Origin of the sequence: Actinoplanes sp. NBC_00393 (genome assembly GCF_036053395.1) — a bacterium.
GTDB lineage: Bacteria > Actinomycetota > Actinomycetes > Mycobacteriales > Micromonosporaceae > Actinoplanes.
Genome location: NZ_CP107942.1, coordinates 6,719,419 through 6,775,515, shown reverse-complemented (window position 1 = coordinate 6,775,515; position 56,097 = coordinate 6,719,419). Strand labels below are relative to the sequence as shown.

Annotated in this window: 48 protein-coding genes, 6 tRNA genes and 1 pseudogene (2 of these 55 cut by a window edge); 31 read left to right on the top strand and 24 right to left on the bottom strand. The window is 70.8% G+C overall.

Annotated features, from left to right (window positions below; translation table 11 throughout):
• The 3 genes in view from OHA21_RS31350 to OHA21_RS31340 are tightly spaced (at most 9 nt apart) and all read left to right on the top strand, a layout consistent with a single transcriptional unit that may run on beyond the window.
• Nucleotides 1-700 carry the 3' portion of a penicillin acylase family protein gene (locus OHA21_RS31350; RefSeq protein WP_328460998.1) on the top strand. Its footprint begins 1,112 nt before the window's first position, so only the last 700 of its 1,812 coding nucleotides appear in the window; the start codon falls outside the window, past its left edge; it ends in the stop codon at nt 698-700.
• Nucleotides 700-1,254: a GNAT family N-acetyltransferase gene (locus OHA21_RS31345; RefSeq protein ID WP_442874920.1), complete on the top strand. Its 555-nt coding sequence runs from the start codon at nt 700-702 to the stop codon at nt 1,252-1,254. Before OHA21_RS31350 ends, OHA21_RS31345 begins: the two co-directional genes overlap by 1 nt.
• A 9-nt stretch (nt 1,255-1,263) precedes the next feature.
• Nucleotides 1,264-1,713 (top strand): YdeI/OmpD-associated family protein, encoded by a 450-nt coding sequence (locus OHA21_RS31340; protein ID WP_328460996.1) that lies wholly within the window; start codon nt 1,264-1,266, stop codon nt 1,711-1,713.
• Between the two features lie 4 nt (nt 1,714-1,717).
• Here the strand turns inward: OHA21_RS31340 and OHA21_RS31335 are convergent, their stop codons facing one another.
• Nucleotides 1,718-2,920 carry a hypothetical protein gene (locus OHA21_RS31335; protein WP_328460994.1) on the bottom strand — a complete coding sequence of 401 codons (1,203 nt, stop codon included), beginning with the start codon at nt 2,918-2,920 and terminating at the stop codon, nt 1,718-1,720.
• A 148-nt stretch (nt 2,921-3,068) separates the two neighbouring features.
• On the opposite strand from OHA21_RS31335, the gene OHA21_RS31330 reads away from it, so the two are divergent.
• The 3 genes from OHA21_RS31330 to OHA21_RS31320 all read left to right on the top strand — a co-directional run bounded on the left by OHA21_RS31330 (nt 3,069) and on the right by OHA21_RS31320 (nt 6,783).
• Nucleotides 3,069-3,722: a SemiSWEET transporter gene (locus tag OHA21_RS31330; protein ID WP_328460992.1), complete on the top strand. Its 654-nt coding sequence runs from the start codon at nt 3,069-3,071 to the stop codon at nt 3,720-3,722.
• 88 nt (nt 3,723-3,810) lie between these two features.
• Nucleotides 3,811-5,562: an alpha/beta hydrolase gene (locus OHA21_RS31325; protein ID WP_328460990.1), complete on the top strand. Its 1,752-nt coding sequence runs from the start codon at nt 3,811-3,813 to the stop codon at nt 5,560-5,562.
• A 270-nt stretch (nt 5,563-5,832) separates the two neighbouring features.
• Nucleotides 5,833-6,783: a GlxA family transcriptional regulator gene (locus tag OHA21_RS31320; protein WP_328460988.1), complete on the top strand. Its 951-nt coding sequence runs from the start codon at nt 5,833-5,835 to the stop codon at nt 6,781-6,783.
• On the opposite strand, the gene OHA21_RS31315 is transcribed toward OHA21_RS31320, so the two are convergent.
• The 6 genes from OHA21_RS31315 to cbiE form a co-directional block, all read right to left on the bottom strand.
• Nucleotides 6,780-7,508: an SDR family oxidoreductase gene (locus OHA21_RS31315; protein WP_328460986.1), complete on the bottom strand. Its 729-nt coding sequence runs from the start codon at nt 7,506-7,508 to the stop codon at nt 6,780-6,782. The two genes, OHA21_RS31320 and OHA21_RS31315, sit on opposite strands and share 4 nt — an antisense overlap.
• Before the next feature lie 75 nt (nt 7,509-7,583).
• Entirely contained in the window at nt 7,584-8,150 is a 567-nt protein-coding gene (locus tag OHA21_RS31310) for a hypothetical protein (RefSeq protein WP_328460984.1), read from the bottom strand.
• A complete protein-coding gene (locus OHA21_RS31305; protein WP_328460982.1) occupies nt 8,147-8,791 on the bottom strand; it encodes a hypothetical protein in 645 nt (214 codons plus the stop codon). Before OHA21_RS31305 ends, OHA21_RS31310 begins: the two co-directional genes overlap by 4 nt.
• Nucleotides 8,792-8,850: 59 nt before the next feature.
• Complete coding sequence (locus OHA21_RS31300; RefSeq protein ID WP_328460980.1) at nt 8,851-9,597, bottom strand: cobalt-precorrin-6A reductase; 747 nt, start codon at nt 9,595-9,597, stop codon at nt 8,851-8,853.
• On the bottom strand, nt 9,585-10,328 hold the full coding sequence (gene cobM / locus OHA21_RS31295) for a precorrin-4 C(11)-methyltransferase (protein WP_328460978.1): 744 nt from the start codon (nt 10,326-10,328) through the stop codon (nt 9,585-9,587). Before cobM ends, OHA21_RS31300 begins: the two co-directional genes overlap by 13 nt.
• A complete protein-coding gene (cbiE, locus tag OHA21_RS31290) occupies nt 10,325-11,533 on the bottom strand; it encodes a precorrin-6y C5,15-methyltransferase (decarboxylating) subunit CbiE (RefSeq protein ID WP_328460976.1) in 1,209 nt (402 codons plus the stop codon). Before cbiE ends, cobM begins: the two co-directional genes overlap by 4 nt.
• A gap of 122 nt (nt 11,534-11,655) precedes the next feature.
• Here cbiE and OHA21_RS31285 point away from each other — a divergent pair, with 122 nt between their 5' ends.
• Genes OHA21_RS31285 through OHA21_RS31275 form a run of 3 tightly spaced genes read left to right on the top strand, consistent with a single transcriptional unit; the run spans nt 11,656 to nt 14,508 of the window.
• A complete protein-coding gene (locus tag OHA21_RS31285) occupies nt 11,656-13,218 on the top strand; it encodes a ferredoxin reductase family protein (RefSeq protein ID WP_328460974.1) in 1,563 nt (520 codons plus the stop codon).
• A 28-nt stretch (nt 13,219-13,246) separates the two neighbouring features.
• Nucleotides 13,247-13,750, top strand: coding sequence for an FMN-binding protein (locus OHA21_RS31280; protein WP_328460972.1), 504 nt, complete (start codon nt 13,247-13,249; stop codon nt 13,748-13,750).
• A 32-nt stretch (nt 13,751-13,782) separates the two neighbouring features.
• Complete coding sequence (locus OHA21_RS31275; RefSeq protein WP_328478635.1) at nt 13,783-14,508, top strand: FAD:protein FMN transferase; 726 nt, start codon at nt 13,783-13,785, stop codon at nt 14,506-14,508.
• Nucleotides 14,509-14,582: 74 nt separating this feature from the next.
• On the opposite strand, the gene OHA21_RS31270 is transcribed toward OHA21_RS31275, so the two are convergent.
• The gene (locus OHA21_RS31270) at nt 14,583-15,761 is read right to left on the bottom strand and encodes a GNAT family N-acetyltransferase (RefSeq protein WP_328460970.1); all 1,179 of its coding nucleotides are present in this window, start codon (nt 15,759-15,761) and stop codon (nt 14,583-14,585) included.
• A gap of 117 nt (nt 15,762-15,878) precedes the next feature.
• On the opposite strand from OHA21_RS31270, the gene OHA21_RS31265 reads away from it, so the two are divergent.
• The 3 genes from OHA21_RS31265 (at nt 15,879) to OHA21_RS31255 (ending at nt 16,153) form a co-directional block, all read left to right on the top strand.
• Nucleotides 15,879-15,951, top strand: a tRNA-Gly gene (locus tag OHA21_RS31265).
• 29 nt (nt 15,952-15,980) lie between these two features.
• Nucleotides 15,981-16,051: transfer RNA gene (locus OHA21_RS31260), tRNA-Cys, on the top strand.
• Nucleotides 16,052-16,078: 27 nt separating this feature from the next.
• A tRNA-Val gene (locus OHA21_RS31255) sits at nt 16,079-16,153 on the top strand.
• Nucleotides 16,154-16,296: 143 nt separating this feature from the next.
• Here the strand turns inward: OHA21_RS31255 and istB are convergent.
• Nucleotides 16,297-17,088: an IS21-like element helper ATPase IstB gene (gene istB, locus OHA21_RS31250; RefSeq protein WP_328460969.1), complete on the bottom strand. Its 792-nt coding sequence runs from the start codon at nt 17,086-17,088 to the stop codon at nt 16,297-16,299.
• Nucleotides 17,085-18,587 (bottom strand): IS21 family transposase, encoded by a 1,503-nt coding sequence (gene istA / locus OHA21_RS31245; RefSeq protein ID WP_328460967.1) that lies wholly within the window; start codon nt 18,585-18,587, stop codon nt 17,085-17,087. Before istA ends, istB begins: the two co-directional genes overlap by 4 nt.
• Before the next feature lie 1,130 nt (nt 18,588-19,717).
• Between istA and OHA21_RS31240 the strand changes: the two genes are divergently transcribed.
• The 3 genes from OHA21_RS31240 to OHA21_RS31230 all read left to right on the top strand — a co-directional run bounded on the left by OHA21_RS31240 (nt 19,718) and on the right by OHA21_RS31230 (nt 22,584).
• Complete coding sequence (locus tag OHA21_RS31240) at nt 19,718-20,770, top strand: ATP-binding protein (RefSeq protein ID WP_328460965.1); 1,053 nt, start codon at nt 19,718-19,720, stop codon at nt 20,768-20,770.
• Nucleotides 20,771-20,838: 68 nt separating this feature from the next.
• On the top strand, nt 20,839-21,228 hold the full coding sequence (locus OHA21_RS31235) for an STAS domain-containing protein (protein WP_328460963.1): 390 nt from the start codon (nt 20,839-20,841) through the stop codon (nt 21,226-21,228).
• A 321-nt stretch (nt 21,229-21,549) separates the two neighbouring features.
• Entirely contained in the window at nt 21,550-22,584 is a 1,035-nt protein-coding gene (locus OHA21_RS31230) for an STAS domain-containing protein (protein WP_328460961.1), read from the top strand.
• Here the strand turns inward: OHA21_RS31230 and OHA21_RS31225 are convergent.
• The 3 genes from OHA21_RS31225 to OHA21_RS31215 form a co-directional block, all read right to left on the bottom strand.
• Entirely contained in the window at nt 22,536-23,687 is a 1,152-nt protein-coding gene (locus tag OHA21_RS31225) for a GAF domain-containing protein (protein ID WP_328460959.1), read from the bottom strand. The genes OHA21_RS31230 and OHA21_RS31225 overlap by 49 nt on opposite strands.
• A complete protein-coding gene (locus OHA21_RS31220; protein WP_328460957.1) occupies nt 23,684-24,427 on the bottom strand; it encodes a GAF and ANTAR domain-containing protein in 744 nt (247 codons plus the stop codon). The genes OHA21_RS31225 and OHA21_RS31220 overlap by 4 nt, the downstream gene beginning before the upstream one ends.
• 2,305 nt (nt 24,428-26,732) lie before the next feature.
• Complete coding sequence (locus OHA21_RS31215) at nt 26,733-28,103, bottom strand: MFS transporter (RefSeq protein ID WP_328460955.1); 1,371 nt, start codon at nt 28,101-28,103, stop codon at nt 26,733-26,735.
• Nucleotides 28,104-28,209: 106 nt separating this feature from the next.
• On the opposite strand from OHA21_RS31215, the gene OHA21_RS31210 reads away from it, so the two are divergent.
• Both OHA21_RS31210 and OHA21_RS31205 read left to right on the top strand, forming a co-directional pair.
• On the top strand, nt 28,210-30,390 hold the full coding sequence (locus OHA21_RS31210) for a HelD family protein (RefSeq protein WP_328460953.1): 2,181 nt from the start codon (nt 28,210-28,212) through the stop codon (nt 30,388-30,390).
• Nucleotides 30,383-30,811 carry an acyl-CoA thioesterase gene (locus tag OHA21_RS31205; protein WP_328460951.1) on the top strand — a complete coding sequence of 143 codons (429 nt, stop codon included), beginning with the start codon at nt 30,383-30,385 and terminating at the stop codon, nt 30,809-30,811. The genes OHA21_RS31210 and OHA21_RS31205 overlap by 8 nt, the downstream gene beginning before the upstream one ends.
• Here OHA21_RS31205 and OHA21_RS31200 read toward each other — a convergent pair.
• Genes OHA21_RS31200 through OHA21_RS31190 form a run of 3 tightly spaced genes read right to left on the bottom strand, consistent with a single transcriptional unit; the run spans nt 30,786 to nt 33,851 of the window.
• The gene (locus tag OHA21_RS31200) at nt 30,786-32,375 is read right to left on the bottom strand and encodes an alpha/beta fold hydrolase (protein ID WP_328460949.1); all 1,590 of its coding nucleotides are present in this window, start codon (nt 32,373-32,375) and stop codon (nt 30,786-30,788) included. The two genes, OHA21_RS31205 and OHA21_RS31200, sit on opposite strands and share 26 nt — an antisense overlap.
• 7 nt (nt 32,376-32,382) lie before the next feature.
• Entirely contained in the window at nt 32,383-33,012 is a 630-nt protein-coding gene (locus tag OHA21_RS31195) for a class I SAM-dependent methyltransferase (protein ID WP_328460947.1), read from the bottom strand.
• Nucleotides 33,009-33,851, bottom strand: coding sequence for an alpha/beta fold hydrolase (locus OHA21_RS31190; RefSeq protein WP_328460945.1), 843 nt, complete (start codon nt 33,849-33,851; stop codon nt 33,009-33,011). The genes OHA21_RS31195 and OHA21_RS31190 overlap by 4 nt, the downstream gene beginning before the upstream one ends.
• 157 nt (nt 33,852-34,008) lie before the next feature.
• On the opposite strand from OHA21_RS31190, the gene OHA21_RS31185 reads away from it, so the two are divergent.
• The 4 genes from OHA21_RS31185 to OHA21_RS31170 all read left to right on the top strand — a co-directional run bounded on the left by OHA21_RS31185 (nt 34,009) and on the right by OHA21_RS31170 (nt 34,519).
• On the top strand, nt 34,009-34,197 hold the full coding sequence (locus tag OHA21_RS31185; RefSeq protein ID WP_328460943.1) for a hypothetical protein: 189 nt from the start codon (nt 34,009-34,011) through the stop codon (nt 34,195-34,197).
• Nucleotides 34,198-34,279: 82 nt separating this feature from the next.
• Nucleotides 34,280-34,352, top strand: a tRNA-Gly gene (locus tag OHA21_RS31180).
• 12 nt (nt 34,353-34,364) lie between these two features.
• Nucleotides 34,365-34,435 (top strand) — tRNA-Cys (locus OHA21_RS31175).
• 9 nt (nt 34,436-34,444) lie between these two features.
• Nucleotides 34,445-34,519: transfer RNA gene (locus OHA21_RS31170), tRNA-Val, on the top strand.
• A gap of 50 nt (nt 34,520-34,569) precedes the next feature.
• Here OHA21_RS31170 and OHA21_RS31165 read toward each other — a convergent pair.
• Entirely contained in the window at nt 34,570-36,486 is a 1,917-nt protein-coding gene (locus OHA21_RS31165; RefSeq protein ID WP_328460941.1) for an ALF repeat-containing protein, read from the bottom strand.
• A gap of 220 nt (nt 36,487-36,706) precedes the next feature.
• Here OHA21_RS31165 and OHA21_RS31160 point away from each other — a divergent pair, with 220 nt between their 5' ends.
• From OHA21_RS31160 to OHA21_RS31150, 3 genes are all read left to right on the top strand, one after another.
• Complete coding sequence (locus OHA21_RS31160; protein ID WP_328460939.1) at nt 36,707-37,339, top strand: hypothetical protein; 633 nt, start codon at nt 36,707-36,709, stop codon at nt 37,337-37,339.
• The gene (locus tag OHA21_RS31155) at nt 37,336-38,847 is read left to right on the top strand and encodes a glycosyltransferase family 2 protein (RefSeq protein ID WP_328460937.1); all 1,512 of its coding nucleotides are present in this window, start codon (nt 37,336-37,338) and stop codon (nt 38,845-38,847) included. Before OHA21_RS31160 ends, OHA21_RS31155 begins: the two co-directional genes overlap by 4 nt.
• Before the next feature lie 65 nt (nt 38,848-38,912).
• Nucleotides 38,913-40,070 carry an oxygenase MpaB family protein gene (locus OHA21_RS31150; protein WP_328460935.1) on the top strand — a complete coding sequence of 386 codons (1,158 nt, stop codon included), beginning with the start codon at nt 38,913-38,915 and terminating at the stop codon, nt 40,068-40,070.
• Here the strand turns inward: OHA21_RS31150 and OHA21_RS31145 are convergent.
• The 3 genes from OHA21_RS31145 to OHA21_RS31135 form a co-directional block, all read right to left on the bottom strand.
• On the bottom strand, nt 40,036-40,746 hold the full coding sequence (locus OHA21_RS31145; RefSeq protein ID WP_328460933.1) for an alpha/beta hydrolase: 711 nt from the start codon (nt 40,744-40,746) through the stop codon (nt 40,036-40,038). The two genes, OHA21_RS31150 and OHA21_RS31145, sit on opposite strands and share 35 nt — an antisense overlap.
• Nucleotides 40,747-41,298: 552 nt before the next feature.
• Nucleotides 41,299-43,335 (bottom strand): endo-1,4-beta-xylanase, encoded by a 2,037-nt coding sequence (locus OHA21_RS31140; RefSeq protein WP_328460931.1) that lies wholly within the window; start codon nt 43,333-43,335, stop codon nt 41,299-41,301.
• A 102-nt stretch (nt 43,336-43,437) separates the two neighbouring features.
• Nucleotides 43,438-43,905: a hypothetical protein gene (locus OHA21_RS31135; RefSeq protein WP_328460929.1), complete on the bottom strand. Its 468-nt coding sequence runs from the start codon at nt 43,903-43,905 to the stop codon at nt 43,438-43,440.
• 141 nt (nt 43,906-44,046) lie between these two features.
• Between OHA21_RS31135 and OHA21_RS31130 the strand changes: the two genes are divergently transcribed.
• Genes OHA21_RS31130 through OHA21_RS31110 form a run of 5 tightly spaced genes read left to right on the top strand, consistent with a single transcriptional unit; the run spans nt 44,047 to nt 48,844 of the window.
• Nucleotides 44,047-44,907 carry a S1C family serine protease gene (locus OHA21_RS31130; RefSeq protein WP_328460927.1) on the top strand — a complete coding sequence of 287 codons (861 nt, stop codon included), beginning with the start codon at nt 44,047-44,049 and terminating at the stop codon, nt 44,905-44,907.
• Nucleotides 44,908-44,944: 37 nt separating this feature from the next.
• A complete protein-coding gene (locus OHA21_RS31125) occupies nt 44,945-45,931 on the top strand; it encodes an AAA family ATPase (protein WP_328460925.1) in 987 nt (328 codons plus the stop codon).
• Nucleotides 45,931-46,809, top strand: coding sequence for a DUF58 domain-containing protein (locus OHA21_RS31120; protein WP_328460923.1), 879 nt, complete (start codon nt 45,931-45,933; stop codon nt 46,807-46,809). Before OHA21_RS31125 ends, OHA21_RS31120 begins: the two co-directional genes overlap by 1 nt.
• Complete coding sequence (locus OHA21_RS31115) at nt 46,806-47,771, top strand: VWA domain-containing protein (protein ID WP_328460921.1); 966 nt, start codon at nt 46,806-46,808, stop codon at nt 47,769-47,771. Before OHA21_RS31120 ends, OHA21_RS31115 begins: the two co-directional genes overlap by 4 nt.
• Nucleotides 47,771-48,844: a VWA domain-containing protein gene (locus OHA21_RS31110; RefSeq protein WP_328460919.1), complete on the top strand. Its 1,074-nt coding sequence runs from the start codon at nt 47,771-47,773 to the stop codon at nt 48,842-48,844. Before OHA21_RS31115 ends, OHA21_RS31110 begins: the two co-directional genes overlap by 1 nt.
• A gap of 421 nt (nt 48,845-49,265) precedes the next feature.
• Here the strand turns inward: OHA21_RS31110 and OHA21_RS31105 are convergent.
• From OHA21_RS31105 to OHA21_RS31095, 3 genes and pseudogenes are all read right to left on the bottom strand, one after another.
• Nucleotides 49,266-50,257 (bottom strand): annotated as a pseudogene (locus OHA21_RS31105) (IS630 family transposase).
• 254 nt (nt 50,258-50,511) lie between these two features.
• Nucleotides 50,512-52,305: a bifunctional sugar phosphate isomerase/epimerase/4-hydroxyphenylpyruvate dioxygenase family protein gene (locus tag OHA21_RS31100; RefSeq protein ID WP_328460917.1), complete on the bottom strand. Its 1,794-nt coding sequence runs from the start codon at nt 52,303-52,305 to the stop codon at nt 50,512-50,514.
• Nucleotides 52,306-52,317: 12 nt separating this feature from the next.
• A complete protein-coding gene (locus OHA21_RS31095) occupies nt 52,318-52,971 on the bottom strand; it encodes a TetR/AcrR family transcriptional regulator (RefSeq protein WP_328460915.1) in 654 nt (217 codons plus the stop codon).
• A 96-nt stretch (nt 52,972-53,067) separates the two neighbouring features.
• Between OHA21_RS31095 and OHA21_RS31090 the strand changes: the two genes are divergently transcribed.
• Both OHA21_RS31090 and OHA21_RS31085 read left to right on the top strand, forming a co-directional pair.
• Entirely contained in the window at nt 53,068-53,901 is an 834-nt protein-coding gene (locus OHA21_RS31090; protein WP_328460913.1) for a shikimate dehydrogenase, read from the top strand.
• Nucleotides 53,895-55,283 carry an Nramp family divalent metal transporter gene (locus OHA21_RS31085; RefSeq protein ID WP_328460911.1) on the top strand — a complete coding sequence of 463 codons (1,389 nt, stop codon included), beginning with the start codon at nt 53,895-53,897 and terminating at the stop codon, nt 55,281-55,283. Before OHA21_RS31090 ends, OHA21_RS31085 begins: the two co-directional genes overlap by 7 nt.
• A gap of 153 nt (nt 55,284-55,436) precedes the next feature.
• On the opposite strand, the gene OHA21_RS31080 is transcribed toward OHA21_RS31085, so the two are convergent.
• On the bottom strand, nt 55,437-56,097 hold the 3' portion of the coding sequence (locus tag OHA21_RS31080) for a DUF998 domain-containing protein (RefSeq protein WP_328460909.1). It continues 23 nt past the right edge of the window; 661 of the gene's 684 nt are visible here — the last part of the coding sequence; its start codon lies off the right edge, out of view — the gene reads right to left on this strand; it ends in the stop codon at nt 55,437-55,439.

The window sequence follows — 56,097 nt, the reverse complement described above, 5'->3', positions numbered from 1 at the left end:
CGACCGGCGGGCCGACACCGAGGCGCACGGCATCGACTTCGCCCCGCCGGCGCGGGCCGCGCGTATCCGTACCCTGCTCGATTCCGGTGTCCCGTCCGCGCTGATCCACATGGACACCTCGATGCCGGCGGCCTCCGTGGAGGCCGGGCGGCACGAGGCCTGGCGGTCGGCCGTGGCCCGAACCCTCTGGGAGCACCCGGAACTCAAGGCGCTCTTCGCCGACTGCGGCTACGACCCGCTCTTCGCGCCCTGGACCGATCCGCGCGGCCGGATCGGGCACGCCCTCGACGGCGTGCTCGCCGGCCTCGGCCTCGACCCGTCGTCGCTGGCCGACCCGGCGGCGGCGCCGGACGAGCCGTGGGGTGATCGGCACCTGCTCCATCCGATCGTGCTGCCCGGTATGGCGGTCGATTTCCCGCGGACGCCGCTCTCCGGGTCACGGGACTGCGTGCTCAACACGTCCAGCGTCACCGGGGTCAGCGACCTGTGCGTGCGCGGGCCGGTCGCCCGCTACGTCTGGGACCTCGCCGACCGGCAGCGCAGCCGGTGGGTCGTACCGTTCGGCGCCTCCGACGACCCGGACTCGCCGCACTTCCTGGACCAGTTGCCGCTCTGGGCGGCCGGTTCGCTCGTCCCGCTGGTCACCGACTGGGACCGGCTCACCGTCGCCCCCACCTTCGTCGTCACCGAGGAGTCCTGATGATCTTGTTCGCGGAGAAGCTGCCCGGGCTCGGTGAGCTGATCATGGTGCCGCTGGACCCGTCGGCCCACGCGGAGCTCGTGCACAGCTGGGTGATCAAGCCGCGGAACCGGTTCTGGGGGATGGAGTCGCACACCGTCGAGGAGGTGCGCGACATCTACGCCTTCGTCGACGGGCTGGAGACGCATCACGCGTACCTGCTGCTGCTGGACGACGGGCCGATCGGCATCTTCCAGACCTACGAGCCCGCGCACGACCCGGTGGGCGAGTGCTACGAGGTACGCCCCGGCGACTTCGGCATGCACCTGCTGCTCGATGCCGGCGACCGGGATCTGCCCCACCTGACCAGCGCGGTCTTCCCGGCCCTGATGCGGCACCTGTTCGCCGATCCGGCCCACCAGCGGATCGTCGCCGAGCCGGACGTCCGCAACGAACGCATGATCACCCGGTTGCAGCGCGAGGGATACGTGCTGGGCGACCAGATCGATCTCGGCCACAAGAAAGCCCAGTTGACCTTCCTCGACCGCTCCCGCTTCGAGGCGCCGCTGTCCTAGGGTGGCGCCATGGACTTCCGGGCGGAGTTGCAGCGGACCGGCGGGAACACGACCGGTTTCCAGGTGGCGGACGAGATCGTCGACGGCCTGGGCGGGGGCGGCCGGCCCAAGGTCGTGGTCCGCGTCAACGGCTATGAGTTCCGGTCGTCGATCGCGCGGATGGGCGGCGACTACTGGCTCGGGGTGAGCGCCGAGCGGCGGGCCGCGGCCGGTATCGAGGGCGGCGAGGTCTACGACGTCGAGGTTGAGCTGGACACCGCGCCGCGGGCGATCGAGGTGCCGGAGGACCTGGCCGCGGCGCTCGCCGGCGAGCCGGCGGCCAAGACGTTCTGGGAGAGCATGTCGTTCAGCAACCAGCGCTGGCACGCCGAGCAGCTCACCTCCGCCAAGACCGCCGAGACCCGGGCCCGGCGCCTGGCCAAGTCCCTCGACCTGCTGCGCGCGGGCAAAGCGCGCTAGCGGGTCAGATCGGGCGGTAGGCGACGTCCGGATCCAGCAGCGGCACCCACGACGGGCGCCAGGACGCGCCCCGGCCGTCCATCTCCTCCCGCAGGTTCGTCCGCCACGGGCCGGAGACACCGTCGTCGTGCCACCAGGGCGGCCAGGAGTCGTAGCGGCGCTCCACCTGGACCGCGGTCGCGCTGGTCTCCACCCGCAGGAACAGCCACCGCCCGTACCGCGGATCGGACTCGGCCCGGCGCAGCGCCCGGATCAGCTCGGCGAGCCGGCGGAAGGCGGCGAACCGTTGCTCGCCGGGCCGGTCGGCCGGCGGATGCTCACCGGGTTGTGAGCTGAAACTGGTCGCGTCCGCGTAGGCCAGCAGGGTGCACCGCCCGTCGCCGTTCGGCGCGCGTTCCTGCAGATAGCTGACCAGGGCGTTCAGCTCCTCGGTGTCCGGCGGAGCGGGCCGGCGGAGCTCGGTCGCGTCGTGCATGGCTGCCCACACCAGACGGTCGTGCTCGCCCTGGCTGAGCCGGCGGACCCGGCGCATCGGCGGGCGCTGCCCGGGCGCGATGCGCGGTGGCCGGGTGCCCGGCACGATCCCGGCGCGGGCGGCGACGGCGAGCGCGGCATCGGTGTCCAGCGCCGGATCGGTGAGCCGGTCCAGCAGGTCTTCCAGATGGGTGGCGTCGACCTCGGCACGTATCGCGGCGTGCAGCAGACGCTCGCTCGCGGCCCGGACCTCCTCACGCTGAGCCGGTCCGGACAGCTCGTGCCGGCCGGGGCCGGCGATCACCTCCGCCAGGGCGGCCAGGGTGTTCTCCGCGCTGAGCAGCGGCGCGAGCAGGGCCGCCATGCCGTCGTCCGGCGCCTCGCGATAGCGCACCCGCGACCACCGGCCGTTCTCGTGCCAGATCACGAAGCCGAGCCGGCCGAACTCGGCGAGCGGTGACAGGTCGGCCCAGGGCAGCCAGTCCGGTGCGCCGGTGAGCGGATCGAGCGGGGGATCGGTCGGCGTGGTGGAGCTGTGCCGGCCGTAGAGCACGGCCCGGCGGCCGTCGAGCAGGGCGAAGTGCGCCCAGCCGCCGGCGCCGTCGTCGTGGTGGGCGCCGCGTTCGTCGATCGACCAGGTGCCGGCCCGGCCGATGCCGGTGAGCGTGACGCTCAGCGTCGCCCAGCGGGTCCACAGCAGTCCGGGCGCGGGCAGGTCCACGTCGGTCAGCATCCGTCCACTGTGCCAAACCCGGCCCGGTCGGCGTCACCCCCGGGTGCCGATGCGGTGCATCGGGGTGCGGTGCGGGTGCAAGCCGTCAGCGGTCCGGGGGCGGGGCCGAACGGACATCCGGCACCTGAACCCGACCTGGAAACGGATCATGCTTATCCACGTCTTCGGCCTCCTCGGAGCCGCCCTGTCCATGTCCCTCGCCTGGCCCCAGGTCTACCGGTCCTGCGTGCGGCGCCGCACCAGCGGCCTGTCGGCGACGGCCTGCATGCTGAGCGTGGCCCTGCCGATCGGCTGGATGACGTACGGATTTCTGATCGGCGACCCGTTCCAGGTGGTGACGAACACCGTCACGACCCTCACCGGGCTCGCCATCCTGGCCGCTCTGCTGATCACCCAGCCCCAGCTGCGGTCCGGCCGGGCCCTGCTGACCAGCGCGGGCACCGCCGGTGCCGTGCTGCTCGCCATCGCGGGTTCGGCCGCCCTGGCCGCCCTGCCGCAGGTCACCGGCCACCGCGCCGCCGCCCTGCTCGGCACGCTGCTGGCGGCGGTGTCCTTCGTCTCCGCGGTGCCGCAGCCGCTGGCCCTGCTCCGGGACCGCTCCCAGGACCTGTCCGGCCTGTCCCCGCTGCGCTGGTGGCTCGCGTCCGCCGCGTGCGGTTCCTGGTTGCTCTACGGCCTGGGCACCGGGCAGCCGGCGGTCTGGGCGTCCGCGTTCGTCGGCCTGACCAGCGCCCTGATCGTCTGCGGCGTGCTGGTCTCCCGGCAGCTGGCCACCCGCGGACTGGTGCCCGCGAGCGCCTGACCGGCGTCGCACGGATGGGGGATCAGTCGATCCGCGGGCGTGCATCGGCCCTCTACGATGCGGACTCTCCGAAGAGAAGGGGGCACATATGCAACTTCCACGATCGCGCTTGCTGGTCGCCGGCACCGTCGGCATCCTCCTGGCCGCGAGCGCGTCCGTCCCGGCTGCCGCACAGGCGCCGGTGACGGTCACCGCCGCGAAGGCGAAATCGGCGACCACCAGCAAGGTCGAGAAACGCCGGCTCGACACGCTGAAGACGCCGAAGCTCGACTGGTACAAGTGCTACCAGGTCGCCCAGTGCGCCACCGTCAACGTGCCGCTGGACTACGACAACCCGCGCGGGGCGAAGACCGAGATCGCGCTCCTGCGGATCAAGGCGAAGAACCAGAAGCGGAAGATCGGCAGCCTGTTCGTCAACCCGGGCGGCCCGGGCGGATCGGCGACCTCGTTCGCCCTCTCCGCGCCGTACTTCCTGAGCGAGTCGGTGCTCGAGCGCTTCGACGTCGTCGGGGTGGACCCGCGCGGCATCGGTGCGAGCGCCAACATCAAGTGCTTCAAGTCGGTCAAGGACCAGACCCGGGTCTTCAACGGAATGAACGTCGCGTTCCCGTACACGAAGACCGAGAAGGCCAAATACATCACGTCGGCCAAGGCGTTCGGCAAGGGCTGCTCGACCACCGGCAAGCCGATCTCCGGCGCCATGTCGACCGCCGAGGTGGCGCGGGACATGGAGCTGATGCGCCGCGCGGTCGGCGACAAGAAGCTGACCTACCTGGGCTTCAGCTACGGCACCGCGCTGGGGCAGTACTACGCGAACCTGTTCCCGGACCGGTTCCGCGCGATCGCCGTGGACGGCAACATCGACCCGCGGCAGTGGGTCGGCGCCGGCAGGAGCGGCAGCCAGATCCTCGACGCCCGGATGCGGTCCTCGGACGGCGCGTACAAGGCGCTGCAGGAGATCTTCAAGCGGTGTGACAAGGCCGGCGCGGCGTACTGCCCGTTCTCGGCCGGCAACCCGGCCAACAACTTCGCGGCGATCGCGAAGAAGCTGCGGGCCAAGCCGCTGGTCGTCTCGGACGAGTTCGGGACCTACAAGATCACGTACGCGGACTTCGTCGGCGCGGCGCTGAGCGCCCTCTACGGCGTCTACGCCGGTGAGGACGTCATGCAGCTCGCGGCGGACATCGCGGCCCTGCAGAAGGGTGGCGCGGCGGCGGCTCCGGCCAAGACGGCGGTGCTCCAGCGGATCAAGGCGGCCAAGTCGATCGGGTACGACTTCCCGTACGACAACAGCTTCGAGGCGCAGAGCGCGGTGATCTGCACCGACGGCAAGCACCCGGCGAACGCGAGCAGCTGGCCGGCGAAGACCGCGGCCCGCGACAAGACGGCGAAGTACTTCGGCCGGGCCTGGGGCTGGATCGACGTGCAGTGTGCGAGCAGCACCTGGACCGTCCGGGACGAGGACGCGTACCGCGGCCCGTTCAACCGGCGCACGGCCAAGCCGGTGCTGGTGGTCGGCAACTACTGGGACCCGGCGACCAACTACCGGGCCTCGGTGTCGTCCAGCCGGTTGCTGCCCAACGCCCGTCTGCTGAGCAGCAACAACTGGGGTCACACCGCGTACGGGACGGGCGCCTGCGCGACCAACGCGATCGACCGGTACCTGCTGTCCGGCAAGCTGCCGGCCGTGGGCACCGTCTGCCGTGACTCGCGCCAGCCGTTCACCGAGAAGCTGCCCACCGACGAGGACAAGATGAGCTCCTCGATCGTCGGTAAGAAGCTGCCGCCGGTGGTGGCGCCGCGCCCGTCCTCCATCCTGACCGGAGGTCTGGTCGGCTAGTTCCGAGGAGATCCACCGCCGGGCCGGTGTTCGTGGGCGGTCCGGCGGTGCCTCGTCAAGTGGTCCGATATCCGTCGTTTGTGGGCTTCCAGTCGGCGCTGTCCCGGCTGTCCGAGGTGAGCCCCGCGAGGGAAGCGATCAGAAGTAGGGCGAAGAAGACAACGGCTGCGATTTCCATGTCTCTAGCGTCGTCCTGCCGGAGCCCCGAAGACAGTGGCAGGAATGCCATACATCTTCAAGAAACTGCCAACCTCGGGTTAGGCTGGCCGCATGTTGCGTAGTGTCGCCGTGATCACGATGCCTGAGGTGGCGGTCTTCGAGCTCGGTGTCCTCTGTGAAATGTTCGGTTACGACCGGACGCCGGAGGGCCTGCCCGGTTACGACTTCGCGGTGTGCAGCGTGGACGGCCGGCCGGTGCCCACCCACTCGGGGTTCAGCATCTCGCCCAGCCACGACCTGACCCCGGCCGAGACGGCCGACCTGGTCGCCGTCGTGCCCAACGACATCCGCGAGGCCCCGTCCCAGGTGCTCGACGTGCTGCGCCGGGCGCACGACCGCGGCGCCTGGGTGATGAGCGTGTGCACCGGCGCGTTCGCCCTCGGCGAGGCCGGCCTGCTCGACGACCGGCGCTGCACCACCCACTGGCGGCACACCGACGAGCTGGCCCGCCGCTACCCGAACGCCAAGGTCGACCCCGGTGTGCTGTATGTGGCCGACGGCAACATCCTGACCAGCGCGGGCACCGCCGCCGCGATCGACTGTGGACTGCACCTGATCCGCGAGGAACAGGGCTCGGCGGTGGCCGCGACGATCGCCCGGCGGATGGTCGTGCCGCCGCACCGCGACGGTGGTCAGGCCCAGTTCATCGAGACGCCGATCGCGTCGGCGGTCTCCTGCGAGACCCTGCAACCGCTGCTCAACCACCTGCTGGGCACCCTGGACCGGGAACACACCGTGGAGAGCATGTCGGAGACCGTGCACATGGCTCCGCGGACGTTCGCTCGCAAGTTCCGGGCCGAGACCGGCGCCACCCCGCACGACTGGCTGACCGGCCAGCGCGTGCTGCTGGCCCGCCGCCTGCTGGAGGAGACCGATCTCGGCGTCGACACGATCGCCGACCGCGCCGGCTTCGGCAGCGCGCAGACCCTGCGGCATCACTTCACCCAGCGGCTCAGTACCACCCCGCAGGCGTACCGCAGCACCTTCAAGGCGAAGGCCTAGGCCCGCCACTCGGCGAAAGTCGTCGTTCCCAGCCGGGCGCCCGGACCCGGCAGCAGGGCGTCCACCGGGATGTCCGCCCCGAAGTACGGCTTGCCGTCGCTGGTCACCCGTTGCCCCGGCGCGGCCAGCCGGCGGCCGGCCTCGTCCAGCAGGAGTTCGTGCGGCCCGGCCACCTCGACGGTGCCGTCCGCGGGCGCCGACTCGGCGATCTCCACAAGGATCCCGGCCAGGTCGGACAGGGCGATCGGCTGCATGCGGAGCGGAGCCAGCCGCACCACGTCACCGTCGGTGTTGGCCGGGATCAGCACGTCCGGGATGAACTCGAAGAACTGGGTGGCCCGGACGATCGTGTACGGCACCCCGCCGGCCCGGACCGCCGCCTCCTGGGCCAGTTTCGCCCGGTAGTACGGCAGCGCGGAGCCGCGTTCCAGGCCGACGATGGAGAGCACGACGTGGTGCCCGACTCCGGCCTCACGTCCCGCGGCGGTGAGGTTCTCCGCGCTGGTGCGGAAGAAGCCGGTGGTCGCCTCCTCCTCCCGGCTCACCGGGTTGGTCACGTCCACCACCACGTCTGCGCCGGTCAGGGCTTCCTTCAGCCCGGCGCCGGTGAACGCGTCCACCCCGGTCGACCGGGCAGCCGGCACGACCTCGTGGCCGCGGGCGCGCAGTGCGTCGACCAGAAGCCGGCCGGTCTGCCCGGTGGCGCCAACCACTACGACCTTCATGATCTGCTCCTTCGTCCGATGCGGATCTTTCTGGACAGGACGACAGGGCTGATCGGGATGTGACAGTGGCGCCGGTCACGCCCCGCGCGGCAGCTCGTCCTGGGCGGCGGCCAGCCAGTCCAGCGCGTACTCCAGGTCGGCCGCGGCGGCCCGGCGCCGGTGCGAGGTGTCGTTGCGGGCGGCCACCGCGCAGGACTCGATGCGGCGGCGCAGTGCGGCGTACAGATAGGGATCGTCGATCGGCGCCGCACCGACCCGGGCCCGGCCGGCGCGCAGCCTGCGCAACCGGAACGATCCCAGCGCGGCGATCAGCGCCGCCCAGCCGCCGGCGACCAGCACACCGGCCAGCACCAGCGGGTTCGTCGTGTCGGCCATCGGCAGCAGCACCGCCACGACGGCCGGCCACACCACCACGACGACCAGCAGCGTCGGCAGATCCACCGCGTGCCGTGCGGCCCGGTACCGCTGGGCCGCGGTGAACACCTCGTGCCGGGCCTGCCCGAGCCGCGCGAAACCCACCCGGTCCGGCCGGTCGGCCGCCCAGTCCCGGCACTGCGCGTCGACGATCACCGCCTCCAGTTCGCGGTCGATCCGGAACAGTCGCGGCCCGGCGCCCCCGGCGAACGGATCGTCCCGGCTCACGGCCACCCCTTCGCGAGATCGTCGAGGTATCGCTCCAGGCAGTCGATCGCCTGGCAGAGCAGCAGGTCGGCGTGGGCGAGCCGGCGCACGGTCGGATCGGTGCGGGCGGCCAGCCGCAGCTCCGGCACACTCCAGTGCCGCGAGCCGACCTGCCGCAGCGTCGCCGAGACCAGCCGGACGCGGGCGCGCAGCAGCTCGTCGGGCACCACGATAAGTCCGATATGGGCGGAGACGTGCAAGGTGCGGGCGCCCAGCGGAGGCGTGCCGGCGCGGGCCAGGCGCCGCCGGCCGAGCGCCATCCGCACCGGGCGGCACAGCCGGGAAGCCACGCCGAACAGCGCCAGCAGCACCACGGCCGCCACCACCAGCACCCCGCCGAGACCGAGGCCGGCCGCCTGGGCGAGCGCGGCGGTGAGGGCGACCGCCCCGAACGAGACCACCGTCGCCGCGATCGCCTGCACCGGCCCGGCCAGCCCACCGGCGGCCTCCACCAGGACCGCGTCGACCGCGGTCAGCCGGGCGCACGCCGACCGGACCCAGAACTGCCCGGCATCACCGGACGCGCCGGTCACCTCGGCCAGGCCGTCGGCCACCAGCGCACGCACAGCGTTCAACTCGGCATGCAGCGCGTGGACCGCCATCCACCGAGCCTTGCACCCGGTGACCGAAACCGCAGCCCTCAGTAACGCCTCCAGGCATGTCAGTTTTCAGCGCTTGCGCCGCGGCCCCGGAGTATGGCGGCCAGCTCCTCGGGTGTGGACAGCACCGGTCCGGGCTCCGGGGGACGGTTCACCATCAGGACCGGGATCGACAGCGCGCGGGCGGCAGCGAGCTTGGCGTCGGCGCCGCCACTGTCCTTCGTGACCAGCACGTCGATGCGGTGATCGAGCATCAGCTGCCGCTCACCCTCGACGGTGAACGGGCCGCGGTCCAGCACGATCGCCAGCTGCCGCGGCGCGGGCGTGCCCGGCGGCTCCACCGACCGGGCCAGGAACCAGCACTCGTCCAGCCCGGCGAAAACGGCGAGCTCCTGCCGCCCGGTGGTCAGGAAGACCCGGCGCCCCAGATCGGGCAGCCGCTGTGCGGCCTCAGCGAGAGACACCACCCGGTGCCAGTCGTCGCCCGGCACGGCGGTCCAGCCCGGCCTGCGCAAAACCATGAGGGGTACGCCCGAAGCACCCGCCGCCGCCACCGCATGCCGGGTCATGGTCGCCGCGAACGGATGCGTCGCGTCGACCAGCACGTCGATCCGCTCGTCCCGCAGATAGCCGACCAGTCCGTCCACCCCACCGAACCCGCCGATCCGCACCGCACCGGCCGGCCGCAGCGGCTCGCTGGTCCGCCCGGCCAGCGAGCTGATCACCGTGTGCCCGTCCGCCACCAGCAGCCCGGCGAGCCGCCGGGCCTCGGTCGTCCCGCCGAGCAGCAGAACCCTCAGGGCCGGCATCGATTCGCGGAGTACAGGTGGGAGTCCGGGAACTGCCCGGCACTCAGCGCAGCTCCGACCACGATCACCGCGGTCCGCTTGATCCCGGCCTCCTCGACCCGTGCCGCGATGTCGGCGAGGGTGCCGCGGACGATCAGCTCGTCCGGCCGGCTGGCCTTGGCCACCACCGCGACCGGGCAGTCCGCGCCGTAGTTGCCGATCAGGTCGGCCACCACCGCCTCGATCCGCTGGACCGCCAGGTGCAGCACCATGGTCGCCCGGCTGGCGCCGAGAGTGGCCAGGTCCTCGCCGGGCGGCATGGCCGTCGCCCGTTCCGCGGTACGCGTCAGAATGACCGTCTGCGCCACCCCGGGAACTGTGAACTCCCGCCCCAGTGAGGCGGCCGCCGCCGCGAACGACGGCACCCCGGGCGTCACGTCGTACGGCACGCCGGCCGTGTCGAGCCGGCGCATCTGCTCGGCGACCGCGCTGAACACCGACGGGTCACCGGAGTGCAGCCGGGCCACGTCCTGCCCGGCCTCGTGGGCGGCGACCATCTCGGCGATGATCTTGTCGAGGATCATTTCCGCGGTGTCCACCAGGCGCGCCCCGGCTGGGCAGGCCTCCAGCAGTTCGGGCGGGACCAGGCTGCCCGCGTAGAGGCAGACCGGCGACGCCGCGATCAGCCGGTGCCCGCGCAGCGTGATCAGGTCCGCGGCGCCCGGCCCGGCGCCGATGAAGTGCACGGTCATCGCGGCACCACCGACCAGATGGTGACGGGCATGAACGACCGCCAGCCGGTGAACCCGCCCACCGGCGACCCGCGCTGCACCGTGATCCGGGTCAGCTCGCCGCCGAGCTTCGCGTACGCCGCCGCCACCACCGCCTCCGACTCGACGGTGACCGCGTTGACCACCAGCCGACCGCCGGGGCGCAGTGCGGCCAGGCAGCGGTCGAGAACTCCGTCGCGGGTCAAACCGCCTCCAATGAAGATCGTGTCCGGAACCGGCAGGTCGTCCAGCGCGTCCGGGGCCCGGCCGTGGACCACCCGCAGACCGGGTACGCCGAGCGCCGCCGCGTTCGCCGCGATGGTGGCCACCCGCTCGGCGGACGACTCGACGGCGATCGCCCGGCACGTGGGGTGGCTGCGCATCCACTCGATCCCGATACTGCCGGAGCCGGCCCCGACGTCCCAGAGCAGTGCGCCGGGAACCGGGGCGAGGGCGGCCAGCGTGACCGCTCGTACCTCTCGCTTGGTCAGTTGACCGTCCCCGGCGTACGCGTCATCGGGAAGCCCGGCCACCTGCGAAGCCGGCGGCCCGTCGCCGCACTCGACCGCGACCACGTTGAGGGAGTCGCCCTCGGGCGGCGACCAGGTCCCGGCCTGGCCGGCGACGACCCGCTCACCCGGACCGCCCAGCTGTTCCAGAACGGTCAGCGACGCTGACCCGTAGCCCCGCGCGGCCAGCAGTTCCGCGACCTGAGCCGGGGTCTGCGCGCCGGCCGAGAGGACCAGGATCCGCCGGCCCGGGTTGAGCCAGCGGGCCAGCGACGCGACCGGCGCGGTGACCAAGCTCACCACGTCGGTGGCGGCCAGGTCCCAGCCCATCCGGGCCGCGGCCAGCGACACCGACGACGGGTGGGGCAGCACCCGGATCCGGTCCGCGCCGAGCAGCCGGACCAGCGTGGACCCGATCCCGTGGAACATCGGGTCGCCGCTGGCGAGCACGCAGACGGTCCGGCCGCGTTCCGCGTCGAGCAGCCCGGGAAGGGCGGGGACCAGGGGAGACGGCCAGGGCACGCGCCGGGCGATGATCGATTCCGGTAACAGCGCGAGTTGCCGGGCACTGCCGAAGATCACCTCGGCATCGTGGAGAGCCTGCCTGCTCGTACCGGAAAGGTCCGGCCATCCGCCGGCGCCGAGGCCGACCACCGTGACCACATCGTCGGTACGCACCCGCTGAACCTATCCCGGGCCCGGATCGCGAGATTTTCTGGATCAGGTTGAGCCAACCGGCGGTCGTGCGCGTACACGTCTTTGACGACCGCCGTACGACGACTGCTGAGCAGGTGAGGACGATGGCCATTCCGGCCTTCCAGGACCAGCGCGAGCTGCCCGAGGACGACGGCTATTTCGCAGATCTGCGGGCCGACACCCGGCCGAGCTGGGACGACCCGATGCCGGCCTGGCCGTCGGGGCAGTACCCACAGTACGAGGAGCCGGACCCGTACCGGCGCGGCGACATCGTCGTCGAGTCGCTCACCGACCCGACCGGATGGAAGGCCGGGACCGGTGTGCCGATCCCGGACGACCGGCCGCCGGCCGAGGCGACCAGCGGCAACCGGCTCCTGACCGTGCTGCTGTTCTTCTCCGGCCTGGCGACCAGCGTCGCGCTCTGGGTCTTCCAGACCCAGGCCGGCGCGATCAGCGACACCACCGGCCTGATGCTCGCGGCCGGCCGGGTCACCGGCCTGATCGGCGGCTACCTGCTCTTCATCCAGCTCCTGATGATGAGCCGGGTCTCCTGGCTGGAGGAGTGGGTCGGCTCCCGTGACCTGCTGATCTGGCACCGCTGGCTGGGCACCACGCTGCTCGTCGCGGTCCTCGCGCACGTCGTCTTCATCGTCTACGCCTACGCGCTCACCGCCGACACCGGCGTCGTCGACCAGGCCTGGACCGTGATCACCACGTTCCCGGAGATGATCAGCGCGACGATCGCCACCGGCCTGCTGGTCCTGATCGCGCTCGTCTCGATCCGGTTCATGCGCAACCGCCTGCCGTACGAGCTCTGGCATCTGATCCACCTGACCAGCTACGGCGTCCTGCTCCTCGGCTACGGCCACCAGATGGCCGCCGGCGCCGACATGAGCGGCAAGTTCGCCTCGGTCTTCTGGCCGGCGCTGGGCTGCCTGACACTCTCCGCGCTGATCTGGGGCCGCGTGGTCGAACCGTTCTGGCTCAACGCCCGGCACCGGTTCAGCGTCGCCGAGGTGGTCGGCGAGGGCGCCAACACGTTCTCCATCTACATCGACGGCAAGCGGCTCGACCGGCTGCCCGCGCAGGCCGGCCAGTTCATGCGCTGGCGCTTCCTGACCGCCAACGGCTGGTGGCAGTCGCACCCGTTCTCGCTGTCGGCCGCCCCGAACTCGCAGTGGCTGCGGCTCACCGTGACGATCGCCGGTGGGCACACCCGCAAGCTCGCCGAGATGCGGCCGGGCACGCCGGTCTGGGCCGAGGGCCCGTTCGGGACGTTCACGGCGCAACGGCGTACCCGGCGGCGGGCTTTGCTGATCGCCGGCGGCAGCGGCATCGCGCCGATCCGGGCCCTGCTCGAGGACATGCCGCCGGACACCATCGTGATCTACCGGGCCAGCCGCCCCGACGAGCTGGTCTTCCGGGCCGAGCTGGAAGAGCTGGCCGAGCAGCGGGACGCCTGGGTGCGCTACATCGTCGGTGGCCGCAACGACCCCGGCCCGCGGCGGCTGTTCACCCCCGACGGGCTGCGCGGCCTGGTGCCGGACGTGAACCGGCGCGACGTCTACCTCTGCGGCCCGCCCGGGCTGGTCAACGCGGCGGTCGACACGCTGCGCCAGCTCGAGGTGCCGGACAGCCAGCTCCACCTCGACCCGTTCGAGTTCTGACCCCCGATCTGACCTGGGAGTATCTCCGATGCGACGTAGTACCGCAGCAGCCGTCGGCACCCTCACCGGTGCGGCCCTGATCCTCGGGGTGCGCCTGAGCGTGCAGCCGCCGGACGCGCCGGCGACCGCGGCGCCGGCCCCGGCCCCGGTCGCGCAGGAACAGGAGGAGGAGGCGGCTGCGCCTGCTCCGTCGGCCACCAAGAAGCCGTCGAAGAAGAAGGAGACCGAGCAGCCGGCCGAGGAGGAGGAAGCCGGCCTGAAGGCGGGCACCTTCAAGGGCAAGGCCGTGCAGAACCCGTACGGCACGGTCCAGGTCACGATCAAGGTCGGCGACGGCAAGATCACCGCGGCCGACGCGACGTACCCGGACGGCGGCTTCAGCGGCACGATCAACCCGAACGCGGTCAAGAAGCTCGGCGCGGCCACCCTGCAGGCGCAGAGCGCCGAGGTCGACGCGGTCAGCGGCGCCACCTTCACCAGCCAGTCCTACGTCGAGTCGCTCCAGGCTGCGCTGGACAAGGCAGGCGCGTAGGGTCCAGGTTCGTGCGCCACGTCGAACAGGTCATGGGTACGGTCGTCAGCATCGAACTGGCCGACGATCTGCCCTCCTCCTCCCTGACGGATCTCGTCGCCTCCACCTGCGCCTGGCTGCACGAGGTCGACGCCCGGTTCAGCACGTACAAGGACGACAGCGAGGTGTGCCGCTTCCGGCGGGGCGAAATCGTGTTCGACGACTGCTCACCGGACATGCGCCTGGTCCTGAACCGCTGCGCCGAACTGTGGATGGAGACCGACGGTTACTTCGACGCGTACGCCGGCGGTCCGCTCGACCCGTCCGGATACGTCAAAGGCTGGTCGGTCGAGGCGGCGTCGCGGCGGCTCTTCGACGCCGGGTCGCGCCGGCACTTCCTCAGCGCCGGCGGCGACATCCGGATGCGCGGTGCCGGGCCCGGTGGACGGCCGTGGCGGGTCGGCGTCCGGCATCCCTGGGAGGCGGACAAGCTCAGCTGGGTGCTCGAGCTGACCGACGGGGCGGTGGCGACCTCCGGCACGTACGAGCGCGGCGCGCACGTCTTCAACCCCCGGACCGGGCAGCCGGCGACCGGTCTGCGATCGGTCACGGTGGTCGGCCCAGACCTGGCACTTGCTGATGCGTACGCGACCGCGGCGCTCGCCATGGGCGAAGCGGGACTGACCTGGCTGGCCGACCGGGTGGCCGACGGATACGAGTCAGCCGCGGTGACCGACGACGGCCGGGCCTTCACCTCACCCGGCCTGCCCACCGCCTAGCTTGCCTGCCTTTTCGTCCCCCTTCTCCCGCGCCGCCCTTCTCCGCTCCGGCCGCCCATTCTTCCCTTTTCTGCTCAGAAGTCGGCGAACAAGTAGGGCATCTGCTTCGGGAAGAGAGCGCTGAGCGGGCCGAAGGCCTCGGCGGGCACGTCGCCGAGGCCGCGGGTGAGCACCTCGACCGGGTCGAGCACGCCGTACACCAGGGCGCTGAACCCGGCTGCCGTCAGCGTGGCCGCCGGAGTGCCGCCTGCACCGACGGTGAGCTGCCCGTCCTCGCCGGCCAGCCGCCAGACCCCGCCAATCAGGTCGTCGCCGACGATCTCCACGGTCACCGCGCCCGATCCGACCCGGCTGCCGGCCAGCGCGGGCACGTTCAGCACCCGGGCCATCGGCGCGTTGTCCCGCGGATAGTCGACCTTGCCCTCGGTCACCGCCGACAGGTCGGTGGCCCACAGTTCCGGCACGTCGTCCGTGCCGACGCCCAGCACGATCCGCGCCAACTGGTCCACGTGCCGGGCCAGGAACTCCAGCAGCAGCGCCCGGCCCAGCGGCCCGGTGCACAGCAGCTCCTCACCGATCAGGTCACCACCGTGCCGGTCGATCTTGTACCGCAGCGCGCCGACCACCTCACCGCCGGACCGGGCGACCGCCACCCACACCGGGTCCTCCCGGAACTCAGCCGCCCGCGCCTCGTCGAAGAACGCGAACCCGTGCCGCTCGGGCAGCAACCGCCGCACCAGCCCGTCGAAAGCTTCGAACCCATCCCGCATCGGCAGCCGCTCCACCTCGCCGGGCAGATCAACCCGGAGCAGCTCGGAGAGCCCTTCCGGCGCGAACGTCGTGATCCGCTGCCGGGGAATCCCGACGAAACCGAACTTCGCATAGAAACTCGGCCGGAACGGGTAGAGGCTGCTCACCGCACACCCCTCGTCCCGGCACTGCCGCAGCAGCTCGGTCAGCAGAGCCCGGACCAGCCCCCGCCGGCGGGCCGACGGATGGGCGGCCACCGACGCCACGCCGGCCATGTCGTGCACCAGCCCTCGGACGTTCTGCCGCATCCGGTGCGCGGACACCGCGGCGAGCGTCTCCCCGTCCTCCTCGGCGACCAGATTGACGGCCGTCTCGAAGAACCGCATCCGCCTGCGGTAACGCTCGATCTCCTCCGGCGGCCAGGGCGAGGGCGTGAACGCGTACGCCTGCAGCGGAAACATGCTCGCCGGCCGCTCGGCCGCGCTGATCTGCCGGATCTTCATCCGCCCATTCTGGCCGTGCCCGTTCACGCTGGTCACGACACGCCGGGGGACCCCGGTTTGGCGTGCGCATCGCGGACAGGCTAATGTTTCCTCCGTCGCCAGGGAGACCGGCGACGTGCGGACGTAGCGCAGCTGGTAGCGCATCACCTTGCCAAGGTGAGGGTCGCGGGTTCGAATCCCGTCGTCCGCTCGGAGCGGCCCGCCACACGGGGCCACCTCGGTGGAGTGGCCGAGAGGCGAGGCAACGGCCTGCAAAGCCGTGTACACGGGTTCAAATCCCGTCTCCACCTCGCGTGCTTCATATCCTGAAGCAGCCAGGGCGATTGGCGCAGCGGGAGCGCGCTTCCTTGACACGGAAGAGGTCACTGGTTCGATCCCAGTATCGCCCACCACCAGCCCTTGACCAGGGCAAACGTGAATCGATGTCAATGGCCAATCAGATCTCCCCGTAGGCGGCCAGTAGTTATCCCCGCTGGCGGCCACGGTTTCTCCCCGGCGGCGGCCAGATAAGTTCCCCGCCGCGGGTAGTGCTGGGTTAGTGCAGGGCTTTGACGCCTTGCCCGGCGGTGGCTTGGTTGAACCGGTAGCTGTCACCCTGGGTCACGACGACGTGGGCGTGGTGCAGGAGCCGGTCGACGGTGGCGGTGGCCAGGGTCTTCGGCATGATCTCGTCGAAGCCCGAGGGGTGCAGGTTCGAGCTGACCGCGAGGCTGCGCCGCTCGTAAGCAGCGTCGACCAGGCGGTAGAAGCCTTCGGCGGCGTCCGGTGAGACCGGCAGGAGCCCGATGTCGTCGATGATGATCAGATCGGTGCGGATCAGGCGGCTCATCGCCCGGGTGACCGAGTCGTCGGGGCGGTGCCGGCGGACCATGACGCCGAGGTCCTCGATGGTGAACCAGGCGACGGTCATGCCGGCCTCGACAGCGGCTTGGCCCAGGGCCTCGCAGAGATGGCTCTTGCCGGTGCCCGACGGGCCGCAGATCGACAGATTCTCCTTGCGGTGCACCCATTCCAGGCTGCGCAGCGCGTCCTGGGTCGGGCGTGGGATCGAGGAGGCGGCCTCGTCCCAATCGCCGAAGGTCTTGCCGGACGGGAACGCGGCGCGTTTGCGGCGGGTCCGCAGATTCGCCTGGTCACGGCCGGCGGCTTCCTCGGCGAGCAGGACCCGAATGACCTCGGCGGGGTCCCAGCGTTGCGCTTTCGCAGTCGGGACCAGGTCGGCCATGGCGCGGCGCAGGTGCGGCAGTTTCAGCCGGCGGGTGAGCTCGATCGCTTCGGCCAGGGGGTCACCGGCGGCGCCGGTGACCCTAAGCGGGGTTAGGGTCACTGTTCTCCAGTCGTCGTGCCGAACGTGGACCAGGCAGAAGTGCCTGGCTGCAGGCTGTGGGTCTCGCTGGCCCTGGTCGGGGCCGCGTCGTCGCCGCGCTGATGGGCGAGCAGGCGCAGCAGGTCGTTGTGAGCGAACCGGCCGGCCAAAGCTGCGGTGCCCAGAGCGCGGTCGACGTCGGCCGGATCGTGCAGTTTCGCCAGGGCGACGGCTTCGGTCATCTTGCGGCGGACCCCGCGGACTCCTGCGGCGGCGGCTTCGACCAGCCAGGCCGCGGCGCCCGGGCCCAGCGCCAGGAACGCGGCCTCGTCGGCGGTGCGGGCCCGCGGCACACGCTCGTCGGTGTCGGACTGCCGAGCCCGCGGCGGATAGTGCTCGTCAACGATCGAGGGCCGCCCGGGCTCGGCCCGTGGGTGGCGGGCGACCTCGACCGGACCGTCGTCGCCGACGGCGGTGACGATGAGCTCGTCGCCGTGCATGCGGGCCCAGACCCGGGTGTCGACCAGGTGATGCGGGACCGAGTAGCGCACGCCCTCGACGGAGATGGTGCAGTCCCAGTTGACCCTGCGGGTGGTGCCGAACGCGACCGTGAACGGCTGCGCCGGCAGCGGGTGCAGCCGGTCACGCTCGTCGAGCAAGGCTTCGGCCGGGCGGCGGCGGGTGTCACGGTGGATGCGGGCGTTGACCTGCTCAGTGAAGTCGCGGCAGGCCGCCTCCAACTCGGCGAAGCTGCGGTACTGATCGAGCAGGTTGGTGCTGGTCGGGACCAGGTCAGCTTTGGCGATCTTCACGGTGTTCTCGGCGCCGCCCTTGGACTGCGGGTCGGCCGGCACGCAGGTTCGGATCGTCATCCCGTAATGCCGGGCGACCTGCACGATCTCCGGGTTCCGGACCGCGATGTCCGCGACGTGCTCGACCGTGATCGTCTTCTCGTTGTCGGTGAGCACGTAGGCCGGCACCCCGCCGAGCCGGCGCAGAGTGGCGTCCAGGCAGGCCACGATCGTCGGCAGCGTCTTGTCCAGCACCGGGATCACGACCCTAAACCGGGACCAGGCCAGCCACGCGCACCACAACGTGGTCCGTCGGCCACCGATGCGCGGCCCCTCACCCCAGTCGAACTGCAGCCACAGCCCCGGCTCCGGAATCCACGGCCGGAACACCCGCCGCTGACCGGCCTGCCAGGACTTCTTCACCGCCGCGACCGCCCGGCGGGTGGTCCGTTCCCCGCCGGCGAAACCCATCGCGGTGATCCGCCGATGCACCACATCGGCGCGGACCCGGCCACCCGAGCGGGCCACCAGCTCCTCGATCTTGTCCATGAAGTCGTCGATCGGCCGGGCCCGCTGCGCACGCTCCTCAGGGCTGCGGCCCTCGGCCCGCAACTTCACATACCGGGCCACGGTGTGGTGGTCGCAGCCGACCAGCTCGGCCGCCGCACGGTAACTACCCGTGAGGTCGTAGGCCTCCAAGATTTCCACGATCTCCCTGCCGCTCTTCACGCCGCCGACCCTCGCCGACCGGCATCCGGTGTTGATCAGCGGGGAGATATCTGGCCGTCCACGGGGAGAACCCTGGCCACCAGCGGGGCGGTAAATGGCCGCCTATGGGGATCTTTCACTGGCCGCGGACAAATCGATTCTTGGCAGTGCAAGAACCGCCTCGGTCAAGAGTGCGTTGAGCTGCTGATTTGCGCGTGATCGCGTCTGCTGGGCGGGCGAGTCATCTTGGGTCGAGGCCAACGTCAGTTCGGTGTTCGTGGTGACGTAGTAGCCGATCGCCCAGGACGAGGCAGAGCCGGCACTCGGGTAGCGCCACTGGATCTGGCTTGCAACGGCAGACGACCTAACGAGGTCCCGTTCGACGAACGCGCCGGCGGAGCGGTACGCGGAGGCTCAGCCGTTCGATGACGGACCCGGCTGGTATACCCCGTCGCCGGAGGTCCTGGAACGGCGAGCGATGCGGCAGCTCTACCAGGGTCTGCGGAATCCAGCACACCGGCTGGGCGCAGCGGATCCAGTCGGCCCGCTTCCACGAGGTGCCACCGCGCCGGGCAGGCCGGGATCGTGTGCGGTGACCGTGGCGAGATCGTGTGCGGCCGGCCGATAGCGATGGGAGCCGCCCGGCGCGAACGGGTCTAGGACGTCGCTGCGGAACCGCTGGTAGTTGAAGGAGTTCTGCCAGAAGCCCTTTGCCGGATCCGTCGGGACCGTCGATCGCCATTCGCAGACAGGTCCCGTCACGGGACTCCGGGATCCGCCGGGCCACGTAGTCGATGACGTTCCGTTTCGCAGAGCCAGGCATCGGCTCAGGTCGCCAGTCCAGGCGGAGCCCTGACCATGCCATCGGCGACCCGACGTGACGCTCCCAGACCGGGCCGCAGCAGGGGGTGCCGCGTCGAGGGTGACGACCGTCGCCCACCCTCCCGGAGGCGCAATACGCTCATCTGCCCCGATCGTGGCATCTGCGGCCGATGGCACAGTCGTGGCCGGTTCTGGGCTGCTGTCCGGGGTAGCTTGAAGATAATCCGCCGACAGGCGGAGGACCCTCTGCCTCGGTGGGATGCCGGCGTATGTGATGCCGGGTTCGAATTCGTCGCGGCGGTGCCGAGGCGGACTCGAGGTCCCCAGTCATGACGGGTGAACAATCCTCTGCCAGGAAAGCCGTAGCCGACCGCAAGAACCAGCACGGCAACGGTCACCGGAACATGGTGTGGGACCTGGTCAGCGCCTACGGACCGGACGTCACCAGCTTGTGCCACGCGGGCACCGCACTGATTCCCGCCATCGCCGGAATCGGGCTGTCGGCCGGCCCGCCCGGGTCCGAGCCCCGCATCCGCTTCTCCAGCGACACGGCCAGCTCCCGGCTCGAGACCGCCCAGCTCACCCTGGACGAAGGACCCTGCCGCGACGCCACCACGATGCGCCGGCCGATACTCGCCACCGATCTTGCCTCCGGTTCGTGGCGGCAGCGGTGGCCACGATTCACGCCGGCCGCGCTGGACGCCGGAGCGCGAGCGGTGTTCGCACTGCCCCTGCACGCCGGCGGGGTCCACCACGACGGCGCCGTCGACCTGTACCGCAACACACCCGGCCCGCTGAACAGCGCCGATCAGATGGCGGCGGCAACCTTCACCGCCGCCACCGCCGAACTGCTCACCCTCGAACGCCACGACCTGAACCTGACGGACGTCTTCACCCACGGCTGGCGCAGCATACGATCCGAGAACACGGCCGGCGCGGCCCGTACCATCACACCCACCACCACGCCTGATGCGGCGGACAATGTGCTGCTGGCCTGCTGGTTCGGCGCGGCGATGCTCGGCCCGGTCCGCGAGCAGATTCGCACCCTCGCCATCCAGCAGGGGCTACGCGGCAACCACACGCACCGGCTCGTGCTGGCCGTCCACGAAGCGGTGACCAACGCCGTGGACCACGGCGGCGGGCACGGCCAACTGTTGCTGTGGCGGCGCGATGGCCGTCTGTGGTGCGAGATCAGCGATCATGGCCCCGGAATCCCGGCGGGTGGCCCCACTGATGACCGCGCTGCTGCCAGCCATCGAAATCTCGGCTGGTCCGGGCTGACCATCATCCGACGCTCCTGCCCCAGCATGGACATCATCACCGACCCCACCGGCACCCGCCTGCTGCTGAGCTATCAGCTTGGGCGACGCCCACCCCGATGAATGCCGCACAGCGACACACCGCGCCGAGACATCGGCCCGCCGTGCCTCCGACTCCGGAGTAGGCAACGATGAGTATCAAACCCGGCGAAGAGTGCAACCTCAACCTCGACGTGGCCAGCCGGCGCATCGCGGTCACCGAGATCGAGCCGCGTTCCGATGCCGTCCTGATCGCCGTCACCGGAGACCTCGACATCGGCACCAAGGCCACATTTCACCGACGGCTCTCCGAGATCCTCGACGGCCGCGACGGCCAACGCCTGGAACTCGACCTGTCCGCGCTCGTCTTCTGCGATCTCACCGGTCTGCGCGGCCTGCACGCCCTCGGCAGGGCCTGCCTCCAATCAGGGCGCCAGGTACGGATCACAACGGCAGGACCGTGTCTGAATGAATTGCTGCGCCTGTGCCGGACTCCCGTCCTGCTGGACTACGCGTCGCCCCACAACACACTCGGAAAGTGACCGACAGCCTTACATCGCGCTGGACGGCTCGCAGTGGCCCTCTCCGCCGCCGGTGCGTGCGGTGGGGTGATGGCTCGACGTGGCCCCGTCTGAGGTCGTTACGGCGCTTCGGATCGATAACAATGCGTGATCCCCTGGCGTTGCCGCTGCTCTGCTTGGAGCGCGACTGGGTTCCGCTGGCACGGACCTCCTTTGGCGCTGTCAAGCCGCGACGTACCGTTGGGGCATGGGTGCTGATGGGCGGCCGATCAGGTGAGTCGTCGTGATGCGGCGTCGGGTTCGTCGCCGCGTGCCCCGTGGGGGCAGTTGGCCGATGATTTGGTGGCGTTGGCGGAGGCCTCGGACGACACCGCGGTGGTTGACGTGTTGCTGGCCAGAATCGCGGTGGCGGCGGCCGAGGTGGTGGACGGTGTCGACTATTCGTCGATCACCGCGTGGCGGGGTGCCGGTTACACGACGGTGGCGGCCAGCAGTGACCTGGTCCGGGCGGTGGATGACGCTCAGTATGCCGAGACGGCGGGGCCGTGTGTGCAGGCCGAGCAGACGGCCATGCCGGTGGCGGTACCCGATATGGCGGCCGTGACCATGTCGTGGCCGGGCTTTCACGAGCAGGCCACCCGGTTGGGGTTGCAGGTGGTGGTGTCGGTGCCGTTGTTCGCCGGTGGCGGCAGTCCGGTGGCGGTCTTGAACATGTACGGCCGGCAGCCGGAGGCGCTGGTCTCGTTGGCTGACGGGGTGCGTCACGTGTTCGCTGTGGAGCGGATGCCGGCGCAGGGCTTCGCCGTGAACGGCGACGCCGGTACGCGGCAGTTGCTCAACGGCCTCGGGACGGCGTTGCACATGCGGGTGAACGTTCAGCGGGCGGTCGGGATGCTGATGGCCGATACCGGCTGCGATGCCGCCCACGGGCATCAGCTGTTGCGGTCACGGGCTGCGAAGGACGCCGTGTCGTTGTCGGCGGCCGCGCTGCGGGTGATCGATGAGATGGGATCGGGCGCCAACAGTACGGACGTGCGGGTGACGGTGGCTCCCCGGGTCGGGGACGTGCTGCTGGTGGTGGTCAGCGGTGAGTTGGCGCACCCGATGGATGCCGCGGTTGCCGGGCGGCTGGTTGCGGTGCTCGAGGAGCTGGCGCCGGTGATGGAGTTTGATTTGTCCGGGCTGCGGTTCTGTGATGTCGCCGGGTTGCGGCTGCTGCTCGACCTGCGCGACCGAGCTGTCGCCGGCGGCCGGCAGCTGCGGGTGATCGCGGCCTCGGACGCCCTGCGCACCCTGATGCGGATCACCGACACGGCGGCGCTGTTGGGTTATCCTCCGGCGCCTGAATCGGCGGCGGACGGTGAACCGGCGGGTTGAGCGGGCAGCGGCTGGCGTAGCAGCAGCCGGGTTCCGGCCGTGCTGCTGGTGATCAGCATGTCGGGGCAGATGCGCCGGATCAGCCACAGCCCGGCTCGCTGGTGGTGGACGTCCGGCGTTCCGGTCGGGATCTCGAGGTCGGCGGGTAGGCCGGGGCCGTCGTCGCTGATCTCGCACCATAGGTAGTCGTCGTGGTGCCACAGCCACAGCCGACCACTGCCGGCGTGTTCCTGGGCGTTCGTGGCGGCCTCGTGGATGGCGAGCAGGAAGCTGTCGCGGGCCGAGCCGCCCAGTCCCGCGGCGCTCAGCCGCTTTGAGATCAGGTCGCGTAGTGCGGACAGCGACGACGCCGTGGTGATGGAGCGCACCAGTAGTGCCGGTGCGGTGCTGGGGAGCCGGCCTGCCGTGGGCAGGGCACGGACCACCTCGATCGCGGTGGCGCGCAGCGTGCGTTCGGTGCGCAGGGCGTGGCGGCGCAGTTCCTGAAGGGCGGTGTCGGTGTCGGTGTCGAGCAGTTCGGCCAGGATGCCGCGGGCGCGTTCGACGGCCACCCGCCCGGTGAGGATCTGCTGGGACCGGCCGGCCAGCACCCTGCGGTAGCCGGTGTCACGCTTGACCAGCAGACCGACGGTGGCCACGTTCGCCAGCGCCTGCGTCAGGCGCAACTGTTCGCCGGTGAACGGGCCGGTCTGGTGCCGCAGCACACTGAACGTCCCGATGATCTCGTCGCGGATCCGCATCGGCACCGCCGCCACCGACCGGAACCCTGCGGCGCGGGCCTGTCCGGCGAACCCGGCCCACCGCGGGTCCGGATCGTCGAGGTCGGCATCGACGAGTGTCTGCCCGGTGGCGAAACACCAGTGCGGCGGTGCGGACGCCGTCTCGAACAGCCTCGCCTGCGAGGTGTACTCGGGTGCCGCCGCCAGCAGCCGTAGCGTCCCCCGCGCGTCGGCCAGCATGATTCCGGCCGCCTGCGCGGACAACAGTTGCCGGCCTCGTTCGCTCACCCACTGCAACATCCCGTCGGTATCAAGGTCGGCGACCAAGGTGTCGGAGACCTCTACCAGCAAGTCCACCATCGCCGGATCGTCAGCTGTGCTCACCGGTACTCACCTGCCCTGTCCCCTTTGTCGTCCCGGTCGTTGAAGCTCAGCCGCCGCGCCAGCACATCGGCGGCCACCTCATCGAGTTCCCGGCCGGTCGCGAACGCGTGGGCACGCAGCCGCGCCAGCGCGTCCTCGACCGGCACCGCCAGCTGCACACTGATCATCCCGGTCGCCTGGTGCACCGCGGCGCGCTGCAGCAGATGCTCGCCGCGACCGTCGGCGAGCAGCGGATCGTCGTCGTCGCCGTCGGTCAAGGTTTCGCCGAGCAGGAGCTCGGTGACCGCATCCGCGAGGGTCAGCGCGTCGGCCAGGGTCTGTTCGGTCAAAGCGCCCGCGGCGTCGCGATACAGGTCCAGCACCCCGATCCGGGTACCGTCCACCTGCAGCGGCAGTGCGAACACCGCGTGGGCACCGGCCTGCACCGCGGCCGGGGCGAACGCCGGCCAGTGCCGCTGCCACCCGGGCGCCCGCAGATCCTCGGCCAGCACCGGGCCGCCGGTCCCGGCGTAGGCGTCGCGGCACGGCCCCTCGCCGAGCAGGAATTGCAACTGCTCCACCCGGGCACTGACCTGATCGCTGGCATAACGCACCTGAGACGTGTCCGGCGTCATCACCGTCACACCCCCGCCGCCGACCCCCGCAAGACCGGGCAGGAAGGCGTTACACAGGCCGTCCACGTCTGGGCCGTACTCGACCAAAAGTTGCTGGACCCGCACGCGGCGGTCGGCGTCATCCACACCGATCACGGCCGGCCCCGGGTAAGCGCGCGCAGCGGTCCACCATGAGAGGACCTCCGACCCTGCCCCGGGGTGTTCCGTTCGCATTCGGATCCAGCGCCACAAGCTGCTGGCATCCCACCGAGCGCACCACCGGATACGGCAGATACCCCATCAGCCTACGTCGAGCGGTGGGCAGTCACCCATTGGAGGGCCTCACCGCGGCGCGGACTTCTGCCGTCCGTCAGCGACGTTTGTTCGCCAGCCGCGTTCAGGCAGCACGCCGCAGGCGCGTAGCGGTGCCGGCGGGCCCTAAGCCGACGAGCCGAATCTTCGGGCCGGGCTACTCCCACCCCGAACCAGACGACCAGCACCCCGGCAGCGTCTCGAGACCGCACCAACCGCAGACCACTCCACGACGACATCCAGGCAGCGTCGCCGACGCTGACGACGCATCGGATCAGCATGGTGGCGCTACGGCGGGCGGCGGCCCCTGAATCGGTCAGGGCGTGCGTCGGCGTACGGCCGGTAGCGTCACGATTGGGCCCTGAGCTGCGGGTATGCGGTTCTTATTCTGCCAACTATGGTCCACCAACAGCGCCATGCAGCCGGATGCCCGCTTGGGCCATCCGGCTGAATGCTGTCCGGTCGGCTGCATGCTTTTCAGCGGGCTGCATGCTGTCCGGTCGGCTGCATGCTGTCCGGCCTCCGTGACGTCGTAGCCGGTCACCGTTTCACCTCTTCGCCCCAATCCCCATATGCCGGCATCCGCCGGACGGTTCCCCTCCAATGCCCGTCCGCGTCTCTCCACGGACGCCTCTATTACGTCTCGGACGCGTTCTAGGTGAGGATCCCGCTACGGACGCCTCCGGCATGTCCCAGGGCGACCTCCGCTGGGGTCTGTCGGGCGACCTGATCTATGGTCTCTCCACCAGCTCCTCCGGCGACATTCGGGCGATCCGTCCGGCGGTTTTCGGGCGTGCAGAGACGTCAATTTGGCATGATCGAATACTTACACTTCGGCTCGTGGATCCGGAAGAATTTATGCATGGGGCAGACGTCGTTGTTCAATCGCGCAGAAATGGCGAGGATGCGCGATCGGACCGCTGCACGAAATTATTCTGCTGACCGTGACGAGTTTCGCCGTGAACATGAGCGGCATCGCGTGTGGGGCTTGCGGCGGCGCCATGCCGAAAAGCTTCGACGCATCCGGCAGGGCGGCTCCATGCCGGCGACGGAGGCTGACAAGAGCAGCGCTCCGCTGGACCCTGCGTCGCCGGTTCCGGCTGCGTCGCCGGTTCCGGCTGCGTTGCCATCCGACTCGGCTGTGCCGCCACCGGTCCCGGTTGCGCCGCACGACTGCGGACATGTCCCGGTTCCAGCGCCGGCAGACCTGACCGCGGCTGTCTCGCCGCCGATCCCGGTCGCGCCGCACGATCCGGCCGCGGCCCTGGTTCCGGCTGCGGCCCCGGCCCCGGCTGTGCCGCCGCAGCACGATTCGGTTGGGCCCGACGATCCGGCTGCGCCGGGCGGTTCGGCTGCGCCGGGCGGTTCTGCTGCGCCTGGCGGTTCGGCTGCGCCGCCGCTGATCCCGGTTGTGTTGCCACTGGTTCGGGTTGTGCCGCCGTATGTTGGGGTCGCGCGCCGGTCGGTGCTGGCAGCGCCGCTGGCGCATGTCGCAGCGCGCATACCGTCTTCCGCGCTGCGGTCAGCCTTCGCACGGCTTCGGGTGCGGTCTGTGATCCCGCCGCGAAGTCGATTGGCTGGAACACAGGAGCGCCAAAAATTCCGACAGACTCGATGTGGGATACGCCTGGCGGCGAACGTGTCCATCCGGGCCTGTGGCGACGCGGCACCGAATTCGATTAGTCGAAGCGGGACTTCTGATCGAGATCAGTTGTATTCGAGTGAGCCAGATGGGCGCCGTCCGAAATGCCGATATCCGGTATCTTTGTCAATGGGCGGTGCGGGCCGGAGGAAGCTGCTGGCCGAAATGACGTGCGGCGGAAATCCGGGGCGTCATGTTCGCATTCCGACCGGAATTAGCCGAGGCGACAAACGCGACGTGGCAATGAATCTGGGCCGACGGTGCCCCCGTGACAGCGGCGCCCCGTGGCCCGGGCCTGGTCCGCCACGTGCGGTCCGGTTAGCGGGACTGCCGGCGCCCTGTCCTGCCTGCTCGCGGGCTGGAGGCGTTTGTCGGTTGCTTCGCGGGCTAGGTCGGCGCCGTCATTTCTGTTCCGCATAGCGGGTTGGCGCTGTCGAGTCTGTCCCGCACAGGTGGCGTCTTGTCGAGGATGCTCCGCGGGACTGCATCGGGCCGTCGCTAGGACTGGCGTTCGTGGGTGCCTTCTGCCGCTGTCCGAGTGCTGGCGCTGAGCGCGACCGCTGCCAACGCTCCGACGCAAGTCAGGGCGGCAACGCCGTAGGCGGCCAGTTCGCCGTTGCCGGGCCACGTGGTGGCGGTGGTCAGCAGCAGGGCTATGCCTACCGCGGTGCCGATCTGGGCGGCGGCGTTCAGCAGGCCCCCGATGACGCCCGACGTCGACTCGTCGGCGTTGGTGGTGCCGTGGGTCGTCGAGGCCACCGAGGCCAAGCCCAGGCCGAGGCCGGTCAGGGCCAGGCCGGGCAGGAAGACCGGCAGGCTGTGCAGCGCCACGGCGAGGGCCTGGGTGAGCATGGCGGCGGCCACCACGGCGAAGCCGGCCAGGAGGGTTGCGGTGGTGCCCACGCGGCGCAGTACCGCCGGAGCGGCCAGGGACGTGGCCGCCACGCCGCCGCTGACCAGCAAGAACGCCGCGCCGCTCTGGCCGGGGGAGAGGTGCAGCTGGTCCTGCAGGAACAGCGTGCTGATCACGCTGCCGCCGCTGGTCGTGGCGGTCAGCAGGAACGCGGTCCCGGCGCCCACCCGGAAGGTGGAAAGCGACCACAGGTGCGGCGGCACCAGGGGCGCCGCGGTTCGCCGCTCCCAGGCGGCGAACGCCGCCGCGACCGCGGGCGCGAGCAGCAGCGGCAGCCAGGAGGACACTGCGCTGAAGCCGGACGTCTCGGCGCGCTGCAGGCCGACCATGACCAGTACGGCAGCACCGGTGACCAGGGCGGCGCCCAGAATGTCCAGCGGCTCCCGGGTGGCCCGCTCCCGATCGGGCGGTAGCACGCCGGGCGCAGCAACCGCTGCCACGAGGGCGACCAGTGCGACCACGGCGAAGAGCCAGCGCCAGCCGACGAGCTCGGTCACCACGCCGCCGAGGACGAAGCCGGAGGCGCCGCCCACCGCGCCGGCCATCGTCCACAGGCCCAGGGCGCGGCCGCGGCGGGGACCGGCCGGCACGACGGCGAGGATGGCGGCGAGCGCGGCCGGCACCGAGGCGGCCGCGCCGATGCCCTGGAGCGCGCGGCCGGCGAGGAGGACCGCGGCGGAGTCCGCGACGGCGCAGAGGATCGAGCCGGCCACCACCACAGCGTTGCCGGCGATGAACATCGGACGGTGGCCGAGCAGGTCCGCTGTCCGGCCGCCGAGGATCAGCAGGCCGCCGAAGGCCAGCGCGTAGATCGCGGCAGCCCAGGACAGCGCGGCGGGCCCCAGCGAAAGGTCCTGCTGGATGGCGGGCAGCGCGACGACCAGGAGGGTCACGCCGACGACGTCGATGAACTGTACGGCGCAGGCGAGGCCGACGACGGGGCCGCTCCGGTTCATCGCATCGTTGTACCCACGGGACGGGACGTCCACCCGTTCGGTGGGCTTCGGGGGCGTGACCGCGCCGTTATGATCTTGACCCGTGATGCCGGGAAGTGACACGTCCATGGCGCAGGGCCGCGAGCTTGAGATAGCGGCGGAGCAGGAGTATTTCGACCGGGCGGCAGTGGAACGGGAACGCCGCCGGGGTGTGGTGCCCGACGTGCCCGGCGCCGCGGTCAACAAGGGCGCCGCGGAGCGGTCGATCCGGTACGCCAACGGCCGGCTCGAGGAGATGGCGGACCCGACCGAGCAGGTGGCGTTCGGCCGGCTCGACATGACCGAGGACGATGAGACGTTCTACATCGGACACGACCTGATCCGGGACTCGGCCGGCGAGGTCCTGGTGGTCAGCTGGAAGACCCGGGTTGCCGCGCCGTACTACAAGGCGACCGCCGCCGACCCGCTCGGTGTCCGGCGCAAACGCACCTACCAGTGCGACGGCAACACGATCCAGGACCTGAGCGACACCATCCTCGCCGCGCTGCTCCCGGCGCCCAAGGGGACCCCGCAGCGCCCCGAGCTGACCGACGCCCTGCTGGCCGAGATCAGGGCCGCGCGTACCGGTGAGCTGCGCAGCATCGTCGCCACCATCCAGGCCGCGCAGTACGAGGTGATCGAGGCGCCGCTGCGCCAGCTCAGCGTCATCCAGGGCGGACCCGGCACCGGCAAGACCGCGGTCGCCCTGCACCGGGTGTCCTGGCTGCTCTTCAACCACGAGGAGCTCAAACCCGACTCGGTGCTGGTGGTCGGCCCGAACCGGACCTTCGTGCGCTACATCGGCGCGCTGCTGCCCGGCCTCGGAGACCGGGTCAACCACCGCTCGATCGACGATCTGCGCCCGGACGCCCGCGTGCCGCTGCGCGTCCGCGGACGCGAGTCCGACGAGGTGGCGGCGCTCAAGGGCGACGCGCGCATGGCGAAGCTGCTGGCCCGGGCTCTCAGCATGGGGTTGCGGCCGCCATCATCTTCAAAACCATGGATTGTACGGTCGGACCAGGAGACGTTTTCACTCGACGGCGCCGAGATCGCGGCTGCCGTACGCAATGCCTGGGAGGCCGGCGGAACCTACAACCAGCGCCGGATGCGGCTGCGGGTCTGGTTCGAGAACACCGCCCTGCTCAAGCGGGACGCCGGCGTCCGCTGGCCGAAGCCGGCGGCGGCCCCCTCGATGACCGACCGGCTCATCGCCCCGGCGTCGCCGGCCAGCCTGGTGCAGTGGGTGCTCGGCGCCGGCGACCGGCTCGACCCGATCCGCGGTGATCTGCTGACCGGCAAGGAAGCGGCGCTGCTGTTCCGCAAGTCGCAGACGGTGGATCAGGAGCAGTGGACGGCCGCGGACATCCCGCTGCTGGACGAGGCGGACGCCATCATCAACGGGATGCCGCTGCGCTACCAGCACATCGTCGTCGACGAGGCGCAGGACCTGTCGCCGATGCAGTTGCGGGCGCTGGCCCGCCGGTCCAACGGGTCGATGACCGTGGTGGGGGACATCGCGCAGTCGACCGGTCTGTGGGCCCGCGACGACTGGGGTGACCTGCTGCAGCATCTGCCGCAGCAACTGCCGGTGAACCGGTACACGCTGCGCTACGGCTACCGGGTGCCGCGTCAGGTGCACGAGCTCGCGGTGCACCGGGCCCCGGAGATGGCACCCGGCATCGATCCGCCGCAGCCGGTCCGGGACGGCGACGAGGATCCGCACATCTGGGAGATCACCGAGCGGAACGCGGCCCAGCATGCGGTGAGCCAGGTGCTCCGGCATCGCGGCGACGGCCTTTCGGTGGGTGTCATCTGTCCCGCTGAGCGCCGGTCCGCCGTGGAGTCGGAGCTCATCGGCGCCAACATCGGCTGGAGCGACGCCGACCGCGGCGAGCTGGGACTTCCGGTGACCGTGGTCAGCCCGGAAGGTTCCAAGGGACTCGAGTTCGACGCGGTGGTCGTACTCGATCCGGCGGCCATCGCGCTCAGCAGCCCGCGCGGCGACCGGCTGCTCTACATCGCGCTGACCCGGACCACCCAGCGGCTCGACGTGATCGACGTCGTGCCCGAGCCGGCGCCCCTGCCGGAACTCCCGCGCCAGCCGACGCCGGCGGAGATGGACCTGCAGCAGCGGGTCGTCGCTCTGGTCACCGGCGACGTGGTCGACCGGATCAGGGCGGCGGCGCCGCCGCACCTGTGGGACGCGGTCCTCGCGGCGGCCGCGGAAGCGCTGCAGGGCGCCGGCGTGCCAGGATCGGACGATGGCTGACCTTTTCCAGGTACGGATCGCGGTGCGCGGATACGAACTCGACCTGCAGGGGCACGTGAACCAGGCGGTCTACCTGCAGTACGGCGAACACGCCCGCTGGCAGTTCTTCATCGAGGCGGGCCTGACCCCGGAGGTGCTGGTGGGCGCCGGCGTGGGCCCGGTGGTGCTGGAGACCACGATCCGCTATCTGAAGGAGTTGCGGGCCGGCGACGAGGTGGACGTCAGCTGCCGGTTCCTCTTCAGCGGTGGCAAGACGTTCCAGGTCGAGCAGGACTACACCCGCATCGACGGTGTGCCGGTGGCCCGGGTGACCGGGGTCGCCGGGTTGCTGGACCGCACCACGCGGCGGCTCGTGGCCGACCCGGCCGAGCGGCTGCGCACCCTCGCCACCGACGTCAGCCTTCTGGGCCTGGAGAAATAGTTCCCTCCCGGAGGAAGCCGTCGATCGCGGCGACCACCCGGTCCAGGTCGGCCACGTCCGGCAGGTGGTACGGCCCGTCCAGCGCGATCAACCGGGCGTCGGGCAGACCGGCCGCGAGTTGCCGGGCGCCGGCGAACGGGATCACCCGGTCGCCGCGGTAGTGCAGGACGAGAGCCGGTTGGCGTACCCGGCTGAGCTGGTCCGAGACGTCGATGTCGTATGCCGCCGCCAGATACTCGGCCGCCACCTCCCGGTCGGCCGAGTCGCGCAGCACCTCGGCCAGGTGGCGGGCCGCGTCGTCGGTGGCGTCCGGCCGGAACAGGCCGGCGAACAGTTTCGACCCCAGACCCCAGTGGGCGCGGACCATGGTGACCAGCGCGTTGTTGAGTTCGGGGCGGCGGAACGTGGCCGGCCCGCTGGCGTAGGTGCCGAAGAAGATCAGCCGCTCGACCAGGTCGGGGCGGGCCGCGGCCAGCGCCACCGCGACCGGGCCCGCCTCGGACACGGCGAGCAGGTTCACCCGGGCGCCGGCCTGCTCGGCGACCACCGCCAGCTCGGCGACCGAGGTGGCCAGGCCGGCGTCGGTCCGGAGGGAGCCGGTCGGGCCGCGGGACAGGCCGGTGCCGTAGCGGTCGTAGACGGTGACCGCGGCGTGCCCGACCAGCCGTTGCAGCAGCGAGGAGCGGGGATCGCGGCCGGAGGCGACGACGTCGATGCTGGACACCCAGCCGGGCAGGGCGATCAGCGGCGGGCCGTCACCCAGCGAGGCCGCCGCGATGGTCCGGCCGCCGGGGACGGCGAGATAGCGGGCCTGCAGCGCCGACAGCGGGGCGACCGGGGGCGCGGCGCCGGGCAGTTGCTGTCGCAGGACGTGCAGGCGGGTCGCCTGGATCGCCGCGGACGGTTCCAGGCCCAGCTCGTCGGCGAGGCGGTCGGCGTACTGGCGGTAGCACTCCAGGGCGTCGGCGTGCCGGCCGAGCGCGTACAGGGTGCGCATCAGCGTGTCCCGGGCCTGCTCGCGCAGCGGGTGCGCGGCGACGAACGCCTCCAGCTCGGGCAACGCCCGGTCCGGCTGGCCGGCCGCGAGCAGAGCCCGGTGCCAGGCCTCGGCGGTGTGCAGGCGGGCCTCTTCCAGCCGGATCGCCTCCAGCCGGGCGATCTCGGTGTCGGCGAACTCCGCGTACGCCGGACCCTGCCAGAGATCCAGCGCCTCGGCCAGCAGATCGCCGGCATCGGCCCGGTCCCGGGCCGCGGTGACCAGCCGGTCGAAGCGGCCCGAGTCGATCTCGTCGGCGTCGATCCGCAGCAGATAGCCGGGTGGGGCCGTGTCGATCCGCACCCCGGGCAGGGCGCGGCGCAGCCTCGACATCTGACTGTGCAGCGACCCGGCCGGGTCGGCGGGCGGGGACTCCGGCCAGAGCAGGTCGGTCAGGCGGTCGGCGGGCACCACCTGGCCGGCCCGGGCGAGCAGGGCGGCGAGCAGCGCGCGGCGCCGCTCGCTCAGGGCGATCGGGGAGCCGTCCTCGCCGTACGCCCGGACCGTCCCGAGCACCCGGAATCTCATGGTGCGTCTACCGTACGGCCCAGCCGGCGATCTGTGGATTGATGGGCAACAGCACCGACGGCGCCCGGTAGCGGTCCAGCTGCAGCTCCCGGAAACCGGCCGCCCGTAGCTCGGCCTCGGTGTCCCGGCGCACCTCGCACCCTTCGAACAGCCATCGCCACGGGCGGGCCAGAAGACGCTGCGTCAGGTCGTACCCCGAATGATCTCGGGCTTTGACGTGCTCGAGAAAGAGCAGCCGCCCACCCGGCCGCAGGATCCGGGTGATCTCGCGGATCGCGGCGGCCGGGTCCGGAACCGTGCAGAGGACCAGCGTGCTCACCACGGCATCGACGCTGCCGTCCGGCAGCCCGATCCGCTCGGCGCCCTCCGCGCGCAGCTCCACGGTGACCCCGTGCCGGCGTGCGGCGGCCTGCAGCGGAGCGTGCATGTACGGATTCGGCTCCACCGCCACCAACCGGGTGCCGGGCCGGTAGTACCGAAGGTTCGCGCCGGTGCCCGGACCGATCTCCACCACGGTCTCCGGCAGATCCGCGAAGAGCCCCCGCTTGCGTGCGCCGAAGAGCCGGTGACCGTAGCCGTCGGCGCCCCGCAGCACCGCGGAGTTGAACCGCCCCCGAACCGGATTCCCCGTCGTCATCGCCACACCTCCGCCGCGAAAGCGCTGATCAGGCCCGCGATCTCGGCGGGCCGGGTGACGTGCGGACCGTGCCCGCCGGGCAGTTCCACACAGCGGGCGCCCAGCGCCCCGGCCAGCGCGCGGCTCCAGCGCGGCGGACAGATCTCGTCGGCGTCGCCGGTCAGCACCAGCGCCGGGCAGCGGATCGCCTCGGGCAGCCGGCGCATGTCGGCCGGAACCCGTGCCGTCACGGTGGCCGCCAGCACTTCGGGCGTGTTGTCCAGCCCCATGGCGACCCCTTCGGCCCGCATCTCTGCAGTGCCTTCCGCGCCGAGGGCGGTCGTGACGAACCACTCCACGAACCCCGAGTAGTCGCGCTGCCAGGAATGCCGGTTGTACCGCGCCCAGCCCTCGTCGTGACCGAGTTCCTCGTCGAAGCGGGCCATCGCGCGCTGCAACGCGCTGGGCGTGGCGCCCTCGACGTCGACCGTAGGACTGATCAGGGCCAGGCCGGCTACCCGGTCCGGGTATCCGGCGGCGGCCAGACAGCCGATCAGGCCGCCGAGAGAGTTGCCGACCAGCAGCGCCTCCCCGGTCCCGGTGGCGTCGAGCACCGCCACCACGTCGCGGACCAGTTCGGCCGGGTCGTACGCGGCGGCCTCCAGCGGGCGGTCCGAATCACCGCTGCCCCGTGCGTCGAAGGTCACCGTCCGGAACCGCGGGGAGAGCGCCTCGACCTGAGCCGCCCACATCCGCCGGTTCGTGATCATCCAGGCCGGGAGCAGGACCACGGTCCGTTCCCCGGCGCCGGTCACCTCGTACGCGATCCGTGTCCCGTCACGCTTGGTGACTCCCTGCATCTCTTCCTCCCGGTCTCGGTCGACGTTCGGAAGGAAGGCTGCCCGGGACGGCTGTCCACCCACTGGCATCCGGCTGTCGGCGCCGAACCGGAACGACAGGACCGCTCCGGCGAACGGCCGGTACGCCGGCGGCCGGGAACGTGCGAGATTGTCGCCCGTGAACGATTCTTTGCAGGCGTATACCGACGGTCACGCGGACGGATTGGCCGGCCACCACGACCTCGAGCGGGTGGCCGACCCGGAGACCGGCGCCGACTACCGGATCGGCGTGGCCGACGGCAGTGTGGCCGCCTTCCAGACCGAGCTCCTCGCCCAGGTCCGCCGGCTGCTCGGCGAGGCGTCCTGACCCTGCCCGGGCACCCCGCTGTGGCATCGGCGCCGGGCCTCGGCTAAGGTTTCATCCGTCGCCGGGGAAATCCGGCGGCGACGCGGACGTAGCGCAGCTGGTAGCGCATCACCTTGCCAAGGTGAGGGTCGCGGGTTCGAATCCCGTCGTCCGCTCGGAGAAGCCTCGGTGGAGTGGCCGAGAGGCGAGGCAACGGCCTGCAAAGCCGTGTACACGGGTTCAAATCCCGTCTCCACCTCGCAAGCGAGGGCGATTGGCGCAGCGGGAGCGCGCTTCCTTGACACGGAAGAGGTCACTGGTTCGATCCCAGTATCGCCCACCAGCTTTTCTGAAGGGTCAGCCCGGACGGGCTGACCCTTCAGCATTTGGTCCCTAAACGGCCGGGGTCGGGTAAGCCTCGAAGACCGCGCCGAGACCGCCGTTGTTGCAGTAGCCCAGGCCGTCGCCGCCGACGTAGCAGATCCGGCCGGTGTCCAGCGAGACCCTGGTCGAGCCGGCGACGATGCGGGCGGTGTGCGGCGGGATCGTTCCGCCCAGGTCCGAGCGCACGGTGCCGCTGCCGTCCGCGACCAGCGTGGCGATCCGCGGGCCGGTCATCGCCACCTCGGAGATCCCGGCGGTGGTGTGGGCGAAGGCGCCGTTCAGCGCACCGTCCTTGTACTGGAAGACGTTGTCCCCTCGCAGGATGCCGATCCGCTCGAAGTCCTCGGTGGAGGCCAGCACGAGGCGGCGGACGTTGGAGTGCTGCAGCACCCAGGTGTTCGAGGCGAGCGTGCCCTCCTTCACGTACGCCTGGTTGCCGGTCAGCACGACGCCGATGCGGTCGCCGTTGAGCACCAGCTCCCGGGCCCCGGTGCGCTGCTGGTCCCAGGCCGCCGTGAGGCCGCCTTCCCGGACGGTCACCGTGCCGTCGGTGAGCAGCACGCCGATCCGGTTGCCCGCCAGGGCGAGCTGCTTGACGTTGATCCGCTGCTGGACGAACGGGGCGGTCAGCGCGCCCTCCTTGACCAGCGCAACGCCGGCCCGGGTCACGACGCCGATCCGGTTGCCGGACAGCACGAGCTGCTTCACGTTGGCGTACTGGTGGACCCAGGGGGCGTGCAGCCCGCCCTCGTTGACGTAGGCGTGGCCGCTCGCGGTGAGCAGTCCTACGCGGGTGTTGGTCACCACCATCTGGGTCACGTCCGCTGCCACCTCGTACTGGCCGGTGAGCAGGAACCGGCTGACCGCGGCGGCGTCGCCGGCCAGTGCGGCGCGTGCCGCGGCGGCCAGCTGCTTCCAGCCGGCGGCGGTGGCCCGGTCGAGCACCCCGTTCGCCAGGCGCCGGTCCTCGGCCTCCTGGCGCTGAGCCGCGTTGTCGATGTCGCGGTCCTTGGCGGCGTGCAGGCCGGTGTTGATGAACGCGGTCCACACCGCGGGATCGGAGCTACGCACCGCGGTGATCGCGGCGGCCTGGACCTCGGGGTAGGCGTCGGCGCCGTTCCAGATCTCGATGATGAAGTCGCGGTCGGGCAGGTCCAGCAGCTCGTCGGTGACCGGCAGGCCGATCCGGTTGGCGGCCAGCTTCTTGGCGGCGCGGGCGCGCTCGGCCGCTTTCTCCGCCTCGGTCCGGGCGTCGTCGGCGGCGATCCGGTTCTCGATGTCCTGGCGCGCCGCGGCCGCCATGCCGCTCGCGATGAACGCCGCGCGGTCGGCATCGTCACCGTCCAGAGCCGTACGCGCCGCCGCCTTCACCCCCGGCCAGTCGGCGTCCTCGACGACCCGTTCCCAGATCAGCCGTACGAAATCGGTGTCCGAACCGTCGAGCAGGGCAGGCCCGGCGACCACGTCGATGCTTGCCGCGGCCGTCGTCCGGGCGAGATCACGTTCGCGCCTCGCGTCGGCCGTACGCTGCTCCCGCGCCACGTCCCGGTCGAAGGCGGCGAAGACCCCGGCGGTGATGAACGCGTGGCAGGCGTCCGCGGCCTCGTCCGGCAGTGCGCCGAACGCGGCCTCCGCGGCCAGCCGCACCTCGGCGTGCTCGGGCTGGTCCTTGAGGTGCTTCCAGATCTCGATCACGAAATCCCGGTCGGCCAGCTCGAGCAGCGCGAAGTCGTCAACCAGGCCGAACTTGACGGCGACGGCGAGCTTCTCCTCGTACGTCGCCGGGCCGGCAACCGCGACGGCGGCCGTGCGCAGCGGTGGCGCGGCGGCGTAACCGGTGCCCGGCGTGACCACCGTGATCGGGGCCACCGTGATGACGGCAGCCAGAAGCGGGCGCGCCCAGACGGCGCGCTTCATGGAAGTCATGCGTTTCCCCCGTGGTCGGCTCGTGCCCCGTGCGCTCAGAAAGTCACGGGCATCGATGTCGGCGTCGGTACGTTAGCCGCCCGTCACGGTCCGGCACAAGGGTGACGCAGAGATCCCGGCGGAACGCTCAACTGCCGGTTCCCGTCGCCGACTTTGGTCACCGAATCCCCGGTAACGACGTCTCGACGAAACCTGACCCCCGCCCCACGAAGGAACCCCCGTGCCCCTCCCCCGAAGTGTGGCCGCCGGTATGGCAGCCGCCATGCTCTGCGTCAGCCTGAGCGGCTGCGGCAGCCTCCAGCAGCTCACCAGCAGTAGTAAGCCGCTGCTCGGCGACGAGTCGACCAGCGCGCCCAGCGCCGCGCCCACGGTGGCCGCCACGGGCGAGGCCAAGGCGAACAAGGCGCCGGCCCGGCCCAGCGGCCCGCTGGACACCGGCACCGTCACGCACCGGCTCAAGCAGGGCGACTTCTCGGTGAAGCTGACCTACTGGACCAGCGACAACGCCAAGCTCTACACCGCCGAGTCGACCAAGACGATCAACGTCTCCGCGCACATCGAGGACGCCGACGGCACGCACCGCATCACCGTCAGCACCTTCGAGGTGACGCAGGACGACGGTACGACGCGGGCCGCGGTCACCACCGACAGCGGCAAGTTCGACGTCACGCCGCCGTACCCGTACAGCACCGTCGTGACAGTGCCGCCGGCGACGTCGGGCGCGAAGTCGCTCACCCTGAGCGTCCGGCTGGACCTGCTCGTGGAGACCGCTCCGAAGTCGAACAGCTACTACCGCTCCACCGCGCTCGACACCCTGACCCTCCCGCTGCTCACGGATGGTGCCACCCGATGACCGAGTCCAGTCCCGGCCTGCGCCGGGCCACCGACCGCCAGATCCTGCAGGCCCGCAGCGCCAAGGCCGGGCCGCTGGCGCTGCCGCCGGCCGTACCGCAGCTCTCCGATCTGGAGGCCGTCGAGACGGCGTCCGGCGAGTTCGCCGTCGCCACCGCGACGCCGCGCAACGCCCGGATCAGCTGCATCATCCCGTGCTACAACGAGCAGGACTCGATCGAGGACGTCCTGAAGAGCATCCTCGCGCAGACGCGGCTGCCGGACGTCATCCACGTCATCATCAACAACACCGACGACGACACCCCGGAGATCGCCCGCCGTTTCGAGGGGCGCCACACCCGTACGGTCAAGGGCCAGGAGTTCGTCACCAACCTGCACGTCCACGACATGGGCGTGAACCCCGACAAGAAGGTCGGGGCGCTGAACTACGGGTACTTCCTGTCCCGCGGCTTCGACTACATCCTCGGCGTGGACGGCGACACCACCCTCGCCCGGGACACTGTGGAGCGTCTCGAGCTGGAGATGACCGACGACCCGCGAATCGGCGGGCTCAGCGCCATCTACAGCATCGACAAGAGCCGCCACCGGGGCCTGATGGCGCGCTTCCTGGTGGCCGGCCAGCGGGCCCAGTTCGCCGCCTTCAACATGGACAACCTGCTCCGCGGCCGCAACATGGCCGTGCTGGGCGGGCAGTGCAGCCTGTTCAGCATGCGCGCGCTGGAAACGGTGATGGTCCGCCACCACCAGCAGGCGCCCTGGGTCCGCGACAGCGAGGTCGAGGACAGCAAGCTGTCCCTGCAGATCAAGGACGCCGGTTACAGCACCAAGATCAGTGCCACCGCGTACGCCTACGTCGGCCCGATGACCAACCTGCGCGCCCTGCACGGCCAGCAGGTGAAGTGGAACTTCGGCGCCATCGACCTGTTCTGGCCCGGTCAGCGCGGTGACAACAAGGGCCAGCCGCTGCACCCCAACCTGCGGCTGCGCTGGTACGAGAACGTCTCGATGGCGTTCAACATCGCCTCCCGGCTCGGCTTCCTCCTGCTGCTGGTCGCCGCGCTGTCGATCGACGCCTTCGTCTTCAACCCGATCTGGCTCATCCCGCCGGCCGTCGCGATGCTGCTGAACCTGCGCCTCGCACTGGCCATGAAGGACAAGAGCGCCTCCGACATCATGTACGCCGCGCTGTTCTTCCCGGCGGAGATCTACATGTGGATCCGGATGGGGCACTTCGTCTCCGCCTGGACCCAGTTCCTCGCCCAGACCGAGAAGGACAACTGGGCCGCCCAGGCGAACGCCGAGAAGGGCAAGGGCTCGGCCTACGTGATGCCGCTGGTCGTGCTGCTCGCGGTCATGGGCGGTGCGACGTACGCCTGGACCCAGCAGAGCGTGGCGATCCAGTCGGCGATCCTCTCGCTGGGCTGGCCGATCCTCTACATCGCCACCATCGCGCAGACCGTCTTCATGCTGCGCAAGCTGGTGCGCCGCCACCGCGGCTTCGCCGTCTAGCCCGCGCCCGGTTCCCGGAGCCGGTCCTCGGAGATTCCGGGGGCCGGCTCCTTTATCGTCGGGGCATGACGACGCGGGTGGATGTGCCCAGCCGGTTCGGGGCCGACCGGGACTGGGGTGAGCGGGCCGCCCGTCCGCTGCGGCTGGTCGCGGGCACCGGCGCGCAACCGACCGATGACGAGCTGGCGGACCTGCGGGCCGGCCTCAACCGCCGGGACGAGCCGGCCGCCGCGCTGGTCCGCGCGATGAAGCCGGCCGACCTGCACCGGGCCCTCGCCGCCGGCCCGTCCGCCGACGCGCCCGAGCCGCTGCGGGCCTTCTACGCCGTGGTGCTCGACCGGCCCGGCTGGGTGGACGACCGGCTGCTCGCCCGCGGGGCCGAGGCCTGCCGCGCGTTCGGGATGGACGCCGGACTGGTCCTGGCGTACGGCTCACTGCTCGGCGGCTACCGCACCGGCGCCGCGCTGGAACCACTGGTGCGTACCGGTCGGCTGGCCGGCGGCGAGACGCTGCGCCGGATCAAGGAGACGTCGCTCTGGTGGCGTGCGGTGACCGCGCCCGGCGGCCTGGCGCCGGAGGGTGCGGGTTTCCGCCTGTCCGTGCACGTCCGCGTCATGCACGCCCTGGTCAACGCCAAGCTGGAGGCCGACCCCGGCTGGGAGTGGGACCGCCGCGGCGTGCCGATCAACCTGTACGACCAGGCCAGCACCCTGGGCGTGTTCAGCACCAGCTTCCTGCTGCATCTGCGCCTGCTCGGCGTACGCGTCTCCCGCTCCGACGCCGCCGCGGTGATGCATCTGTGGTCCTACGTCGGCTGGCTGATGGGTGTCCCGGACGAGTGGCTGCCGCACACCGAACGCCGTGGCCGCCGCCTGCTCTACCACTTCCTGTCCCACGACCCGCCGCCGGACGGCAACAGCCGCGCCCTGGCCCACGCGCTCATCCACATGACCGACGACGTGGTCGCCGGCCGCCGGCGCAGGCTCTACGAGCGGGAGCGCGCGCTGTCGGTCAGCTCCTGGCTGCTCGGGCGGGCCGCCATGCGCGACCTCGGCCTGCCCTACCGCCTGCCCTGGTACGGCCTCTCCCGGGTGGCCGCGAACCTGCTGATCAGCCAGGGCCTGGGCCGCCTCCCCGGCGGGCGCCGTCTGCTGCTCGACCGGGGCGAACAGCAGGCCCGCGCCCAGTTCACCCGCTGGGGCGCGACGCTTCCGCCGGACTGAGCGCGCCCGCCACGAAGTCGAAGGCCGCCGGAATCTCGCGACTCCAGTAACCGAAGTTGTGGTCGCCATCCCGGTATCCACCCGCGGCCGGCGCCTCGGGCAGCGCCTTCCGCAGCTCCCGGACGTTGTCGTAGAGGCTGTCGTCGCGCCCGCACCACAGCCCGATCGGCGTACCGGCCAGCCGCCCCACCCCGTCGAACACCGCATCCCCCGGCGACACCGCCGGCGAGAACGCAGCCACCGCCCGCACGAACCCCGGAAACGTCTCCGCCAGCAACAACGACCCGTAGCCGCCCATCGACCATCCCCAGGCAGCCAGCCGGCTGGAGTCGAACCCGCGCTCCGCACACCAGGCCGGCAGCTCCTCGCGAACCATCCGCTGCGGATCGTCCCGCCCATCCGGCTGCCACGCCAGCCGATCCCCGGTGGCCCCGGCCAGCACGAACGGCGTACCCCCACGCCTTGCTGCTTCCGTCAGGAAGCCACCCAGCCCGACCCCGGCGAAATCCCCGGGCCTCTTGGACCCGCCGTGCAACACCAGGCAGACCGGCAGCCCACGGCCGTCCCCGAACCCCTCCGGCACCGCGGTGTAGAACTCCACCTCCCGCCCGCGAGCCTCCGAATGCCGCCGCTCGACCCGCTCGTCCCCGGGCGGCGCCGACGGCCGCACGGCCACCGCGCCGGCTCCGTCATGCTCCCGCAGCCAAACACCGGCTATCGCCGCCGCCGACCCCACCACCGCACCCGCCAGCAATGTCCGCCTACGCATGCACAACCCAACGGCCATCATCGGTACGCGTGACGCCGCCCCCAACCCCAGCTACCCCGTTCCGCCGCACCACGCGACCGTCAGCCACTCAAGCCCCACAGCGCGGCCGCCGGGAAAGGGCAGGTGGCTCAGCTGACCCTGACAGCTGCTTCCGGGCCCGCGATGCAGCGCTGGCGGTCAGCCGGTCGGCTCAGCTGACGCTGAGCGTTGCTTCCGGGCCGCCGAGGCAGCCGTGGCGGTCAGCTGGTTGGCTCAGCTGACGCTGAGCGTTGCTTCCAGCTCGCCGAGGCAGCCGTGGCGGTCAGCCGGTCGGCTCAGCTGACGCTGAGCGTTGCTTCCAGCTCGCCGAGGCAGCCGTGGCGGTCAGCTGGTTTTCTCAACTGGCTCTCACGGCTGTTTCGGACGGTGGGGCGTTGGCCGGCCGGCGTGCCCCCCAGGCCGCCGGCCGGCCGACGCCGGTCAGAGGGTGGTGCAGGTGGCGCCATTGAGTGTGAAGGCGGCCGGGACCGGGTTGGTGCCGGTCCAGCTGCCGAGGAAGCCGAACGAAGCCGAGCCGTTCGGGGACAGCGTGCCGTTCCAGGAGGTGTTGGCCACCGTGACCGCGGTTCCGGACTGGGTCAGGGCGCCGTTCCAGAGCTGGGAGATCTTCTGGCCGGCGGTGTACTGCCAGTTCAGCGACCAGCCGGCAATCGGCGCCGTGCCGGTGTTGGTGATCTTCACGTCGCCCTGGAAGCCGCCCGGCCAGCTGCCCGTCACCCGGTAGGTGACCGCGCAGCCTGCGGTGCCCGAGCTCGGCGACGGGGAGACGCTGGCCGAGGGCGAGACGGAAACCGAGGGGGAGACGGAAACCGAGGGCGAGACCGAGGCCGACGGGGAGACGGAGACCGAGGGGGACGGGGAAGCGGAGGAGACGCTGGGCGACGGCGACGGGTTGATCTTCGAGGGATCGACCACGCCCCAGTACGCGGACTTCGCCTGCAACCGGGTGTCGAAGAGCAACGGCGCGTCCTTGCGGGTCACCGGGAAGGTGTCCAGCCAGGTGTTGTCGTCGGCCAGACCCCACAGCGTCACTGAGGTGATCTCCGCGGCGTACTTGCGGAACAGGGCGAACATGTCGCGGTAGACGTACGCCTGCTTGAGCAACCGGTCGGCCGGCGGCGTCGGGAAGCTCTCGCTGTTGCTGGTGTAGATGCTGACGTCCATCTCGGTGACCTGCTGGTCGATGCCGAGCGGGATGAACTTCTGGATCATCGCCTCGGACTCGGCGAGGGTCGGCCAGCTCACGTTGATGTGCACCTGGTGGCCGACGCCGTCGATCGGCACCCCTTCGGCCTTGAGCTGCGCGATCAGGTTGTAGAGCTTGTCCCGCTTGGCCGGCACGTTGGTGTTGTAGTCGTTGATGTACAGCTTGGCGTTCGGCAGAACCTCCCGCGCCACCCGGAACGCGGTCCGGATGTAGTCCAGCCCGGCGACGTTGAACCAGTTGCTGCGCCGCAGACCGTCCGACTGGTTCTCGTCGATGACCTCGTTGACCACGTCCCAGACACCGATCTGGTCGCCGTAGTGGCCGGCCACGTTGCGGATGTGGTTCTCCAGCCGGGCGAGGAGCAGTTCCTTGTCCTCGGCGGTGGCGGTCATCGGCTGACCGTCGGCCCCGGTGAACACCCAGGACGGCGTCTGGTTGTGCCACACCAGCGTGTGACCCCGCACGGCCAGATCATGCGTACGGGCGAACGCCATCAACGGATCTGCCTGGGCGTACGTGAACGTGTTCTCGGTCGGCTCGGTCGCGTCCCACTTGAGGGCGTTGCCCGGCGTCACCGAGTTGAAGTGCTTGGTCAGGAGTTCCCCGTGCGTCGTGACGATCTCGGCGCCGGTGATCGACGCGCCGACCGGGAACTCGGTGACCACGTCCTGCACCGACGGGATGTCGGTCTGGATCGGCAGCGCCGGCACGTAGCTCGCGGTCACGTCGTCGATGTAGAACGACTCGGTCGTGGACGCCGTCTCCACGTACACCCGGAGGAACTCGACGTCGGAGGCGAGGGTGTAGCGGCCGGTCAGGTTGACCCAGCCGTTCGCGGTGACCGCGGTGTTGCCGACCACCTGGTCGTAGGCGGCCGTGCCACCGGTCCGGCGTTCCACGCTGAGCCGGGCGTTGTCCGAGCCGCTTGCCATCCGGACCCAGGCCGAGATCGTGTACGCGGTGCCCTTCTCGAAGACGTCGAGCACGTCCAGTGACGGTCCCTGCCAGGCGGCGGTGCGCCCGGTGACGGCGAGGCTGCCGGTCCCGCCGTGCGCGACTGTCGTCGTGTGGGCCAGCGTCTCGGCGGACCGGCCGGCCCAGCCCTGCACCGTGCCGTCCTCGAAGTTGCTGGTCAGCACGGTGATGGGGGTGGGATCCTCGGCCGCGTTCGCGGTGGGTGCGAGGGTGACGGCGGCGATCGGGGCCGCGACCAGGACGGTGGCCAGGGCCAGCCGCGCGAGAGCGCGCATGTGCGGGGTCCTTCGCGATGGGGGTACGCGGACAGGAGAGTGACAGACATCGTTACATGGGAGCGCTCCCATTACAACGTCGTGTCCGCGATGTTGCCGCAGCTACATGATCTGGGCGACCAGGAACGCCTCATCGGCCGGACAGGAGGGATGCGGCGGCGTCGTGTAGGTGTCGCCGCTGTACGGCATGCCTCCGAGATTGACCCGCTGGCCGTCGCTGATCCGGACGAGCTTGCCGGAGCCGGGCTCGCGGAGTTGCACCGAGTCGGGGGTGGCCGGGTCGATCCAGGCCTGCCCGTCCGGCCAGACCAGCAGAACCGGCTTGTCGGGCGGCCCCTGCAGGTAGGCGCAGTGCTCGGTCAGGTGAAAAGTGACGTCGAACTGACCGGTGTCCGGGAAGCTCAGCCAGTCGATCGCGGTGACGGTGGCCAGCCGGTCCGGTGAGCCGGCCGACGGCGCCGCGGTCGAGGGGGATGCGCTGGGTGGGCCCGCCGAGCCGGAAGCGGACCCGCAGCCCGCGCTGCACACGGCGATGGCTGCGGCTGCCGCGAGGAGTCGCTTTGCGGTCATGTGACTTCGACGCAGCGTAGGAACCGAGGGTTCCGGACTGAGCACTATCAGAGCTTTTAGCAGCAGATGGGCGATCTTGCGTACCGGAAACCGTCAGAGGACTCACGGGGAATTCCTAGGAATCGCTTCTAGGGTCAATGAATGGACAGCGTTGGCGGTCGTCCCGTGGTGACGGTGCTCCGCACGGAGGGGGCCGACCCGCCAGAGCCCGCTGTGGAGGAGCGCAAGAGCCGGTGGAGCTCCGCTGACCTGCGTAAGAAGCTCCTGATCGGCGTCGTCGCCCTGTGGGCTGTGGGAATCACCGCGCTGGTAGTCGTACGCGGCGGGGATTCTGACGAGACGCCGGCCGCCGCCGCGCCATCGGCCGCGCCCTCCGCATCGGCCGCGCCCCTCACCGTCTCCGAGGTCTACCAGGCGCTGGCGCCCTCGGTGGTGCTGATCCGCTCCACCGGACCGACCGAGGCCGGCACCGGCACCGGGGTGATCGCCAACGCGGACGGGACCATCCTCACCGCGCTGCACGTGGTTCAGGGCGCCCGGTCGATCGAGGTCACCTACGCGGACGGCACGACCTCCGCCGCGGCCATCGCCGGCGCCGACGCCAAGCAGGACATCGCCACGATCACCCCGCAGAAGCTGCCGGAGACGCTGGTGCCCGCGGTGCTGGGCGGCGGCGCGGCGGTCGGCGACGACGTGGTGGCGATCGGCAACCCGCTCGGCCTGACCTGGAGCACCAGCAGCGGCGTGGTCTCCGGCCTGGACCGCCGGCTGGATCGTGACGACAAGGACGCCATCGAGGGACTCATCCAGTTCGACGCGGCGGTCAACCCGGGCAACTCGGGCGGGCCGCTGATCAACACCCGGGGCCAGGTGATCGGCATCGTCGTGGCCCTGGCCAACCCGACCGACGCCGGCACCTTCATCGGCATCGGTTTCGCCGTGCCCATCGGCGCCGCGCTGGGCGGCAGCGGTGAGGGCGACGGACAGGCGCCGCCGCTGTGACACGAACCGGCCAACATCAGAGAACGAGGACGGACACATGAGCTGGACCGACGCCCCGCCGGCCTCCGCCGGACCGATCGAGAAGGTCCTGTACGAGGTCAAGAAGACCATCGTCGGCCAGGACCTCCTGCTCGAGCGGCTGATCGTGGCGCTGCTGGCCCGCGGCCACATCCTGGTCGAGGGTGTCCCCGGCCTGGCGAAGACCCTGGCCGTGAAGTCCCTCGCCGAGGCGATCGGCGGCGACTTCCACCGCGTCCAGTTCACTCCCGACCTGGTGCCGGCGGACATCATCGGCACCCGGATCTACCACCAGCCGACCGGCGAGTTCCAGGTGCAGCTCGGCCCGGTCTTCACCAACCTGCTGCTCGCCGACGAGATCAACCGGGCGCCGGCCAAGGTGCAGAGCGCGCTGCTGGAGACCATGCAGGAGCGGCAGGTCACCATCGGCCGGGAGACGCACAAGCTGCCCAACCCGTTCCTGGTGATGGCCACCCAGAACCCGATCGAGAACGAGGGCGTCTATCCGCTGCCCGAGGCACAGGTCGACCGGTTCATGATGAAGGTGGTGGTCGGCTACCCGAGCGTCACCGAGGAGTTCGTGGTGGTCGAGCGGGCGCTCGCGCAGGCCGCGGTGATCCAGCGGATCATCGATCCGGCCACGCTGGTCACGCTCCAGCAGGAGACCGATCGGGTGTACGTCGACCCGTCGCTGATCGAGTTCGCGGTGAACCTGGCCCACGCCACCCGTGAGCCGTCCCGGGTCGGGCTCACCGACCTGGCCCGCTACGTGACGTACGGCGCCAGCCCTCGCTCCTCGATCAGCCTGGTGCTGGCGGGCCGGGCGCTCGCCTTCATGCGCGGCCGGGAGTACGTGGTGCCCGAGGACCTCAGCGACCTGGCCCTCGACGTGCTCCGGCACCGTCTCGTGCTCTCCTACGAGGCGCTCTCCGACGAGGTCAGCCCGGACCTGATCCTGCAGAAGATCCTGGCCAACCTGTCGTTCCCGGAACCGCGAGGACGATAGTGGCCACCGCACCCGATCGGCTGCTGCGGCGCCTGGAGTGGAAACTCGGGCGCCGCCTCGACGGACGCCTGCAGGGTGCCTACCGCACGGTGTGGCACGGCACCGGCATCGACTTCACCGACCTGCGGGAATACACGCCCGAGGACGACGTCCGGCACATCGACTGGAACGTGACCGCGCGCCTCGACGAACCGCACGTCCGGCAGTACACCGAGGACCGCGAGATGACCGCGTGGTTCGTCATCGACCGGTCGGCGTCGATGCGCTTCGGCCGCGAAGCCGGGAAGGAGTCGGTCGCCACCGAGCTGGCGATCGGCCTGGCCCGGCTCGTGGCGCGCGGCGGTAACCGGGTCGGGGCGATCCTCTTCGACAACGTCTCGCAGCAGGTCATCCCGCCGCGCGGTGGCCGCGACCAGATCCTGCGGATCGCGCGTGAGCTGACCTCGCCGCCGAAGCAGCCGGCCGACAAGAACACCACCGACCTGGCCGCCATGCTGCGGCTCGCCGCCAACGTCACGCGCCGGCGGCGCAGCCTGATCTTCGTGATGTCCGACTTCATCGGCGATCCGGGCTGGGACCGGTCGCTCGCCATGCTCACCCACCGGCACGAGGTGGTGGTGATCCGGGTGGTCGACCCGTCCGAACTGGAACTGCCGGACCTGGGCCTGATCCTGGTCGAGGACGCCGAGACCGGTGAGACGGTGCTGGTCGACACCAGTGATCCGCTGCTGCGCGGCCGGCTCGCCGACCAGGTCAGCGCCCGGGAGGACACGCTGGCCGAGGGCATGCGGACGGCCGGGGTACGCCCACACCGCGTCACCACCGACCAGGACCTGCTGGCCGTGCTGATCGACATGGTCAGGCGGTCCGGGCGATGAGCTTCCTGTACCCACTGCTGCTCGTGGCCGCGCTGCTCGTCACCGGGGCGGCGGTCACCGCGTACATCGCCTTGCAACGCCGCCGGAGTGCTGCGCTCGCCGCGGCCGGATTCGCCGACCGCCAGGGCCGGATCCGGCGGCACCTGCCGGCCGTGCTGCTGCTCCTCGCGCTGCCGATCCTGCTCGTCGGCCTGGCCCGGCCGCAGGCCGAGGTGGCCGTGCCCCGGATCTCCGGCACCGTGCTGCTCGCCTTCGACATCTCGAACAGCATGTCCGCCACCGACGTGGCGCCGAGCCGGCTCGTCGCCGCCCAGGACGCCGCCACCAGATTCGTCGAGGAGCAGCCGGACACCGTCGACGTCGGTGTGCTCGCCTTCGGCAACCAGGCGCTGCTCACCCAGGCGCCGACCGACGACCACGCCGCCGCGGTGGCCGCGATCAAACGGGTCAAGCCCAGCGGCGGCACCTCGCTCGGCCAGGCGATCCTCGTCTCGCTCGGCACCATCACCGGCAAGCCGGTCGCGCTGCCCGAGGAGGGATCGGCGCCGACCACACAGGACCTCGGCTACTGGCCGTCGGCGACGATCGTGGTCTTCTCCGACGGCGAGGAGACCGGGGGACCGGACGTGCAGGCCGCCGCCGAACTCGCGGCCGCCGCCGGGGTGCGGATCCAGACGGTCGGCGTCGGCACGGCCGAGGGCGGGACCGTCGAGGTGGACGGCTTCCAGCTCGGCACCGCCCTGGACGAGAAGACGCTGACCGCGATCGCGCAGACCACCGGCGGGACGTACCACCCGGCCGGCAACGCGGACGCGCTGACCGAGGCCACCGGCGCCATCGACCTGCGCCTGACCACCGAGAAGGAGCCGATCGAACTGACCGCGCCGTTCGCGGCCGCGGCCCTGCTGCTCCTGACGCTCGGCGGGCTGCTGAGCACCCGCTGGCACGGAAGGATCGTCTGATGTCGCTGAGCTGGCCGTGGGCACTGCTCGCGCTGCTGGCCGTCCCGCTTCTGCTGGTGGCCCGCTGGTGGCTGAACCGGCGCCGCAAGCGGGCCGCGGTCACGGTGTCCAGCGTCGCGCTGATCCGGGCCGCCCTGCCCGGGCGGACCGCGTGGCGGCGCCGGATCCCGGTCTTCCTCTTCCTGGCCGGCCTGCTGGCGCTGGCCGGTGCGGTGGCCCGCCCGCAGGCGTCGATGTCGGTGCCGTCGAACAACACCACCATCCTGCTCGCGATCGACGTCTCCGGTTCGATGTGCAACACCGACATCGCCCCGAACCGGCTCGCCGTCGCTGCCGACGCGGCCCGCGAGTTCATCGAGGCCCAGGACGGGGAGACCCGGATCGGGCTGGTCGCCTTCTCCGGGATCGCCGGCCTGCTGGTCGCGCCGACCACCGACAAGGAGCCGCTGCTCGACTCGATCGAGACGCTGAAGACTGGCCGGGGCACGGCGATCGGCCAGGCGATCCTCACCTCGATCGACGCGATCGCCGAGAAGAACCCGGACGTGGCCGCGACCGGTGTCGAACTCGACGCCGTACCGCCCGGCGCCACCGAGGACTACGAGCCGGACACCATCGTGGTGCTCACCGACGGCTCCAACACCACCGGCGTCGACCCGGTGACCGCCGCCGAGCAGGCCGCGGCCCGCAGGCTGCGGGTCTACACCATCGGGTTCGGCACGACCGACCCGCAGCAGCTCGTCTGCACCGCCGACCAGATCAACGGCGACTCACCGTTCGGCGGCGGCCGCAACTGGGGCGGCGGCTTCGGCGGCGGCGGTCGCGGCGGCGCTCGGGAGATCGACGAGGAGGCGCTGACCCAGGTCGCCGACCTGACCGGCGGCCGCTACTTCAAGGCGCAGGACGCCGAACAGCTCACGGACGTGCTCGGCGACCTGCCCGGCGAATTCGGCCTGGTCAAGCAGGACGTCGAGGTCACGGTCTGGTTCGTCCTGCTCGGCGTGCTGCTGGCGTTCAGCGGCGTAGGCCTGTCGATGTGGTGGAACCGGGGCCCCAGCCTGCCGCGGCGTTGAACCAGCCGGGGTACGGCTTTTCGCCGCCCTCGCCGAAGTCGACGCCGTCCCCGGCCCACCGCGCGAGCTGATCCTTCGGTCCCGCCCCACAGCGCGACCGCCGGGCTCATGCGGGTGGTCCCGCAGGCCAACCGCCGCAGCCGGTCCCGCCACCCAGCGCCGGCCCACCACCCCAGCGCAGGTCCCGCCGGCGAGGGCAGATGGTTGCGGCGCCCAACACCGGTCACCTGCGTGGTGGATCTGGTTACGTGGTTGATCGGGTGCGTCATAGCCCACCTGATCAACCACAAGGATCGGAAAGAACGAATAAAAGTCGCAAGGCGGCATTCTCACCGCGACGAGTCGGCACACTCCACCTGCCACCGCCCGAACAACTCCAGGAAGGCGAAAGCGGGGCGCAGACCTTGACCGCGAAGCGTCTCTAAGCGCCTGGTGAAAGGTTTTGTCCGTAACCCTCGGGGAGCCAGGGTGAGGTCCAGGGTGCTGCGGTGGTGAGGTTGTCGTCGTCGGTGCGGTGCTGGAAGAAGGCGTGGGCTTGACGGACCCGGTCGGTCATGGTGGCGGGTGCGGTGTTCGCGATCTTGCGTTTCAGGGTGGCCCAGATCCGTTCGACCGGGTTGTCCTGCGGGCTGTACTTGGCGCCTTCGATCACCTGGATCCGTGGGTGCTCGGCCAGCCAGCGTTTCGTGATCCCGCTGTGGTGTGTGGTGCCGTTGTCGCAGATCACCGCCACGACAGGTGCGTGCGGGTAGGCGTCGAGCAGTTGTTGCAGGAAGTAGCAGAACACCACGGAGACGTTGCGGACGCTGACGTGGTGATGCCAGGCGCCGGTGGCCAGGTTGACCGCGCCGTGCAGGGTGCGGCGCACATTCGTTCCCGGAGTCAGGATCCGGTGCCGGATCCCGGCCGCATCCAGCAGGAGCGGAGGCGGGGCAGCAGGTCGAGGTGGGTTTCGTCCTCGGCCAGCACCACGGATCCGGTGGGTAGGGCGGTGATGCGTGTGCGGATGTCGGCGCAGATCTGGTCGTGGTGGGGGTCGCTTTTGGCGATCAGGCGGGGCCGGCACCAGCGGGCTTGTTCGCGGATGCGGCGGCGCAGTGTGGACAGACTGATCTGGGGTCGGCCGAGGGCCCGCCAGAGGCGGGCGGTGGTCCAGGCCTTCGGGGTCAGCCGGCCGATGCGCTGGCCGAGGCGGCGGCTGCCTTTGCGGGGTCGTTCGGGCAGTCCGGCGAGGCCTTCGTGTTGGTGGCGGGCGATCAAGCGGCGCACGGTGGCGGGGTCGTACTGCAGCAGGTCGGCGATTTCGGATGCGGACGAGCCCGCGGCGGACAGCACGACGATGACCATGCGGGTGGCGGTGCGCCAGGGTCCGTGCAGGGCGGTAATCAGTTCGGTGTGTTGTTCGGCTGGCATCCGGGCGTAGACGTGCGCGGGGCGCCTCCTGGTCGTGACCTCGTCGGGGGTTTCGGTCTGCTGTGGTAGCTGGATCCGAACCCACGACGAGGTTTTCTGTGGCTATGTCCTTCGAACCGAGCAAGTCCTAGCCGAAGCCGTTACGTGCAGAACCTCTGCCTACGTGCTTTAGGCGTCGAGATCTTGCAGGAGGCGCCGGGGTGGGGACGCGGATGAGCGGGCCGGCGCACCCAAGGCCGGAGCTGAGGCGGAGGTCAGCGGGTGCTCAGGCGGAGGTGGCGCTGGGCGGCCATCCGGACCGGGGCGTTGGCCTCACCGAAGCCGTCGTAGCCGCCACGCCGTTCGACGATCTCGAAGAACACGCGGCCGCCGAGTACCGGGGTGTAGAGCTGCAGCAACTCGCCGCCGGTGGGGGAGCGGTCGTACAGGATGCCGTAGCGGCTCAGGGTGGTGACGAAGTCGTCGGCCAGGCCGAATCGGGCCGCGAGGTCCGCGTAGTAGTTCGATGGGACGGGCAGGCGGGGCAGGGTGAGCGCGGAAGCCGTGGCCACGATGTCGTCGGTGCGGAAGGCCACGTGCTGCGGGTCGGCGACGGCCGGGGCCCACTCGCCTCGGCGGAGGAGGGCGACGGTCAGGGCCACCCGCACCGCGCGGTCGGGGGTGGCGACGGCCCGGGAGCGCATCAGGCCGAACGGGGCGGCGTACTCCTCGGTGGCGAGATGTTCCAGGCCGAGCACCGAGTGGTAGAACAAGCCGGCCTCGTCGAAGTGATCGAAGGGCTGCGCGAGGCCGAGATGGTCGGTCGTCAGCAGGCCGGCGCCGGGAGACGAGGCTCCGGTGGGCAGGAAGTCGGAGCGCCAGTCGTTGTCCGCGCCGGTGACGAAGACGCTGGTGCCGTCGGGTGCGGTGATCGCGGCGAGTTCGGCCTCGCCGGGCTCCCGGACGTTGGGGTGTGCGGGTGCGAGCAGCGCCTCGGCTCGCTGCAGGGACCGCCCCGGGTCCTGCGACGCGATGGCGAAGGCGTTGATGGCCGCGTCGCCGGGTGAGGTGACCGCGCTGTTCAGCACGATCCGGCAGGCCGCCTGCTCCCACAGCTCGACCGGCTTGGTGCGGTGCTGGCCGGTGTGCGTGAAACCGAGACCGCGCAGCGCTTCCCGCAACGACGGGCCGGACCGGCCGTCGACGGCGAACTCGGTGAAGGAATGCCCGGCCAGTTCCGGAGCGGGCGGGAGGCGCCGGACAGCGAGCCGGTCCTCCAAAGCGATCAGCGAGCGCATCGCGTCGACCGCGGTCCGTGCCGGGTCGGACTGCCGGAAGACGTCGTTGAAGACCTCCAACGACAGTGGACCGTCGTAGCCGGCGGCGAGCACCAGGTTGACGAAGCCGGGCAGGTCGAAGGCGCCCTGACCGGGGAAGAGCCGGTGGTGCCGGCTCCACTGCAGGACGTCCATGCGCAGGTAGGGCGCGTCGGCCAGCTGCAGGAAAAAGATCTTCCCGGGGGTGATGTCGGCGATCCCGGACGGCTCCGTGGAACGGGACAGGACGTGGAACGAGTCGAGGCAGAGCCCGAGCGCCGGATGGTCCGCGTGCTGCACGATCCGCCAGGAGTGGTCCCATGTGGAGACGTGCCGACCCCAGGCCAGCGCTTCATAGGCGATCCGCATCCCGCGCGCGGCTGCCCGGTCGGCCAGCTGCGACAGCTGGTCGGCGGCCAGTTCGTCGTCGTCGACCGCCGACGGGGAGACCGACGAACACACCAGCACGGTGTCCACGCCGAGGGCGGCCATCACGTCGAATTTGCGCTCGGCACGCTCCAGGTTCGCCCGGAGCAGGTCGGCGGGCACCGCCTCGAAGTCACGGAAGGGCTGGTAGAGGTCGATGCTCAGGCCGAGGTCGGCGCAGCGCGTACGAATATCCTCGGGGGACCGGGGTGAGACCAGCAGATCGTTCTCGAACAGCTCGATGCCGTCGAATCCGGCGGCGGCAGCCGCGGTGAGCTTGTCGTCCAGCGTGCCGGACACACAGACCGTGGCGATGGAACGGCGCATCGAGCCTCCTGTTCAGATTTTCAGATAACCGGTGACCAGGTCGCCGAGCATGGTCCGGTAGTGCTCCCGGCGCTCCGGGGCCAGCAGATCCCGGTCGAAGAGCGCGCCGAACGTGTGCCGGTTGGCAACCCGGAAGAAGCAGAAAGAGCTGATCAGCATGTGTACGTCGAGCGCGTCCACACCCTCACGGAAGGTGCCGTCCCGCCGGCCGCGGGTCAGGACGTCGTCTAGCAGGGCGACCGCCGAGCTGTTCAGGTCGACGAGCCGGGCGACGTGGTTCATGTGCTTGGCCTGCTGGGCGTTCTCCACGCCGACCAGTTTGATGAACGCGGGATGCGCCTCGTGGTGGTCGAAGGTGACCTCGGCCAGCCGGCGCAGCGCCGCGACCGGGTCGAGGTGGTCGACGTCGACGGTGCGCTCGGCGGCCCGGATCTCCGCGTACGCCCGCTCCAGCACCGCCAGGTAGAGCTGCTCCTTGCCGCCGAAGTAGTAGTAGATCATCCGCTTCGTCGTGCGGGTCCGGGCGGCGATCTCGTCGACCCGGGCGCCGCTGTAGCCGCGCTCGGCGAACTCCTCGGTGGCCACGTCGAGCAGCTCGGCACGGGTGCGCTCGGCGTCGCGCCGCCGCTCTCCCGCGAGTGCCGACATCGATTTCTCCTGCGTCATGAGGGCAAGTCTGCCGTGGGCCTTGACAGTGGTGGCCGTCACACCCGATAACTAACGTACCAGTTCGTACATTAGCGGGAATCGAGGGAGCGCGACATGACGGATTTCCGTTGCGGACTGGTAGGAGCGGGGATCGGCACGTCGCTGTCACCGGCACTGCACGAGGAGGAGGGCCGTAGTCAGGGCCTCCGCCTCAGCTACACCCTGTTCGATGTGGACCGCCTCGGACGGGTGCTCGACGACGCCGAACGTGACGGCTTCGCCGGGCTCAACGTCACCCATCCCTTCAAACAACAGGTGATCGAGCAGATCGACCACCTGTCGCCGCAGGCCCGCGCCATCGGCGCGGTCAATACCGTGGTCTTCCGCGACGGCAAGCGGTACGGCCACAACACCGACGCGTTCGGGTTCACCGAGGCGTTCCGGGCCACCCTGCCCGGCGCACCGACCCGGCACGTCGTGCAACTGGGCGCCGGCGGTGCCGGAGCCGCGGTCGCCCACGCGCTGCACGACATGGGCGTCGAACGGCTCACCATCGTCGATCCGGACGCCACCCGCCGCGCCGAGCTGGCCGGCCGGCTCGACGCCGCCCACGTGGCAGCCGCCACGCCGGACCTGCTGACCAGCGCCGACGGACTGGTCAACGCCAGCCCGATCGGCATGCACCACCACCCGGGTTCACCGCTGCCCGCAGAGCTGCTCCACCGCGATCTGTGGGTCGTCGACATCGTCTACATGCCGGTCGTGACGGAGCTGCTTCGTGCCGCCCGTGCCGCCGGGGCGCAGGCGGTCGGCGGCACGGCGATGTGCGCATATCAGGCCGCCGCCGCGTTCCAGCTGTTCACCGGGCTCACCCCCGACACCGAGCGGATGCTGCGTCATGTCGATGCGCTGCTGGCCGCCCGTCCCTCCCGGAGCACGAGATGTTGACAGAGAAGACCACCACCCGTGAACTCCCCGAACCCCTGTCCCTGCGCCGCATGGTCGGCCCCGGCGTGGTCGCCGTCGGCATCGGCATGGCGGCCGGCGAGATCATCCTCTGGCCGTACCTGACCGCGATCGGCGGTCTGGGCCTGCTCTGGCTGGCGTTCACCACGCTCGCCGTGCAGTTCGTCATCAACATGGAGATCGAGCGCTACACCTTGGCCACCGGTCAGACCGCGCTGGTCGGCTTCTCCCGCTGGTGGAAGGGCTGGGGCATCATCATCTGCCTGGCCGGCGCCTTCCAGTACGTCTGGCCCGGCTGGGCGACCAGCGGCTCGACCGTCTTCACCTACCTGGTCGGCGGCGGCGACCCGGTCTGGATCACCGTGGCCACGCTCGTGATCGTCGGCGTGCTGCTCTCCTTTTCCAAGGTCATCTACAACACGGTGGAGAAGGTCGAGTTCGTCAAGGTCGGTCTCACCCTGTTCTTCCTGCTCGTCGTCGTCATCTTCGTGATCTCGCTGGGCACGTGGGGCGAGGGCGCGAAGGCCACGGTGACCGAATTCGGCCAGATCCCGGACGGCATCACCTTCACCCTGATCCTCAGCGCCATCGGGGCGGCCGGCGCGGGCGGCGTACACAATCTGGTGTTGAGCAACTGGATCCGCGACAAGCGCTATGGCATGGGGGCGCACGTGCCGCGGCTGGTTTCGCCGATCACCGGCCAGGTGGAGGCGGCCGGCACCGACCGGTACACGTTCCCGATCGACGACACCTCGATGTCCCGCTGGAAGGTCTGGTGGAAGCGGGCCAACATCGAGCACCTCAGCACGTTCGTGGCCGTCTGCTTCGTGACGATCAGCGTGATGAGCCTGCTCGCCTACGAGACCCTGTTCGGCCGGGATGACCTCAAGTCCGACCCGTCGTTCCTGCGCATCCAGGGCGACATCTTCGAGTCCGAGGTCGGCGGCTGGCTCAAGATCCTGTTCCTGTCGGTCGCTGCGGTGTCGCTCTGGGCGGCGGCGATGGGCCTGCTCGACATCATCGGCCGGCTCGCCTCCGACTTCCTGCGCCGCAACTACCTGACCGATTCCGTTCGCTGGACCGAACCCCGCCTCTACCTCGTGGTGATCTGGGCGGAGATCATCCTCGGCTCGGCCATCCTGCTGGCCGGCTTCGATCAGCCACTCGGCCTCCTGATCGTCTCCACCTGCGCGGCCTCGGTGGTCACCCTGCTCTACTCGATCCTGCTGGTCCGCCTCAACACCCGCGACCTGCCGACCGAGGTCCGCCTGCGCGGCTGGCGCCTCGGCGGGATGCTCGTGGCGATCGGGTTCTACGGCTTCTTCGCGATCGCGATGGTGGTCACCCAACTGCAGCGCCTCTAGCTTTCCTCACTTCTTATCGGTACGGGTGTCGAAAGTCCCCGCTCTCCCCTGCGATGTGGGTGCCGGGTCCGGGCCGCAGCGCCCGCGCCGGGCTGATGCGGTGGCTGATGTGTGAGGTTCGGGCATGCCCGAACCTCACACACCTTGCCGTGTTCAGCGGGACCGGATCGCGGTGAGCGACAGGAAGCACATCGCGGTGATCGCACCGACGGCCAGGGTCAGCGTGCCGGCCGTGCCGCCGGACATCGCCCACAGATCGCCGGCCAGCAGTGCGGTTCCGGCGACCACCGCGGCCGCCGCCCAACCCCGCGCTCCCTGCGTCGCCGCCGCGTCCTGCACACCCTGCGCCGCCTTGCCTCGCGCCGCCTTGCCTCGCGCCGACGAACCGCGCGCCGCGAAGCGCCGGGCCAGCACGTAGCAGGCGGCGATCAGCGCGGTGAAGGTGATCGTGCCGGCGGCCATGTGGCCGATCGCGTGCCAGCTCATCGTGGTCGGCACCTCGGGGTGGCCGGCCGGGAAGCCGCCGCCCGGGTCCATCACCAGCAGCCCGGCGGCGATCATGCCGAACCCGGCCACTCGGATCAGCCGCGGCGCCCACCTACCCTCCAGGCTGCCGGCGCCGAACACCATCAGCACGCCGGCCACCACGAAGTTGGCGATCTGCAGCCAGCCGAGCGAACCGGTGCTGAGCAGGCTGAGCGGGTGCCGCATCAGGTCGAACCCGTCGCGGGTGGCGACCTGGGCGAGCGACACGGCTGCCCAGAGCGGTCCGGCAACGGCGAGCGCCGCGCGGCGGGACGGGACGGCGACATCA

What these genes read in the sequence shown, in the direction of transcription:
- OHA21_RS31345 (WP_442874920.1), top strand. Translation starts at nt 700, where the DNA reads ATGATCTTGTTCGCGGAGAAGCTGCCCGGGCTCGGTGAGCTGATCATG.
- OHA21_RS31340 (WP_328460996.1), top strand. Translation starts at nt 1,264, where the DNA reads ATGGACTTCCGGGCGGAGTTGCAGCGGACCGGCGGGAACACGACCGGT.
- OHA21_RS31335 (WP_328460994.1), bottom strand. Translation starts at nt 2,920, where the DNA reads ATGCTGACCGACGTGGACCTGCCCGCGCCCGGACTGCTGTGGACCCGC.
- OHA21_RS31330 (WP_328460992.1), top strand. Translation starts at nt 3,069, where the DNA reads ATGCTTATCCACGTCTTCGGCCTCCTCGGAGCCGCCCTGTCCATGTCC.
- OHA21_RS31325 (WP_328460990.1), top strand. Translation starts at nt 3,811, where the DNA reads ATGCAACTTCCACGATCGCGCTTGCTGGTCGCCGGCACCGTCGGCATC.
- OHA21_RS31320 (WP_328460988.1), top strand. Translation starts at nt 5,833, where the DNA reads ATGTTGCGTAGTGTCGCCGTGATCACGATGCCTGAGGTGGCGGTCTTC.
- OHA21_RS31315 (WP_328460986.1), bottom strand. Translation starts at nt 7,508, where the DNA reads ATGAAGGTCGTAGTGGTTGGCGCCACCGGGCAGACCGGCCGGCTTCTG.
- OHA21_RS31305 (WP_328460982.1), bottom strand. Translation starts at nt 8,791, where the DNA reads ATGGCGGTCCACGCGCTGCATGCCGAGTTGAACGCTGTGCGTGCGCTG.
- OHA21_RS31300 (WP_328460980.1), bottom strand. Translation starts at nt 9,597, where the DNA reads ATGCCGGCCCTGAGGGTTCTGCTGCTCGGCGGGACGACCGAGGCCCGG.
- cobM (WP_328460978.1), bottom strand. Translation starts at nt 10,328, where the DNA reads ATGACCGTGCACTTCATCGGCGCCGGGCCGGGCGCCGCGGACCTGATC.
- OHA21_RS31285 (WP_328460974.1), top strand. Translation starts at nt 11,656, where the DNA reads ATGGCCATTCCGGCCTTCCAGGACCAGCGCGAGCTGCCCGAGGACGAC.
- OHA21_RS31280 (WP_328460972.1), top strand. Translation starts at nt 13,247, where the DNA reads ATGCGACGTAGTACCGCAGCAGCCGTCGGCACCCTCACCGGTGCGGCC.
- OHA21_RS31275 (WP_328478635.1), top strand. Translation starts at nt 13,783, where the DNA reads ATGGGTACGGTCGTCAGCATCGAACTGGCCGACGATCTGCCCTCCTCC.
- OHA21_RS31270 (WP_328460970.1), bottom strand. Translation starts at nt 15,761, where the DNA reads ATGAAGATCCGGCAGATCAGCGCGGCCGAGCGGCCGGCGAGCATGTTT.
- OHA21_RS31240 (WP_328460965.1), top strand. Translation starts at nt 19,718, where the DNA reads ATGACGGGTGAACAATCCTCTGCCAGGAAAGCCGTAGCCGACCGCAAG.
- OHA21_RS31235 (WP_328460963.1), top strand. Translation starts at nt 20,839, where the DNA reads ATGAGTATCAAACCCGGCGAAGAGTGCAACCTCAACCTCGACGTGGCC.
- OHA21_RS31215 (WP_328460955.1), bottom strand. Translation starts at nt 28,103, where the DNA reads ATGAACCGGAGCGGCCCCGTCGTCGGCCTCGCCTGCGCCGTACAGTTC.
- OHA21_RS31210 (WP_328460953.1), top strand. Translation starts at nt 28,210, where the DNA reads ATGGCGCAGGGCCGCGAGCTTGAGATAGCGGCGGAGCAGGAGTATTTC.
- OHA21_RS31205 (WP_328460951.1), top strand. Translation starts at nt 30,383, where the DNA reads ATGGCTGACCTTTTCCAGGTACGGATCGCGGTGCGCGGATACGAACTC.
- OHA21_RS31200 (WP_328460949.1), bottom strand. Translation starts at nt 32,375, where the DNA reads ATGAGATTCCGGGTGCTCGGGACGGTCCGGGCGTACGGCGAGGACGGC.
- OHA21_RS31195 (WP_328460947.1), bottom strand. Translation starts at nt 33,012, where the DNA reads ATGACGACGGGGAATCCGGTTCGGGGGCGGTTCAACTCCGCGGTGCTG.
- OHA21_RS31190 (WP_328460945.1), bottom strand. Translation starts at nt 33,851, where the DNA reads ATGCAGGGAGTCACCAAGCGTGACGGGACACGGATCGCGTACGAGGTG.
- OHA21_RS31165 (WP_328460941.1), bottom strand. Translation starts at nt 36,486, where the DNA reads ATGACTTCCATGAAGCGCGCCGTCTGGGCGCGCCCGCTTCTGGCTGCC.
- OHA21_RS31155 (WP_328460937.1), top strand. Translation starts at nt 37,336, where the DNA reads ATGACCGAGTCCAGTCCCGGCCTGCGCCGGGCCACCGACCGCCAGATC.
- OHA21_RS31150 (WP_328460935.1), top strand. Translation starts at nt 38,913, where the DNA reads ATGACGACGCGGGTGGATGTGCCCAGCCGGTTCGGGGCCGACCGGGAC.
- OHA21_RS31140 (WP_328460931.1), bottom strand. Translation starts at nt 43,335, where the DNA reads ATGCGCGCTCTCGCGCGGCTGGCCCTGGCCACCGTCCTGGTCGCGGCC.
- OHA21_RS31135 (WP_328460929.1), bottom strand. Translation starts at nt 43,905, where the DNA reads ATGACCGCAAAGCGACTCCTCGCGGCAGCCGCAGCCATCGCCGTGTGC.
- OHA21_RS31130 (WP_328460927.1), top strand. Translation starts at nt 44,047, where the DNA reads ATGGACAGCGTTGGCGGTCGTCCCGTGGTGACGGTGCTCCGCACGGAG.
- OHA21_RS31125 (WP_328460925.1), top strand. Translation starts at nt 44,945, where the DNA reads ATGAGCTGGACCGACGCCCCGCCGGCCTCCGCCGGACCGATCGAGAAG.
- OHA21_RS31115 (WP_328460921.1), top strand. Translation starts at nt 46,806, where the DNA reads ATGAGCTTCCTGTACCCACTGCTGCTCGTGGCCGCGCTGCTCGTCACC.
- OHA21_RS31110 (WP_328460919.1), top strand. Translation starts at nt 47,771, where the DNA reads ATGTCGCTGAGCTGGCCGTGGGCACTGCTCGCGCTGCTGGCCGTCCCG.
- OHA21_RS31100 (WP_328460917.1), bottom strand. Translation starts at nt 52,305, where the DNA reads ATGCGCCGTTCCATCGCCACGGTCTGTGTGTCCGGCACGCTGGACGAC.
- OHA21_RS31095 (WP_328460915.1), bottom strand. Translation starts at nt 52,971, where the DNA reads ATGACGCAGGAGAAATCGATGTCGGCACTCGCGGGAGAGCGGCGGCGC.
- OHA21_RS31090 (WP_328460913.1), top strand. Translation starts at nt 53,068, where the DNA reads ATGACGGATTTCCGTTGCGGACTGGTAGGAGCGGGGATCGGCACGTCG.
- OHA21_RS31085 (WP_328460911.1), top strand. Translation starts at nt 53,895, where the DNA reads ATGTTGACAGAGAAGACCACCACCCGTGAACTCCCCGAACCCCTGTCC.